The organism is Pseudodonghicola xiamenensis DSM 18339 (assembly GCF_000429365.1).
GTDB classification, from domain to species: domain Bacteria; phylum Pseudomonadota; class Alphaproteobacteria; order Rhodobacterales; family Rhodobacteraceae; genus Pseudodonghicola; species Pseudodonghicola xiamenensis.
On sequence record NZ_AUBS01000031.1, the window covers coordinates 1 to 49,085 of the forward strand.

The 49,085-nt window shown below is 64.9% G+C and carries 38 protein-coding genes and 1 pseudogene; 27 read left to right on the forward strand and 12 right to left on the reverse strand.

What is annotated here, in order from left to right; all coding sequences use genetic code 11:
- The 5 genes from G455_RS0117805 to G455_RS0117825 all read left to right on the forward strand — a co-directional run.
- On the forward strand, window positions 1-495 hold a 495-nt coding region (locus G455_RS0117805), incomplete at its 5' end, for a UTP--glucose-1-phosphate uridylyltransferase (RefSeq protein ID WP_028094938.1).
- Between the two features lie 201 nt (window positions 496-696).
- Window positions 697-2,571 (forward strand): polysaccharide biosynthesis protein, encoded by a 1,875-nt coding sequence (locus G455_RS0117810; RefSeq protein WP_028094939.1) that lies wholly within the window; start codon window positions 697-699, stop codon window positions 2,569-2,571.
- Window positions 2,572-2,710: 139 nt separating this feature from the next.
- On the forward strand, window positions 2,711-4,957 hold the full coding sequence (locus G455_RS0117815) for a YjbH domain-containing protein (protein WP_028094940.1): 2,247 nt from the start codon (window positions 2,711-2,713) through the stop codon (window positions 4,955-4,957).
- 38 nt (window positions 4,958-4,995) lie between these two features.
- Complete coding sequence (locus G455_RS0117820; RefSeq protein ID WP_161629407.1) at window positions 4,996-5,670, forward strand: YjbF family lipoprotein; 675 nt, start codon at window positions 4,996-4,998, stop codon at window positions 5,668-5,670.
- Window positions 5,671-5,794: 124 nt separating this feature from the next.
- The gene (locus G455_RS0117825) at window positions 5,795-6,034 is read left to right on the forward strand and encodes a hypothetical protein (RefSeq protein WP_028094942.1); all 240 of its coding nucleotides are present in this window, start codon (window positions 5,795-5,797) and stop codon (window positions 6,032-6,034) included.
- A gap of 312 nt (window positions 6,035-6,346) precedes the next feature.
- Here the strand turns inward: G455_RS0117825 and G455_RS0117830 are convergent, their stop codons facing one another.
- On the reverse strand, window positions 6,347-7,666 hold the full coding sequence (locus G455_RS0117830) for a peptidase G2 autoproteolytic cleavage domain-containing protein (protein WP_028094943.1): 1,320 nt from the start codon (window positions 7,664-7,666) through the stop codon (window positions 6,347-6,349).
- A 342-nt stretch (window positions 7,667-8,008) separates the two neighbouring features.
- Between G455_RS0117830 and G455_RS0117835 the strand changes: the two genes are divergently transcribed.
- Window positions 8,009-10,297, forward strand: coding sequence for a hypothetical protein (locus G455_RS0117835; protein ID WP_051312606.1), 2,289 nt, complete (start codon window positions 8,009-8,011; stop codon window positions 10,295-10,297).
- Between the two features lie 9 nt (window positions 10,298-10,306).
- Here G455_RS0117835 and G455_RS24540 read toward each other — a convergent pair whose 3' ends face one another.
- Window positions 10,307-11,233 carry a LysR family transcriptional regulator gene (locus G455_RS24540; RefSeq protein ID WP_161629408.1) on the reverse strand — a complete coding sequence of 309 codons (927 nt, stop codon included), beginning with the start codon at window positions 11,231-11,233 and terminating at the stop codon, window positions 10,307-10,309.
- Between the two features lie 102 nt (window positions 11,234-11,335).
- On the opposite strand from G455_RS24540, the gene G455_RS0117845 reads away from it, so the two are divergent.
- The 6 genes from G455_RS0117845 (at window position 11,336) to G455_RS0117870 (ending at window position 20,939) form a co-directional block, all read left to right on the forward strand.
- A complete protein-coding gene (locus G455_RS0117845; protein WP_205620480.1) occupies window positions 11,336-12,754 on the forward strand; it encodes an amidase in 1,419 nt (472 codons plus the stop codon).
- A gap of 221 nt (window positions 12,755-12,975) precedes the next feature.
- Window positions 12,976-14,355: a tetratricopeptide repeat protein gene (locus G455_RS0117850; RefSeq protein ID WP_028094946.1), complete on the forward strand. Its 1,380-nt coding sequence runs from the start codon at window positions 12,976-12,978 to the stop codon at window positions 14,353-14,355.
- Window positions 14,356-14,480: 125 nt separating this feature from the next.
- Window positions 14,481-15,806 carry a UDP-glucose dehydrogenase family protein gene (locus G455_RS0117855; RefSeq protein ID WP_028094947.1) on the forward strand — a complete coding sequence of 442 codons (1,326 nt, stop codon included), beginning with the start codon at window positions 14,481-14,483 and terminating at the stop codon, window positions 15,804-15,806.
- Window positions 15,807-16,034: 228 nt separating this feature from the next.
- The gene (locus tag G455_RS24545; protein WP_051312608.1) at window positions 16,035-16,625 is read left to right on the forward strand and encodes a TetR/AcrR family transcriptional regulator; all 591 of its coding nucleotides are present in this window, start codon (window positions 16,035-16,037) and stop codon (window positions 16,623-16,625) included.
- Window positions 16,626-16,686: 61 nt separating this feature from the next.
- Window positions 16,687-17,817 carry an efflux RND transporter periplasmic adaptor subunit gene (locus tag G455_RS0117865; RefSeq protein ID WP_028094948.1) on the forward strand — a complete coding sequence of 377 codons (1,131 nt, stop codon included), beginning with the start codon at window positions 16,687-16,689 and terminating at the stop codon, window positions 17,815-17,817.
- A 14-nt stretch (window positions 17,818-17,831) separates the two neighbouring features.
- Entirely contained in the window at window positions 17,832-20,939 is a 3,108-nt protein-coding gene (locus G455_RS0117870; protein ID WP_028094949.1) for an efflux RND transporter permease subunit, read from the forward strand.
- 108 nt (window positions 20,940-21,047) lie between these two features.
- On the opposite strand, the gene G455_RS0117875 is transcribed toward G455_RS0117870, so the two are convergent.
- From G455_RS0117875 to gmd, 3 genes are all read right to left on the reverse strand, one after another.
- Window positions 21,048-22,469 (reverse strand): mannose-1-phosphate guanylyltransferase/mannose-6-phosphate isomerase, encoded by a 1,422-nt coding sequence (locus G455_RS0117875; protein WP_028094950.1) that lies wholly within the window; start codon window positions 22,467-22,469, stop codon window positions 21,048-21,050.
- 120 nt (window positions 22,470-22,589) lie between these two features.
- Window positions 22,590-23,564: a GDP-L-fucose synthase gene (gene fcl, locus G455_RS0117880; protein ID WP_028094951.1), complete on the reverse strand. Its 975-nt coding sequence runs from the start codon at window positions 23,562-23,564 to the stop codon at window positions 22,590-22,592.
- Window positions 23,565-23,784: 220 nt separating this feature from the next.
- A complete protein-coding gene (gene gmd, locus G455_RS0117885; protein ID WP_028094952.1) occupies window positions 23,785-24,903 on the reverse strand; it encodes a GDP-mannose 4,6-dehydratase in 1,119 nt (372 codons plus the stop codon).
- 147 nt (window positions 24,904-25,050) lie between these two features.
- On the opposite strand from gmd, the gene G455_RS0117890 reads away from it, so the two are divergent.
- The gene (locus G455_RS0117890) at window positions 25,051-25,785 is read left to right on the forward strand and encodes a hypothetical protein (protein ID WP_154664421.1); all 735 of its coding nucleotides are present in this window, start codon (window positions 25,051-25,053) and stop codon (window positions 25,783-25,785) included.
- Here the strand turns inward: G455_RS0117890 and G455_RS0117895 are convergent.
- Entirely contained in the window at window positions 25,703-26,416 is a 714-nt protein-coding gene (locus tag G455_RS0117895) for a hypothetical protein (protein WP_154664422.1), read from the reverse strand. The two genes, G455_RS0117890 and G455_RS0117895, sit on opposite strands and share 83 nt — an antisense overlap.
- A 246-nt stretch (window positions 26,417-26,662) precedes the next feature.
- Here G455_RS0117895 and G455_RS24550 point away from each other — a divergent pair, with 246 nt between their 5' ends.
- The 12 genes from G455_RS24550 (at window position 26,663) to G455_RS0117955 (ending at window position 39,839) form a co-directional block, all read left to right on the forward strand.
- Window positions 26,663-27,697 carry a Gfo/Idh/MocA family protein gene (locus G455_RS24550; RefSeq protein ID WP_035366973.1) on the forward strand — a complete coding sequence of 345 codons (1,035 nt, stop codon included), beginning with the start codon at window positions 26,663-26,665 and terminating at the stop codon, window positions 27,695-27,697.
- 11 nt (window positions 27,698-27,708) lie between these two features.
- Window positions 27,709-28,695, forward strand: coding sequence for a class I SAM-dependent methyltransferase (locus G455_RS0117905; RefSeq protein WP_028094955.1), 987 nt, complete (start codon window positions 27,709-27,711; stop codon window positions 28,693-28,695).
- An 18-nt stretch (window positions 28,696-28,713) separates the two neighbouring features.
- Entirely contained in the window at window positions 28,714-29,340 is a 627-nt protein-coding gene (locus G455_RS24555; protein ID WP_051312609.1) for an SIS domain-containing protein, read from the forward strand.
- A gap of 14 nt (window positions 29,341-29,354) precedes the next feature.
- Complete coding sequence (locus tag G455_RS25735) at window positions 29,355-30,161, forward strand: inositol monophosphatase family protein (RefSeq protein WP_051312610.1); 807 nt, start codon at window positions 29,355-29,357, stop codon at window positions 30,159-30,161.
- Complete coding sequence (locus G455_RS0117920; RefSeq protein WP_028094956.1) at window positions 30,158-30,823, forward strand: acylneuraminate cytidylyltransferase family protein; 666 nt, start codon at window positions 30,158-30,160, stop codon at window positions 30,821-30,823. Before G455_RS25735 ends, G455_RS0117920 begins: the two co-directional genes overlap by 4 nt.
- A gap of 8 nt (window positions 30,824-30,831) precedes the next feature.
- The gene (locus tag G455_RS0117925; RefSeq protein WP_028094957.1) at window positions 30,832-31,752 is read left to right on the forward strand and encodes a phosphoglycerate dehydrogenase; all 921 of its coding nucleotides are present in this window, start codon (window positions 30,832-30,834) and stop codon (window positions 31,750-31,752) included.
- Between the two features lie 25 nt (window positions 31,753-31,777).
- Complete coding sequence (locus G455_RS0117930) at window positions 31,778-34,102, forward strand: hypothetical protein (protein ID WP_028094958.1); 2,325 nt, start codon at window positions 31,778-31,780, stop codon at window positions 34,100-34,102.
- On the forward strand, window positions 34,099-34,974 hold the full coding sequence (locus tag G455_RS0117935; RefSeq protein ID WP_028094959.1) for an SMP-30/gluconolactonase/LRE family protein: 876 nt from the start codon (window positions 34,099-34,101) through the stop codon (window positions 34,972-34,974). Before G455_RS0117930 ends, G455_RS0117935 begins: the two co-directional genes overlap by 4 nt.
- A gap of 52 nt (window positions 34,975-35,026) precedes the next feature.
- Window positions 35,027-37,684: a 6-hydroxymethylpterin diphosphokinase MptE-like protein gene (locus tag G455_RS25740; protein WP_028094960.1), complete on the forward strand. Its 2,658-nt coding sequence runs from the start codon at window positions 35,027-35,029 to the stop codon at window positions 37,682-37,684.
- 93 nt (window positions 37,685-37,777) lie between these two features.
- Window positions 37,778-38,617: a hypothetical protein gene (locus G455_RS0117945; RefSeq protein ID WP_154664423.1), complete on the forward strand. Its 840-nt coding sequence runs from the start codon at window positions 37,778-37,780 to the stop codon at window positions 38,615-38,617.
- Between the two features lie 107 nt (window positions 38,618-38,724).
- Window positions 38,725-38,901 carry a hypothetical protein gene (locus G455_RS26470; RefSeq protein WP_154664424.1) on the forward strand — a complete coding sequence of 59 codons (177 nt, stop codon included), beginning with the start codon at window positions 38,725-38,727 and terminating at the stop codon, window positions 38,899-38,901.
- A 194-nt stretch (window positions 38,902-39,095) separates the two neighbouring features.
- Window positions 39,096-39,839, forward strand: a complete 744-nt coding sequence (locus G455_RS0117955) for a sulfotransferase family protein (RefSeq protein WP_161629409.1) — start codon at window positions 39,096-39,098, stop codon at window positions 39,837-39,839.
- Window positions 39,840-39,920: 81 nt separating this feature from the next.
- Here the strand turns inward: G455_RS0117955 and G455_RS0117960 are convergent, their stop codons facing one another.
- On the reverse strand, window positions 39,921-40,919 hold the full coding sequence (locus G455_RS0117960) for an alginate O-acetyltransferase AlgX-related protein (RefSeq protein WP_028094963.1): 999 nt from the start codon (window positions 40,917-40,919) through the stop codon (window positions 39,921-39,923).
- A 313-nt stretch (window positions 40,920-41,232) separates the two neighbouring features.
- On the opposite strand from G455_RS0117960, the gene G455_RS0117965 reads away from it, so the two are divergent.
- Together G455_RS0117965 and G455_RS0117970 are read left to right on the forward strand one after the other, a co-directional pair.
- Window positions 41,233-43,944, forward strand: a complete 2,712-nt coding sequence (locus G455_RS0117965; protein ID WP_028094964.1) for a glycosyltransferase family 4 protein — start codon at window positions 41,233-41,235, stop codon at window positions 43,942-43,944.
- A gap of 62 nt (window positions 43,945-44,006) precedes the next feature.
- Entirely contained in the window at window positions 44,007-45,041 is a 1,035-nt protein-coding gene (locus G455_RS0117970) for a sulfotransferase domain-containing protein (RefSeq protein WP_028094965.1), read from the forward strand.
- Window positions 45,042-45,056: 15 nt separating this feature from the next.
- Here G455_RS0117970 and G455_RS0117975 read toward each other — a convergent pair whose 3' ends face one another.
- From G455_RS0117975 to G455_RS26480, 5 genes and pseudogenes are all read right to left on the reverse strand, one after another.
- A complete protein-coding gene (locus G455_RS0117975) occupies window positions 45,057-46,067 on the reverse strand; it encodes a hypothetical protein (protein WP_028094966.1) in 1,011 nt (336 codons plus the stop codon).
- Window positions 46,068-46,180: 113 nt separating this feature from the next.
- Window positions 46,181-46,558, reverse strand: a pseudogene (locus G455_RS26985) (UDP-galactopyranose mutase); the annotation flags it as partial.
- A 74-nt stretch (window positions 46,559-46,632) separates the two neighbouring features.
- Window positions 46,633-48,171: an IS66 family transposase gene (tnpC, locus tag G455_RS0117985; RefSeq protein WP_028094227.1), complete on the reverse strand. Its 1,539-nt coding sequence runs from the start codon at window positions 48,169-48,171 to the stop codon at window positions 46,633-46,635.
- Between the two features lie 79 nt (window positions 48,172-48,250).
- Window positions 48,251-48,604: an IS66 family insertion sequence element accessory protein TnpB gene (gene tnpB / locus G455_RS26475; RefSeq protein WP_028094226.1), complete on the reverse strand. Its 354-nt coding sequence runs from the start codon at window positions 48,602-48,604 to the stop codon at window positions 48,251-48,253.
- Window positions 48,601-48,975: a transposase gene (locus G455_RS26480; RefSeq protein WP_035366754.1), complete on the reverse strand. Its 375-nt coding sequence runs from the start codon at window positions 48,973-48,975 to the stop codon at window positions 48,601-48,603. The genes tnpB and G455_RS26480 overlap by 4 nt, the downstream gene beginning before the upstream one ends.
- Window positions 48,976-49,085 lie beyond the last annotated feature (110 nt).

A 49,085-nucleotide genomic window follows, 5' to 3' on the forward strand; every position in this document is an offset into this window, starting at 1 on the left:
GACGATGTGATCGCGGCAGAGAAACCCTGCCTGCAGCAGATGATCGAGGCCTATGAGGAAACCGGCGGCAACATGGTTGCCGCGATGGAGGTGGCGCCGGAGCGGGCCTCGTCCTACGGGGTGCTCGATGTCGAGGAAGACATGGGATCGGTGGTGCGCGCCCGTGGCATGGTCGAGAAACCCGCCGCCGGCACGGCGCCGTCGAACCTGGCGGTGATCGGGCGCTATGTGCTGTCGCCCTCGGTGCTGAAGAACCTCAACAAGATGCGAACGGGATCGGGCGGGGAAATCCAGCTCACCGACGCGATCGCCGAGGATATCGAGGCGGGCGTGCCGGTGCATGGCTACCGTTTCCGCGGCCAGCGCTATGATTGCGGCTCGAAAGCCGGCTTCCTGCAGGCCACCGTGGCCTTCGCACTGGCCCGTGACGACCTGCGTGACGAGCTGCACCAGTTCCTGACCGAGATCGTCCATCTCGACAAGGCCGCGCAATAGGCTGCCCCGGGGCTGGTTCCGCGGCGGAAATCGCCGCCTCAGTCCTGCCTCGGGGCTTTGACAACGGGGCGGTTCGGAGAATAGGTTCGGTTATCAATTGATTTACAACAGATCCGCAGCGCGGTTTTTGCCAGAAGGATGGGCGGCGATGCGGAGAGCGAGACTGCGGGGCAGATCGCCGGGCCGGGGAGTTTCCGGAACATGCTGAAGCTGATTACCGCCCTGTCGCGGGCGCAGCGGGGCTATATCTTTCTGGCGATCGATCTGGCGCTGATCCCGGCGGCGCTGCTCTTTACCTTCGCGGTGCAGGCGCTGCCGCAGCCGGCGCTGGAGTCGCTGCGTCAAAGCCTGGCGATCCTGCCCTATCTGCTGCTGATCGCGGCCGGCCTGTCCAAGGGGCTGGGGCTGCCCAATATCCAGCTCAAGGCCTATGAGCGCCATGCCATCGGGCTGACCGCGCTCTATGTGCTGGGGCTGACGCTGACCCTGGCCGGGCTGACCTGGGTCGCCGGGCCGAGGCTGTTGCCGGGCACCTATGTGATCTTCGGCATCGTCTATTTCCTGGTGGTGGTGGCGACGCGGATGGTGCTCTTGCAGGTGGTCACCGCCATCTATCGCCGTGCCCAGCCGCGGCGCCGGGTGCTGATCTACGGGGCCGGGACCACCGGCACCCAGTTGGCCCAGGCGCTGAGCGCCCATGACAGCATCGACCCGATCGCCTTCGTCGATGACAATGTGTCGTTGCAGGGGATGCTGCTGGCCGGTCTGCCGGTCCATCCGCCGTCGCGGATCGCCCGGCTGGTGCGCGACCGGCAGATCAACCGGGTGCTGCTGGCGATGCCCTCGCTCAGCCAGCCGAAACAGGCGCAGATCGCCCGGCGGCTGCAGAAGATGGGGCTCGAGGTGCAGGTGCTGCCCTCCTTCGCCCAGCTGATCGGCGAGGAGGCGTTGATCGACAAGCTGACGCCGCTGGCGCCGCAGAGCTTTCTGGGCCGCAAGGCCGCCGATACCGATCTGGGCGGAGCGAGCGGCAGCTATACGGATCGGGTCGTGCTGGTCTCGGGCGCCGGCGGTTCGATCGGATCGGAACTGTGCCGGCAGATCGTGAACTGCCGGCCGACGCGGCTGGTGCTCTACGAACTCAGCGAATTCGCGCTCTACACCGTGCATCAGGAGCTGGAGCAGATTACCGAGGGGATGGAGGTGGAGCTGGTGCCGGTCCTGGGCTCGGTCACCGATCCGCGCCAGGTTCGCAAGGTGTTGGCCGATTTCGGCGTGCAGGTGGTGTTGCATGCGGCGGCCTACAAGCATGTGCCGCTGGTCGAGGCCAATCCGCTGCCGGGATTGGCCAATAATGTCTTTGGCACCCGCACCCTGGCGCGCGAGGCGGCGGCGGTGGGGGTGGAGCGCTTCATCCTGATCTCGTCTGACAAGGCGGTCCGGCCGACCAATGTGATGGGCGCCTCCAAGCGGCTGGCGGAACTGGTGGTGCAGGATCTGGCCACCCGCCATTCGGGGACGATCTTCACCATGGTGCGTTTCGGCAATGTGCTGGGCTCGAGCGGGTCGGTGGTGCCGCTGTTTCAGGAACAGGTCAGCCGCGGCGGTCCGGTGACGGTGACCGATCCGCGGGTGAAACGCTATTTCATGACCATCCGCGAGGCGGTGCAGCTGGTGCTGAAGGCCGGAGCCATCGCCGAGGGCGGCGAGGTCTTCGTGCTGGACATGGGCAAGCTGGTGCCGATCCTGCATCTGGCGCGCCAGGTGATCGAAAGCGCCGGTTACAGCGTGCGCGATGCCGCCAATCCCGAGGGCGATATCGAGATCGAGATCATCGGGCTGCGCCCCGGCGAGAAGCTGGAGGAGGAGCTGACGCTGAGCCCCGATCTGATCGGCACCCGCTATCAGAAGATCTTCTGCGCCCGGGAGGACCGGCTGTCCGAGATCGAGGTGGCGGGTGTGCTGCGCGGTCTGCGCCAGGCGCTGGCCGCCGGTGACGAGGCGGCGGCGCGCGCGGTGATCTGCCGCTGGGTCGAGGGCTATGCCCCGGACAACGCGGGCGTCCTGCGCTCATGATCCGGTCACGCCAGCGGGCGCGGACGGGCGGCAGATCTGCCACGTCCGACCGCCGGATGTCGGGCAGGGCGGCTTGTGCGTTGATCGGTCTTTGCGCTTTGTGCTGTAACCATCCGGATCCCGCAATACAGGCCCGTTCATGACCTTTCCGATTCGCTCTCTGATCCGGCCCCTGGCGCAACGGACCGGGTCTTTGGCGCTGCCGCTCTGTCTGCCCCTTTGTCTGGCCCTCTGCCTGGCGCTCGTTTCCGGGCTTCGGGCCGAAGCGCAGACCTTGCTGCCCGAAGCCGGATCACAAGAGCCCAGTTTCGTGCCGCTGCCGCCGCCCAGCCTGAACTTCTACGGTGTGCCGGGGGTGATAGACATGCCCTCGGGCGAGACGGCTCCGGACGGGCAGTTCACCACGACGCTGGCCCATTTCGGCGGCCAGACCCGGTTGACGCTCAGCTTCCAGGCCACCCCCTGGATGGGCATCAGCTTTCGCTATCACGGCATCGCCCATTACAATCTCTATGGCTTCGGCACTTATTACGACCGCAACTTCGACGCGCGGTTCCGGCTCTTGCAGGAAGGCCGCTATCTGCCGCAGGTGACCCTGGGGCTGCAGGACTTCAGCGGCACCGGCCTGTTTGGCGCTGAATATCTGGTCGCCAGCAAGACCATCCGGACCCCGGCGGCTTGGGGCAGCGCCCGCGACGGCGGCAAGCTGGTGGTCACCGGCGGGATCGGCTGGGGGCGGCTCGGCTCCTATCACCATATCGGCTCCTTCGGGAACCGCCCTGCCTATGACGGGTCGACCAATTTCGGCGGCAAACCCTCTTATGACCAATGGTTCCGTGGCCCCTATGCGCTGTTCGGCGGGCTGGAATGGCGGCCCAATGACCGGCTGGGGATCAAGGTCGAATATTCCTCGGACGCCTATACGGTCGAGACCCAGAAGACCGCGGTCTTCAACAAGAAATCTCCCTTCAACTTCGGCGTCGAATATCAATGGACCGAGACCAGCCGGCTCGGGCTCTATTACATGTATGGTTCGGAAGTCGGCGTCTCCTTGCAGATGCAGCTCAATCCGCGCCGCCCGGTGACGCCGATGCAGCAGAAGGCGCCGGTGCCGATCAAGCCGCGCAGCGACTGGGCCGGGGCGCCCGAGACCTGGACCACCGACTGGGTGGAAAACCGGGAATATCGTCTGGGCCTGCGCGATCTGGTGGCGACCGAGCTGGACAAGAGCGGCCTGGTGCTGGAATCGCTTGAGCTGGAGGGCACCAGGGCCGAGCTGCGCTATCGCAATCCGCGCTATGCGGCCGAGGCCGGCGGCATCGGTCGCGCCGCCCGGGCACTGGCCGCCAGCCTGCCGCCCTCGGTCGAGACCTTCCGCCTGGTGCCGGTCTCCGATGGCATGGCGCTGACGGCGGTGATCCTGCGCCGTTCGGATCTGGAGGCGCTGGAATATGCCCCCGAGGCGACCGAGGGGCTCAAGGCGGTGGCGGGGCTGGCCGATGCCGCCCGCGCCCCGGGGCCCGAGGCGATGCCGGGGCCCGATCTCTATCCCGATTTCAGCTGGTCGGTCGCGCAGTATTTCTCACCCTCCTATTTCGACCCTTCGCTGCCGTTCCGGCTGGATCTCGGCGCCGATCTGCGGCTGACTTACCGGCCCAGCCCCGGCTGGCGGATTTCGGGCAAGCTGCGGCAACGGATCTGGGGCAACGTCAAGAACGGGCGGGCATCGAATTCGGTGCTGCCGCATGTGCGCACGGATCAGAACGAATACGCCCAATACGGCACCACGATCGAAAACCTCTATGTCGCGCGGCAATGGCGTCCGGGGCGGAATTTCTATGCCCGGGTCACCGCGGGCTATTTCGAATCGATGTATGGCGGCCTGTCGGCCGAACTGTTGTGGAAACCGGTGGGCAGCTGGCTGGGCTTCGGGATCGAGGGCAATTACGTCCTCCAGCGCGACTACGATCAGCGGTTCGGCTTTCGCGATTACAAGGTGTTCACGGGCCACGCCTCGGCCTATGCCGATCTGGGCGGCGGCTATGAGGCGCAGCTCGATGTCGGGCGCTATCTGGCCGGCGATCGCGGTGCCACCTTCAGCCTCGATCGCACCTTTTCCAACGGTTGGAGCGTCGGCGGCTTCTTCACCCTGACCGATGTCTCCTCTGCCGATTTCGGCGAAGGCTCCTTCGACAAGGGGATCCGGTTCCGCATTCCGCTGAACTGGATGCTGGGGCAGCCCAGCCGGTCGGGCATGGGGCTGACGATCCGCCCGGTGCAACGCGACGGTGGCCAGCGCGTCACGGTGCCGGGGCGGCTGTATTCTCAGGTGCGCGCGGCGCATATGCGGGGCCTGGAGGCCGGATGGGCGAGGGTCTGGGAATGAGGATGACGTTTCTGAACGCTGTGCGGAGCCGGGCGGGCGTGTCCGCGATCGTCCTGGCCGGGGCGCTGGTGCTGACGGGCTGCAGCGGCGGCAAGGATGCGGCGCCGACGCAGCTGGAGCTGGCCCGGGCGACCAAGGCCATCGTCGGCGGGGCGATATCGGGCAAGGGCCGGGGGGCGGCCCCGGCGCCGATCAGCCGGGCCCAGATCGAGGCGGTCGGCCTGCCGGTCACCGGCATTCGTGCCGAACGGCGGGCGATGAGTGCCTATTTCTTCCGCGCCGAGGCGCGCCGGGACGAGACCCCCGGGCTGATCGAGGTCTGGATGTCGGGCGATCAGCTATCCACCGTGACCACCCGCGACGGGGTGGTGATCGCCACCCGGGGCCTGGGCGGCGATCTTCTGTCCAGCGCGGTGCCGCTGGCCGACGGACAGCCGCAATCGGGGGCGCTGGAACAGCGGATCTTCACCGGCGACAACCGCGAGCGCAGCCTGACGCTGCGCTGCGAGACCGAAGATATCGGGGCCGAGAGGGTGGAGATCCTCGGGGTCAGCCATGACGCGCGCCACCTGCGCCAGATCTGCGATGGCGCTGACGGCAGCCGGGTGACCAACGATTTCTGGCAATCGCCCGGCGACGGAACGATCTGGAAATCACGGCAATGGGCCGGTCCTTATGTCGGTTATCTGCAATTGAACCGGGTGACGAAATAAGCACAGGTTCTCTGCAGTTGCGAAAAAACGACGGCGACGGCGGTCGAGGCCAGTCGATTTCGTTGAAATGAGAGGGAATCTGCGCTAGAGCTTGACCAAGTGCATCCGAGAGGAGTTTGGAATTATGAAAAAGCTTTTTGTCGCCCTGACCGCCGCAACCCTGGGTCTGTCCTCTGCTGCCATGGCGCAGCAAACCCCGCCGCCGGCTCCGGCTGCAGGCAACAACGTGGGCGGCTTTCTGAACTCCCCGTTGGGGACCACCGGCCTTACCGTTGGCGCGGCAGGCGGGATCGCGGCCAGCGTGATCGTGCTGGGTGTGATCATCAGCGACGACGACAGCAGCAGCACCACCACCTCCAAGTGAGGCGGACCGGCGCCGGAAGGCGCCGGAGCTGAGAGATAGAAGGCAGGCGATTTCGAATCGCCTGCCTTTTTGCGTTTACCGTACCGGTCGGTCGATTGGAGCTCACCAAAGGCAGGACAGGGCATGGCGGCAGGCAAGAGACATTATTCGGCGGGCTCTATGCCATGGGCCTTGATGGATGCGGCGCAGGGGATCATGCAACCGGTGAGCGATGCGGTGATGGCATCACGTCTTCGAGCCGGAGCGGCCCGCGCGATATTGAGTTGCCCCCCGCCATTTATTCCAATAATGAAGATTATGTGATTTTCAGCCTTATCGCAGCAGCCATTCCTCGACCGTGGCAGAGATATCGCACAATTTGATCCAGCGGGGATCGACGGGCTGACCCCGGCGCAGGCGCAGCTTGCCCATCAGCCCGACCACGTCCCATTCCGGCCGCTCGGCGCGGCTGACGTAATCCCGGGTCGGATCATAGGCCGGATTGAGCCGCCGGGTCGCGCCCGGGGGGCTGCCCGGACCGGCGGAACCGTCGATGTCCCAGAGATAGCCGCCGAAATCGTCGCGCAGATATTTGCCCTTCCAGCGGCCGATATCGGCATCCCCCACCACCGAAGGATTGCCGGAGATCACCCCGACGGGGAGATCGCCCATGGCGGCGGGGCGGATCCTGTCGCCCTCGAGCACGACCGACAGGCCGCGCCTGTCGTCGTCGGCGGGATTGCCGTCCTGCCATTCGAAATATTCGGCGTAATCGGCCCCGCCGCCGTTCCAGGAGCCATCGGCATAGGCATTGCCGTCGTCCCTGAGCTTGAATTCGATGTCGCTGGTCGCCCCGAATTCGGATTGGGCCGCGAAGAAATTGTAATTCGCCGAGGCTGCCCGGGCGACCTGGGCGTAATAGACGTTTCGCACGAAGGAAGTGCTGGTCACCGTCGCGGTCAGCGCATCGACCGCGGCGTCGGCATGCTGGACATGCAGCTGGGCATAGGCGGTACTGGCGCCGATCCCGACCCGCCCGTTGGCATTGATCCGGAGGGCATCGGTCCAGCCCGTCCCGTCGGGGCTGACCTTGATCGACCAGTCGTTGCTGCCGTTTAGCCCCATTTCGGCCCGTCCCGACCAGTTCGACTGGAACAGCAGGCTGGCGGTGTCGCCGGTGGTGGCCTTGTTGATCTTGAGCTGATGGCCGCCGCCGTCATGGCTCAGCAGGGTGGCCTCGGCCTTCACCGCCAGCCGGTTGGTGGCATCGTGATCGGCCCGGATCCCGAGGCCCGCGATCCGGTCAAGATCGGCCTGGGGCCGCGCCCAGGCGGTGCCGGTCCAGATCCGCAGCCCGGCGCCGTCCCGGCTCCAGGCGCGCCAGCCGGGCTGGAGGTCGATAAACAGCCAGGTCTCGTCGATCCAGGTCGCCAGGGTCAGCGGATGACCGGCCCAGGCGGCGGTGGGCACCGGGCCCAGGGCATAGACCCTGCCCGCTTCGGGCAACTCCGGCGGGGTTTCGGCGTCGAAGGTCTCGACAACGGTCTGCGCCAGCATGTCGAGCCGGCGCAGCGCTGTATTATGGGTGACATAGGGCTGGGCCTGCCCCGGCAGCAGGACCGGCAGGGCGAGGATCGGGGTGGTGTCCGGCATGCGCGGCGCGCTCCTTTCATGCGGCGGGAAATCGGCGCGACACTGCCGCGCGCCCGGTTAAGCCCGGCTTGAGGCGGCGCGCGGCGGGCTGAAGATTTCCTGAAGCCGGGGAATGCTGCGCCGGGGCGTGCGGCCCTGCGGGCCGCGCCTCCGGCAGGGATATTTTCAGCCAGAAAAAGGCCGAAGCGGGGTCTTTTGCCCGACGGTTTCGCCGCATTCGATACAAGCTTGAAGCATCTTCCCCGGTTTCGCCCTTTTTCCGTGCGTCCCCCGCCGTCTTGCTGCAACAGGCTGGGAACCGGTGATGCCGTGCGGGTGATGAGTATCGGGGGACAGACAGCCATGGCGCTGACTTTGACGGGACGGATCATGTCGCGCGACGCGCTGCTCGACACCGATCTGCGCGAGATCGCCATTCATCGGAGCGGGGCCGGCAATTTCCTCTATGCCGCGACCGGGCGCAATGGCGGCCTGAGTGTCTATCGGATCGACGAGGGCGGCGGGCTCGCCCGGCTGGCCGACAGCAGTTATTTCACCACCGGGGACGTCGGACTGGGCGGTTTCGATATCGTCGAGGCCGGCGGCAGCGCCCGACTGGTGCTGCATCAGGTCGGGGCCGGCAGCCTGATCGGCTATGCCATCGAGGACGACGGCAGCCTGAGCGGGGCAATGACGATGCCGTTGCCCGGCCCTGGCGGGCAGCGGCCGTCGGCAGTGGCCTCCTTCGGGCTCGGCGGTGGCCGGGCGGCGCTTTACATGGTCGATGCGGAAACCGGTGGCATCGACGGCTGGATCGCCGATCATTCCGGTGCGATCACCGCCGCGGCGAAGCTGTCGGGTAAGGCGGCGCATTATGTGCTCGACACCCAGGCGGTGCTGACGGTGGCCGAAACCGCCGGCGGCAGCGCCTTTCTGCTGGCTGCCGACAGCGGCAGCCAGGGGCTGAGCTGTTATGGGATCGACGCGAAAACCGGGGCGTTGACGCGAACCGCCACGTTGGGGGCCGCCGACGGGCTGGGCGTGGCGGCGCCCTCGGCGATCGCGGCGGTCACCCATGGCGGTGTCACCCGGGTGCTGCTGGCGGCCTCGGGCTCCAGTTCGATCAGCGTGATGGAGCTGGGCGAAGACGGCAGCCTGAGCGTCTCCGATCATATCCTGGATACCCGCGCCACCCGCTTCGCCGGGATCACCGCGCTCGAAGTGGTCGAGACCGGCGATCATGTGCTGGTGCTGGCCGGCGGTGCCGATGACGGGATCAGCCTGTTCTCGCTGCTCGACGATGGCCGGCTGGTGCATCTGCAGAGCCTGGCGCATGAGGAGGGGCTGGGGCTGGAGAATATCACCGCGATCGAGGCGATCCGGATCGGCGATCAGATTCAGGTCTTTGTCACCTCGGGCGGCGCGGCTGGGCTGTCGCAATTCTCGCTCGATCTGGGGGTTCTGGGGCAGGTGCTGGACAGTGCCGATCCGGCCCCGGGGGCAGCCGCCGGGGCCGGAGTCCCTCCGGCGATCCATGGCGGGGTCGAAGACGATATTCTGGTCACCGGAGCCGCCGGGGGGGAGCTGAGCGGTGGCGGCGGGGCCGATACCTTCGTGCTCTCCCCCACCGACGACATCCTGCGCATTCTCGATTTCGAGCGCGGCAGCGACCGGCTGGATCTGAGCGCCTTTCCGATGTTGCGCAGTCTCGACCAGCTCAGGTTCGAGGCCATCCCGACCGGCACCTGGGTGCGGTTCGGCGGGACCGAGATCAAGGTGATCAGCGCCGATGGCAAGCCGCTGGGGCCGGCCGATCTCTGGCCCGGCGGGTTCGATACGCCGGACCGGGTCATCCTGCCGTCGGATGGGAGCGGAGATGGACCCGACGGCGGCGGCGATGACGGGGGAAGCAGCGATGGAGGCGGTGATGGGGATGGAGGAGGTGAAACGGAAACCGGCCCGGGGGCGGGGGACGATACCCTCACCGGCGGCGCTGGCGACGATCATCTCTCGGGCGGTGGCGGTGAGGATACGCTTTATGGCGGCGATGGGGACGACCGGCTGGAAGGGGGCGATGGCGCCGATCTGCTGGAAGGCGGCGGCGGGGCCGATACGCTCGACGGCGGAGCCGGTGACGATGAGCTGATGGGCCGGGATGGCAACGATCTGCTGGAGGGCGGCGCGGGCGACGATATCCTTGGCGGCGGTGGCGGCAACGACCACCTGCGCGGGGGGCCGGGTGACGACCAGATCGCGGGCAATGACGGCGATGACCGCCTGTGGGGCGAGGCGGGCGACGATACCCTGCAGGGAGGCGCGGGCCGCGACCGGCTGATCGGCGGGGCCGGGGATGACCAGCTCCTGGGTCGCGCCGGGCGCGACTGGCTGCAGGGGGGTGGCGGTGACGACAGGCTGAGCGGCGGCGGCGGCCGCGACCGCTATGTCTTCGCCGAGGATCACGGCGATGACACCATCACCGATTTCGACCCGGGACAGGATCGGATCCAGCTGGATATCTCCGGCCTCAGCTTCGAGGATCTGAAGATCGAGGCCATGGCCGAAGGCGCGCTGATCGATACCGGCGAGGGCACCATCCTGCTGGAGGGGGTCGATGCCGAGGAACTCGACCCGGAGCATTTCCTGTTCACCTGAACGGCGGGGTCAACCGGCCCCCTGCGCCGGTGCCAGATTGCGGTATCCCAGCGCCACATGCGCCTTCAGCTCGGTGATGAATTCGACCAGATTGGGCGGCTTCTGATCGCCGTAATGATCGGCGGTGACAATATTCGGGGCCGGCAGATCGTCGGTCAGCCGCAGCCGCCTGGTATTGGCCTCGGTCGGCAGCGGATTGGCTGGCCAGACATTCAGCACGGTGCCGCCGAAGCCCGAGGAGACAGCGCGGATCACTGTCTCGTAATGGCTGCTGCGAAAGCCGATAAGGGGTTTTTGCGCCACATAATCGAACAACGTCATCAGATAGGTGGTGGTCAGCGGCAGGCTGAGGAGCGCGATTGGCTCGCTGCAAAGCTGGGCGAGAGAGATCGCCTCGAGCCGCGCCAGCGGGCTGCCGACATGGACCATCGCATGCGGCGGGGCGCGGCCGATATATTCGATGGTGCAATCGAAATCGGGGCCGAGATCATAGATCACCGCCACGTCGATCTCGCCACGATCGAGTGCCCGCTTGAGCGAAACCTGATCGGTCTCAAGCAGGGTGATCTCGAAAAAACCGATCCGTTCGCGCAGCCTGCTCAGCACGTCGATCATCATGATCGGACCGAAGGGTTCGAAACAGCCGATCCTGAGCGGCCCATGCGCAGTGCCCGACAGCAGCAGGCTGTCACGGAATTCGCGTTCTGCCGACAGCAGCCGGCGCGCCGCGGCCAGGTATCGTTCCCCCATCGCGGTCAGAACAACCCCCCGTCCCTTTCGCCGGTCGAAGATGCGGGCGCCTAAATCTTGTTCAGCCAGGGCGATGGCGGCAAGAATGGAGGATTGGGAAATATGCCTCTCGCGCGAGGCTTTGGCGATGCTGCCGGCCTCGTAAACCGCCAGAACATATTGGATTTGTCGTAGGGAGGCGCGCATCGCCTTCTCCATTTTATATTTATATTTCTTGTATATTTTGCATTTTACAAAGTTTCGGACGCAGCGCAGCCTTTTAAAGGACAACAAGATTGGAAAACTGCTGTGCTGGATGCGAAGAAAACCCCGGTTTCGGGAGCGGATGATCGTTGCCTGCTGACAAGCGCCGAGCTGACCGCGGCCTATGCCGCCGGCAGCCTGTCGCCGGTTGAGGTGACCGAAAAGGCGCTGGAGCGGGCCGAGGCAGCGCAGGAGAGCTGCAATGCCTTCACCCTGATCGACCATGACGGGGCGCTGGAAATGGCCCGCGCCGCCGAAGCGCGCTGGCAGGCGGGCGCCCCGCTGTCGCCGGTCGACGGGGTGCCGTCGACGATCAAGGACATCGTCTCGATCAAGGGCTGGTCGGTGCGCTATGGCTCGACGCTGACCGATGCGACACCCTGCGCGGTGGATGCCCCCAGCGTGGCACGGATGCGTGCTGCGGGGCTGGTGTTCCTGGGCATGACGACGACGCCGGAATTCGGCTGGAAGGCGATCACCGACTGTCTCTATTCCGGCATCACCCGCAACCCCTGGAACACCGATGTCACCCCGGGCGGCTCTTCCGGCGGCGCCGCGGTGGCCGCGGCCATGGGCGCCGGCGTCTTCCATCTGGGCTCGGACGGAGGTGGTTCGATCCGGATCCCCTCGGCCTTCACCGGCATTTCCGGCATCAAGCCGACGTTCGGCCGGGTGCCCGCCTACCCCGCCAGCCCCTTCGGCACGGTGGCCCATATCGGCCCGATGTGCCGCCGCCCCGAGGACGCCGAGGCGATGCTGGCGGTGATGTCGGGGCGCGATCTGTCGGATTGGTTCCAGGGTGCGGCGGAATTCCCGGCGCTTTCCCCGAAAGACGTCACCCCCAAGGGCAAGAAGATCGGTGTCTGGCGCAGCCCTCCCTCGGGCTATGTCGAGGCGGAGGTCGCGGCGCAATTCGAGAAATCGCTCGCCGATCTGGCCGAGGCCGGCGCCGAGCTGATCGAATTCGAGCTGCCGATGCGCGATCAGCTGCTCGATATCTTCAACTGGCACTGGATTTCCGGCGCCCGCCGCCGGCTCGACATGCTGGGCGATTTCGATGCCGGACAGATCGACCAGGGGCTTTATCAGATGGCCGAACAGGCGCGCGACTGGCGGGTGTCGGATTACATCGCCAATGTGAACCTGCGCGCCGCCTATGGATCGGAAATGGACCGGCTGCTGGCCGAGGAGCTGGATTATCTGGTCGCCCCCGGCGCTGCCATCCAGCCCTTCACCGCCGGTGAGGAACTGCCCGAGAACAGCGGCCTTTCCCGCTGGATCGAATGGGCCGGCTTCTCCTATCCGATCAACCTCAGCCAGCAGCCGGCGATGTCGGTGCCGGCCGGGCTCAGCACCGGGGGCCTGCCGCATTCGCTGCAGATCATCGCCGGGCGCGGCGCGGATTCGCGGGTGCTGGCCCTGGCCAAATGGTGGCAGGCACGCCATCCGGAGTATTTCCTCTGATCCGGCCCGACCGCCGGCGATGTCCGGCGGTCTCCTCCAGAGGGAAAACGCGGCAACAGATCGGAAAAAGACCCTGAACAGGGGTTTTTCCGCCTGCCCTGAGGGGCTGCGATGAACCGCCCTCTTGAAAGGTCCCGGCGCTACGGGGCTTTATGCGGTGGACGTCCTGATCGCGAGAGCAAGCGCACCGGGGGCAGACTACGGGCAGAAAGGCTGTGAAGATGGCGAAAGACTGGCTTGGCAACGATCTCTCCACCACCGACAGCACCACGGTGCAGGCGATCAACGATTTCAGCGAAGGGCTCCTGGCCTATGAGACCAAGGCCGGCAATGTGATCGCCGCCGCCGAGGCCGATCCGGGTTCGGCGATGGCAAATGCCTATGCGGCGCTGGCCTATATGTTCCTCGAAAGCCCCGAGGCGGGGGGCCTGGCGAAATCCTATCTGGAGCGCGCCGAGGCCGCCAAGGGCGCCACCCGGCGCGAGGCGATGAATATCGCCGCGGTGCGGGCCTGGCATGCCGGCGACGTCCCCGGTGCGATCCGCATCGGCAATGAGATCGCCGATGAATTCGCCCATGACCTGCCGATGGTGAAGCTGACCCAATATCATGAATTCAACCTCGGCAATGCGCCGGGCATGCTGCGCGTCGCCGAGAAGGTGGCCGAGGTCAACAGCGATCTGTGCCACATGCACGGGCTCTCCGCCTTCGCCTATGAACAATGTCACCTGCTGGGCGATGCCGAGACCTCGGCGCGGCGCGCCATCGAACTCAAGCGCAAGGAACCCTGGGCGCATCACGCGCTGGCCCATGTGCTGATCACCCAGGGCCGCATCGACGAGGGCATCGACTTTCTCGAGGACGTGTCCGGGACCTGGAACGATCTCAACAGCTTCATGCTGACCCACAACTGGTGGCATCTGTGCCTGAACTACATCTCCAAGGGCCGCTATGACGATGTGCTCAGGGCCTACGACACCCATATCTGGGGCGCCGACAAGAGCTATTCCCAGGATCAGATCGGCGCCGTCTCGCTGCTGCTGCGGCTGGAACTGGTGGGGGTCGATGTCGGCGACCGTTGGCAGGATGTGGCGCAGCACATGAAGGGACGGACCGAGGATTTCGTTCAGCCCTTCCTGACCATGCAATATGTCTATGGCCTGGCCCGCGCCGGCGCGCCCGAGACCGAGGCGATGATGGAGAACCTGAAGGCCTTCGTCGGCCGGGCGCCGGCCCATGTGCAGGATGCCTGGATCAATGTCGCCGAGCCCGCCTGCGAGGCGCTGGTGGCCCATGCCCGCGGCGATCACGAGACGGTGGTGAGGAAGATGGGATCGGCGATCTCGCGCATCGTCGAGATCGGCGGCAGCCATGCGCAACGCGATCTGTTCGAACAGGTGCTGCTCGACAGCGTGATCCGCACCGGGCGCTATTCCACCGCCCAGCAGATGCTGGAGATGCGCCGCGGCTATGAACCCTGCTCGGTGCCGAACAACGACAAGCTGGCGGAGGTCTATCAAAGCCTCGGCCTGCCGCGCGAGGCGGCCCGGGCCCAGGCCCGCGTCACCCGGGTGCTGAACGAGGCGCATCAAGGCCGATAACAGCCGCAACCGCCGGTGGTTCCGGGCCCTGTGGCCCCGCGCGCGTTTTCGTCTTTCCGGCTTCGGTTGACAGTCCCCGGACGATCCCCCATGCCTTTGGCAAAAGCGGACGCGAGGGCGGGCAGATGAAGATTGCGATGATCGGGACGGGCTATGTCGGGCTGGTCTCGGGGGTGTGTTTCTCGGACTTCGGTCACGAGGTCATCTGCGTCGACAAGACCCCCGAGAAGATCGAGATGCTGAAGGCAGGCCAGGTGCCGATCTTCGAACCCGGGCTCGATGCGCTGATCGAAAAGAACGTGGCCGCCGGTCGGCTGTCGTTCTCGACCGATCTGGCCGCGGCGGTCGATGGTGCCGAGGCGGTGTTCATCGCGGTGGGCACCCCCACCCGGCGCGGCGATGGCCATGCCGATCTGAGCTATGTGATGGCCGCCGCCGAGGAAATCGCCCAGGCGATCACCGGCTATACCGTGGTGGTGACCAAATCCACCGTGCCGGTGGGTACCAACCGGCAGGTGAAACAGGTGATCGCCAGGGCCAACCCGAAGGCGGAATTCGATGTGGCCTCGAACCCCGAATTCCTGCGCGAAGGCGCCGCGATCGACGATTTCATGCGCCCCGACCGGGTGGTCGTCGGCGTCCAGAACGCGCGCGCCGGCGAGGTCATGGCCGAGATCTACCGGCCGCTGTTCCTGCGCGATTTCCCGATCGTCACCACCGATCTGGAATCGGCCGAGATGATCAAATACGCCGCCAATGCCTTTCTCGCGACCAAGATCACTTTCATCAACGAGATCGCCGCGCTTTGCGAACGTGTCGGCGCCGATATCAAGCAGGTGTCGAAGGGCATGGGGCTGGATGGCCGCATCGGCAACAAGTTCCTGCATGCGGGCCCCGGCTATGGTGGGTCGTGCTTTCCCAAGGATACCAAGGCCCTGGCGCGGATCGGCCAGGATCACAGCGTACCGATGCAGATCACCGAGACGGTGATCAAGGTCAATGACGAGACCCGCCGCCGCATGGTCGAGAAGATCACCGACATGATGGAGGGCCAGCTTGCCGGCAAGACCGTCGCGGTGCTTGGCGTCACCTTCAAGCCCAATACCGACGACATGCGCGAGGCGCCGAGCCTGACCATCGTACCGGCCCTGATCGGCGCCGGCGCCAAGGTGCGGGTGGTCGATCCGCAGGGCCGCCGCGAGGGCGAGGCGCTGCTGCCCGGGGTGCAATGGATGGAGGATGCCTATAAGGCGGCGCAGAAGGCCGACGCGGTGGTGATCCTCACCGAATGGAACGAATTCCGCGCCCTCGATCTCAAGCGGCTGGCCAGGAAGATGGCCACGCCTGCCCTGGCCGATCTGCGCAACATCTATTCCGCCCGCGACGCCAAGCGGGCGGGTTTTCAGCGCTATATTTCGATCGGACGCAGCGATTACATCGCCGAGGACTGATCCCGGCAAGCGGCCCGAATATCCTGAACATATCCTGATACCCTGAACATAGTGTCTGTATCCCGGGGCAATCGCCCGGTTTTCCGGCGCGGGTGCCGCCGGGATCGACAAAATGTCCATTTGTGCAACCGGACACAGGAGCCTGTGCATCGGGCAGGTTGACAGATCTGCGGCCCCGAGGATAACCAACCATTTGGTTATTAATTTTCGACGGGACCCTCCAGGCCGATGGGACGACGCAAGCGCATAGATCGGGATGGCATCCTGACAGCGGTGGAAGCGGTGATCCGCGACCTCGGCCCCAGCCGGCTGACCATCGAGGCGGTGGCCGAGAAGGCCGGCATCAGCAAGGCCAGCGTGCTTTATGATTTCAAGACCAAGCGGCAATTGCTGGCGGCCTATGTCGCCCGTCAGATCGACACCAAGACCGCGTTGCGCGCCGAACAGGTGGCGCAGGCGGTAGGATGCACGCATCCCTGGCTCTCCGCCCTGCTCGACGAGGCCGAGAAACCGCCCTCGGAAGAAGAGATCTCGGGCGCGGTTCAGCTGACCGCCAGCATGGGCGCCGACGACAGTTGCCGGACGCAGATGAACGCCTTTTTCGACGCCGAGATCGCCCGGATCCGCGAAGAGGCCGCCGACCCGCGTTGCGCGATGCTGGCCTGGCTGGCGCTGCATGGGATGATGTCGATGGAATACATGGGATTTCATCGCTTCGATGCGCCGCTGCGCCACCAGGTCCTTGAAGACATCCGTAACCTGATCGGGCCGGAGACCCCGCCGGCCCCCGCCGATACGCCCCCGACACCACAGCCATAATCCAGAGCCAGGTTCCCCACCTTCCCTCCCTCTCCGACGTTTCTCGAAAGCGAGTTCCCCGATGTCTCTCCTCTCCCGCTTCTTTGCCGGCCTCGCGCTTTGCGCCGGGCTGGCCACCTCTGCCGCCACGGCCCAGCAGCAGATGCCGCCCACTCCCGTCTCGGTGCTGACGCTGCAGGGCGAGGCGCTGCCGATCATCAATGAATTGCCCGGCCGGATCTCGGCCACCCGGATTTCCCAGGTGCGGCCGCGGGTCTCCGGTATCCTGGTCGATCGAGTGTTCGAACAGGGCAGCCTGGTGCAGGAGGGCGACGTGCTCTATCACATCGACCCCGCCCCGTTCCAGGTCAAGGTCAAGGCGGCCGAGGCGACGCTGGCGCGCGCCAAGGCGACGCTGGCCAATGCCGAGGTCGAGCTGGAGCGGCAGCGCCAGCTCAAGGCGCGCAACGTCTCCTCCGGGGTGGAACTGGAATCGGCCCAGACCACGGTACTGCAGGCCAAGGCCGATGTGGCCCTGGCCGAAGCCTCGCTCGACGAGGCGCGACTGAACCTCGATTACACCGAGGTGCGCGCGCCGATCACCGGCACCATCGGCCGGGCGCTGGTCACCGAAGGGGCGCTGGTCAGCGCCACCGGCAGCGATTACCTGGCGCTGATCCAGCAGCTCGATCCGGTCTATGCTGACTTCACCCAATCGGCCTCGCAGCTCTTTGCGCTGCGCCGGGCGCTGGCGTCGGGCGCCCTGGTCGCCACCGCGCCGGGCCAGGCCGCGGTCACGCTCTATTTCGACGATGGCACCGCTTACGCCCACAAGGGGCAATTGCTGTTCTCCGAGGCGGCGGTCGACGAGACCACCGGCCAGATCACCCTGCGTGCCGAATTCCCCAACCCCGAGGGCGATCTGCTGCCCGGTCTCTATGTCCGGGTGCGGATCGAACAGGCAGTGCGCGAACAGGCCATCGCCATCCCGCAAAAGGCGGTACTGCGTGACGGCCGCGGCAATGCCCAGGTCTATGTGCTGAAAGAGGGGAATACCGTCGATCTGCGCTTGATCCAGCTCGGCGTGACGCTGGGCGATCGCTGGATGGTCGACAGCGGACTGGAGGCGGGCGAGACCATCGTCGTCGAAGGGGCCCAGAAACTCTATCCCGGGGCCACGGTTCAGCCCGAACCGGTCACGGCCGGCAACTGAGGCAGGTCTGAGACATGGCACAATTCTTCATCGGGCGCCCCATCCTGGCATGGGTGATCGCCATCTTCATCTCTCTGGCCGGCATCCTGGCACTGCCCAGCCTGCCGATCAGCCAATATCCCAATGTCGCGCCGCCGCAGATCACCGTCTCGGCCACCTATGTCGGGGCGTCGCCTGAAAAGATGTATGAGGGCGTCGCCCAGCCGATCGAAGAAGAACTGAACGGCGTCGACGGGCTGCGCTATTACGAATCCACTTCCGATGCCTCGGGGCGGATCTCGATCACCGCCACCTTCCGCCCCGGCACCGATGTGGGGCAGGCCACCGTTGATGTCCAGAACGCTGTCCGGCGGGTGGAATCGAAACTGCCCTCCTCGGTGGTGCAGCGCGGCATCAACGTCGAACAGGCAGGCTCGGGCTTCCTGATGGTGGTGTCCCTGATCTCCACCGACGGCACCCGCGAGGCGGTCGATCTGGGCGATTACCTGACCCGCAACGTGGTGGGCGAGCTGTCGCGGATCGAAGGCGTCGGCAGCGTCCAGCTGTTTGCCGCAGCGCGCGCCATGCGGGTCTGGATCGATCCGCAGAAGATGCTCGGGCTCAGCCTGAGCAGCTCGGACGTGACCAATGCGATCAATGCGCAGAACGCTCAGGTGGCAGCGGGCCAGGTCGGCGCCGACCCGAACCCGATCAACCAGCAGCTCACCGCCACGGTGATGGTCAAGGGCCAGCTCTCCACCATCGAGGAATTCGGCAATATCGTCCTGCGCGCCAATGCCGACGGTTCCACCGTGCGGCTGAAGGACATCGCCCGGATCGAGATCGGCAATGAAAGCTATATGTTCAGCTCGCGGCTGAACGGCCAGCCCGCGGCGGCGATGGGGGTGCAGCTCACCTCCAGCGGCAACGCGCTGGCGGTCTCTCAAGCGGTGCGGACGAAGATGGCGGAGCTGGAGAAATTCTTCCCCGGCGGCATCGCCTATGAAATCCCCTACGACACCGCGCCCTTCGTCGAGAAGTCGATCACCAAGGTGATCCACACGCTGATCGAGGCGATGGTGCTGGTGTTCCTGGTGATGTTCCTGTTCCTGCAGAACATCCGCTATACGCTGATCCCCACCATCGTGGTGCCGGTGGCGCTCTTGGGCACATTGGCGGTGATGCTGGCAACCGGCTTCTCGGTCAACGTGCTGACCATGTTCGCCATGGTGCTGGCAATCGGCATCCTGGTCGATGACGCCATCGTGGTGGTTGAGAACGTCGAACGCATCATGGTGACCGAAGGCTTGCCCCCGCGCGAAGCCAGCCGCAAGGCGATGTCGCAGATCACCGGCGCCATCGTCGGGATTTCGCTGGTGCTCTCGGCGGTCTTCATTCCGATGGCCTTCTTCCCCGGCGCCTCGGGCATCATCTATCGGCAGTTCTCGCTGACCATGGTGGTGTCGATCTTGTTCTCGGCTTTCCTGGCGCTCAGTCTGACACCGGCGCTCTGCGCCACCTTCCTCAAGCCGGTGCCGAAGGGGCATCACCTGGAACGGCGCGGCCCCTTCGGCTGGTTCAACCGCGGTTTCGAGGCCACCACCACCGGCTATACCGGCGCGGTGCGGCGGCTGTCGGCCCGCACTGCCATCGTCATGGTCTTCTATCTGATCGTGGTCGGCGCCATGGCCTTCGGCTTCGTCAATCTGCCCACCTCCTTCTTGCCGAACGAGGACCAGGGCTTCATCATCACCGATCTGCAAACGCCGCCCTCGGCCTCGGCCAACCGGACCACGGCGGCGATCGAACAGGCCGAGGCGATCCTGAGCAGCAATCCGGCGGTGGAGAACATCGTCGCGGTGCGCGGCTTCAGCTTCTCCGGCACCGGCCCGAACGCAGCCCTGATGTTCGTCACCTTCAAGGACTGGAGTGAGCGCAGTCAGAGCGCGCAGGAGATCGCCATGCAGGCCAACATGCAGCTGTTCGGCCTGAAGGACGTGCGCGCCTTCGCGCTGTCGCCGCCGCCGATCCAGGGGCTCGGCACCACCGGTGGCTTCAGTTTCCGGCTGCAGGACCGCGGCGGGCTGGGCCAACAGGCGCTGCAGGCGGCGACCCAGCAACTGATGGCCGAAGCGCAGAAAAGCGGCATCGTCACCGGGCTCCGGCCCGAGGGCATGCCGGCTGCGGCCCAGGTGATCCTGACCATCGACCGGGAAAAGGCCAATACCTTCGGGGTGACCTTCTCGGATATCAACGCCACCATCTCGACCAACCTGGCGTCGAATTACGTCAACGACTTCCCCAATGCGGGACGCCTGCAGCAGGTGGTGGTGCAGGCCGACGAGACCGCGCGGATGAGCGCCGAAGATCTGCTGCAGCTTTCGGTACGCAATTCCGAGGGTGGCATGGTGCCCTTCTCCTCCTTCGCCACCGTGCATTGGGAGGTCGGCCCGTCGCAGGTGGTGGGCTATAACGGCTATGCCGCCACCCGGCTCTCGGGCAGCGCCGCACCGGGTTATTCCTCGGGCGAGGCGATGGCCGAGATGGAAAAGCTCGCCTCGGCGCTGCCGCAGGGCTTCGGCTATGAATGGACCGGTCAGTCGCTGGAGGAACGCGATGCCGGGGCGCAGGAGAACATGCTCTATGCGCTCAGCATCCTCTTCGTTTTCCTGCTGCTGGCCGGGCTCTATGAAAGCTGGTCGATCCCGCTGTCGGTGATGCTGGCGGTGCCCCTGGGGGTTGCGGGCAGCGTCGCCGCGGTCTGGATCGCCGGCATGCCCAACGACATCTACTTCAAGGTGGGGCTGATCACCATCATCGGGCTGTCGGCCAAGAACGCCATCCTGATCGTGGAATTCGCCAAGGATCTGCACGCCGAGGGCAAGGGCTTGCTGGAAGCGGCGGTGGAGGCGGCCAAGCTGCGCTTCCGCCCGATCCTGATGACCTCGCTGGCCTTCACCCTGGGCGTGGTGCCCTTGGCGATCGCCACCGGGGCGAGTTCGGCCAGCCAGAACGCGGTCGGCACCGGGGTGATCGGCGGCATGATCGCGGCGACCGTCTTCTCGGTCTTCTTCGTCCCGCCGGCTTTCGTCTTCGTGCTGCGGCTCTTCGGCAGCGACCGGCGCAAGAAGATGGCCGAATAGGTCCCTGCCAAGATCGACAAAGGAAACGCCCGGGACCGCAAGGCCCCGGGCGTTTTCATCTTGTCCACCCCGGCATCGTCGCCATCGGCCCCTCCGGGGACCACGCGATCAGCTCCGGGCGTAGATATCCTCGTAGCGGATGATATCGTCCTCGCCGAGGTAGGAGCCGGTCTGCACCTCGATCAGCACCATCGGCACCTTGCCCGGGTTCTCCATCCGGTGGACGGCGCCCAGCGGGATGTAGACGGACTGGTTCTCGGTCAGCAGCGTCACCTTGTCGTCGACGGTGATCCGCGCGGTGCCCTCGACCACGATCCAATGTTCCGACCGGTGATGATGGCTCTGCAGGCTCAGCGCCGCGCCGGGATGCACATGGATGCGCTTGACCTGGAACCGGTCGCCGATCACCAGGCTTTCGAACCAGCCCCAGGGGCGGTGATCCTTGGGAAAATGCGTCGCCTGCTTGGCCCCCTTGGCCTTCAGCGCCTCGACCGCCTTCTTCACGTCCTGCGCGCGCGAGGCATCGGCCACCAGCACCGCGTCGGCCATCGCCACGGTGATGATATCCTTCAGCCCGATGCCGACCACCTCGACCCCGGTATCCTCAGATCTGAGCAGCGTATTGTCACAATCGATCGCGGTGGCATGCCCCGACAGACCGACGCCACGGTCGTCCCGGCCCCCTTCGCGCCAGACCGCGTCCCAGCCGCCCAGGTCCGACCAGCCGGCGGCGAAGGGCACCACCGAAAGGTTTTCGGCCCGTTCCATCACCGCATAGTCGATCGAGATATCCCCGGCCTGCCCCCAGGCCTCGGGATCGAGCCGGAGAAAGCCCAGATCGGGCTTGCCCTGCTCAACCGCCGCCGTGACCGGGGCGATCAGCTCGGGCGCATGGCTGCGGAAGGCCGCCAGGATCGCCTTGACCGAAAACAGGAAGATACCGGCGTTCCACAGATAATGACCCGAGGCCAGCATCGTCTCGGCGGTGGCCAGATCCGGCTTTTCGACGAATCGTTTCAGCGCCAGCGGCCGGGCGGCGAAATCGCCCGGATCCTCGGCCAGCTCCAGATAGCCATAGCCGGTCTCCGCATGGGCAGGCTTGATGCCGAAGGTGACGAGCTGCCCGGCCTCGGCCGCCGGAACCCCGGCGGCGACGGCGGCGCGGAAGGCCGGCGCATCGGGCACCACGTGATCGGACGGCGCCACCAGCATCAGCCCCTCGGGATCGGTCTTTTCCAGCCAGAGCGCCGCCGCCAGCACCGCGGGGGCGGTATTGCGCCCCTCGGGTTCGATCAGGATGGCGCCCGGATCCGTGCCGATCTCGGACAATTGTTCGGTGACGATGAAACGGAAATCGGAATTGGTCAGGATCAGCGGCGCCGCGAAACCGGGGCCGGACAATCGCCGGGCCGAGGCCTGAAACAGCGTCTCCTCCCCCACCAGGGGAACAAATTGCTTGGGATAGGATTTCCGCGACAGCGGCCACAGCCGGGTGCCGGAGCCGCCGCAGAGGAGAACGGGGGTAATCATCTATATAAACTCCCGGAAGAAAATGAGCCGGTGGGTCGACCACCGGCCTTTGGTATCGCCAATGGCCTCCCGGTATTCAACCCCGCAAGGCCCGCGACCGGCCCAACCTGTGGCCCCGGGTCAGATCGCCCGCAAATCCGCCGCATCCTGAGCCAGGAACCAGGCGTAGGTCTGCGCCAGCCCCTCGGCCAGCGGGATGCCGGCCCGCCAGCCCAGTCGCGCCAGCCGGCTGACATCCATCAGCTTGCGCGGAGTGCCGTCGGGCTTGGAGGGATCGGTCACGATCCGGCCCTGATATCCCACCGTCCGCGCCACCATTTGCGCCAGCTCGAGAATCGAGACATCGCTGCCGGTGCCCACGTTGATATGGCTCAGCATCGGCTCGGTCTCGCGGGCATAGATCTGCTGCGGCAGATCCATCACGAACAGGCTCGCCTCGGCCATGTCGTCCACATGCAGGAATTCCCGGCGCGGCGCGCCGCTGCCCCAGATGGCGACCTCCTCCAGCCCGTCGCGGGCGGCCTCGTGGAAACGGCGGATCAGCGCCGGCAGCACATGCGAGTTCTCCGGGTGGAAATTGTCACCGGGCCCGTAAAGGTTGGTCGGCATCACCGATCGGTAATCGGTGCCATATTGCCGGTTGTAGCTTTCGCAAAGCTTGATGCCGGCGATCTTGGCCACGGCATAGGGTTCGTTGGTCGGCTCCAGCGTGCCGGTCAGCAGCGCATCCTCGGCCATCGGCTGCGGCGCCATCTTGGGATAGATGCAGCTCGATCCCAGTTGCAAAAGCCGCGTGACCCCGGCCCGATGGGCGCCATGGATCACATTGCATTCGATCATCAGGTTTTCATAGATGAACTGCGCCGGATAGCTGTTGTTGGCAAGGATGCCCCCCACCTTGGCCGCCGCCAGGATCACCTGATCGGGGCGTTCCGCCTGCATGAAGTCGTGAACGGCCTGCTGGTTCGTCAGATCCAGCTCCGCATGGCTGCGGGTGATCAGCGTCAGATCCTCGCCCACCTCCTTGCGCGCCTGCAACTGGCGCAGGATGGCCCCGCCCACCATGCCGCGATGGCCTGCCACATAGATTCTCATACGCGGTTTCTCCTGTTCTGTCCGGACCCCGCCGGCGCCGATCTGTTCCCGGGCTTAGCCGATCCGGGACAGGCTGCAAAGGCGGCGGCCCCCCGCCCGCCCCATCCCGAATCCCGGCCCGACCCTGCCCGCCCGTCGGACGGGTCTTGCCGGGCCAGGGCTGCCGGGGCGGCATCCGTTCGGCCCTGACACGCCCCCCGGATCGTTGCCTGGACCGGCCTCACCCCTCCAGGCTGACGGGAAGCTCCATGCCATGTTCCTTCAACAGCGCATGGCGGCGCGCCTCTTTCAGATCGCCGGCCACCATCTCGGCACACATCTGCTGCACGGTGATTTCCGGCTCCCAGCCCAGTTTCGCCTTGGCCCTGGACGGATCGCCCAGCAGCGTCTCGACTTCGGCGGGACGGAAATAGCGCGGGTCGATCCGCATGATCACATCGCCCACCTTCAGCGCCGGAGCCTTGTCGCCCTCGATCGCGGTAACGGTGGCGATCTCGTCAACCCCGGCACCGGAGAACTCCAGGCTGATGCCCAGCTCGGCGGCCGACCAGGCGATGAACTGGCGCACGCTGTATTGCACCCCGGTGGCGATGACGAAATCTTCCGGCGCCTCCTGCTGCAGCATCATCCACTGCATGCGGACATAATCCCGGGCATGGCCCCAGTCGCGCAGGCTGTCGATATTGCCCATGTAGAGACAGGGTTCCAGCCCCAGCGCGATATGCGCCAGCCCGCGGGTGATCTTGCGGGTCACGAAGGTCTCGCCGCGCCGCGGGCTCTCGTGGTTGAACAGGATGCCGTTGCAGGCATAGAGCCCATAGGCCTCGCGGTAGTTCACCGTGATCCAATAGGCATAGAGCTTGGCCACCGCATAAGGGCTGCGCGGATGGAACGGCGTGGTCTCGCTCTGCGGGATCTCCGCGACCTGACCATAGAGTTCCGAGGTCGAGGCCTGATAGAAGCGTGTGGTCTTCTCCAGCCCCAGAAAGCGGATCGCCTCCAGCAAGCGCAGCGTGCCCATGGCATCGACATCGGCGGTATATTCCGGCGCCTCGAAGCTGACCGCCACATGGCTTTGCGCGCCGAGGTTATAAACTTCGTCAGGACGCACCTCGGACAGGATCCGGGTCAGGTTGGAACTGTCGGTCAGATCGCCGTAATGCAGCTTCAGCCGGGCGTTGCCCTCATGCGGGTCCTGATAGATATGGTCGATCCGCTGAGTGTTGAACGACGAGGCGCGGCGTTTCAGCCCATGCACCTCATATCCTTTCTCCAGCAGGAATTCCGCCAGATAGGATCCGTCCTGTCCGGTAATCCCGGTGATCAACGCCTTTTTCATGCCTGTTCCTTTCTGCGGTCGTGATCGCCCCCGCGGCCCCCTCCGCCGCTGCCGCAGCCAGGCCGCGATCGCCGGGAAACCGCCCGCAGGCAGTTGTAGCCCTTTCGCGACAATGACAGTAGATGAGAAAACTGTCCGGAGGCTTCTGTGCTTATTGTCAACGACCGCATCGTTATCGCTCATATGAAGAAATGCGGGGGGGCATCCGTCTGCAAAGGCATGATCGAAAGCCTGCCGCCCGACACTATCGACTATTGGGGCTATACTGCCGCGGGCGAGGAGAAAAGCGCCTTATCGCGCCGCCGGGGCAAAGTCTGGAAACATTCGCCGGTCGCCGACATCCTGAACAAGCTGCCCCGCAGCCGCGACACCAGCGAAATCCACCTCGTCTCGGTGCGTCCCTGGTGGGATCGGGTCGGCTCCTATTATTATCACGCCAAGCGCTATAATGGCCTGGATGCCAAGAAATACCCCCGGGTCACCGGCATGAGCCTCTCGGACTTCATCCGCAGCGAATACATGGACGATGTGGAACGGCTGGATCAATTCTGTTCCGACGCCGAGGGCCGGCTGCTGGTCGATCACTTCGTCGATTACGACCGGATCGACGACTGGTACAGCACCATCATGGCCCGGCTCGGGGTCGCGAACGCCAAGCTGCCGACGTATAACCAGGGCCGGAAGAAATTCGCCGACGGCTACGAAAGCCTGTTCGATGCGGCGGACCTGGCCTACCTTCGGCAGGAATTCGCCGGCGAGGAGGCGCTGCGCGCCCGGCTGCACCCGGCGCCTTGGCGGATCAGACGATCTTCAGCGCGACCCGCAGCCCCATCGCCGCGACGCTCAGCCGGTCCCCCGGCTGCACCGCCACCGCCGGGTTGAGCCCGCCCGAGGCGATCCACTGCCCCGCCGCAAGCCCGGCACCATAGCGGCGCGCCAGGCCGAGAAACTCCATCGCCGCCCCCAGCGGTCCGCCCAGTACATTGTTGCTGCGTCCCTCGATCAGGGCTGCATCGTTGTGACGGAACTCGGACAGGAAAGGGGATTGGAACGGCGCCGCATCGAACGGCCGGACCGCGCCGACCCAGAGCGCCCCGGCCCCGGCCCGGTCGCTGATCTGGCCCAGCAGCAGCCCCTTGCAGGCCGCCGGCAGCACCGTGGCCGGGATCTCGATCCCGAGCCCCATGCGCGAAAAGGCCGCCTCCGGCGTCTCTGCCGCCGGATCGGCGATTTCCAGCATGATCTCGGGTTCCGCCAACGGCTGGTGCAGCCCTGCCACCGCAACCTCGGCGGTTTCGACGAAGACCTCGCCGTCGAACAGGGCGCCGAAGAAGTTCTCACTGTTGCCGAAGGCCTGGCGCGACCAGGGGTTGGCGCCACCGATCTTCCAGCCTGCCACCGATGCGGCATCGGCCAGTGCCAGCGCATAGGCCGATGCCGCATCGGTCGGCAGATCCGCCGGCTCGACCGCCGCCTCCCGGCCTTCGGCGCGGGCGCCCTTCAGCATTTGCATCAAATTTTCCATGGATCGATCTCGCTTCCGGCTCGCATAATTCGGCGTCACCATCGGCCAACTCCCGCGGGTATGCAACCGCTCCGCACCCCCTCCCCCAGTATCGGGTTGCGCCATTAGAGGAGCTTGTATAACGACTCCGTACAATCTGGCGTGGGTGCCAGAAACCGTGCAAAAATCTAGGTCATTTTATTTGTTTCACACTTGTCGGATATTCCCGGCACATATTGAAGAGACCATGTTGCCATGACGCTACGAGCCGCGATCATCGGATATGGGAAGATGGGGCAGATCCGCCACGAGGCGATGAACCGCCACGGCGGTTTCGATGTTGTCTGCGCCTGTGACACCCATGCCAATTTTGATGCTGATATTCCTCTCGTGACCGACCCTACCCGGGTCTATGACTACGATCCCGACGTGGTGTTCTGCTGCGTGCCCAACCGGATGATACCGGATGTGGTCTGCGATGCGCTCGAACGTGGCAAACATGTGTTTTCGGAAAAGCCCCCGGGGCGAAACTCCGACGATGTGCGGCGGATGCAGGCGGTCGAGGCGCGCCACCCCGATCTGGTGCTAAAATTCGGCTTCAACCACCGGTTCCACGACGCCATCGAAGACGCCAAGCGGATGCTTGATGCCGGCACGATGGGCGATCTCTATTTCATGCGCGGCGTCTACGGCAAGGCGGGCGGCGCCAATTACGCCCAGAACTGGCGCAACGATCCCAGCCAGTCGGGCGGCGGCATCCTGATCGACCAGGGCATCCACATGCTGGATCTGTTCCTGATGTTCGCCGATCACTTCTCAGATGTGCAATCGGTGGTGCAGCGCAAGTTCTGGACCGATGTGCCGGTCGAGGACAACGCCTTCGCGCTGATGAAGAACGACGCCGGCGTGGTCGCCTCGCTGCATTCCTCGGCGACGCAATGGCAGCACAAGTTCACCCTCGAACTCTATGCCCGCGGCGGCTTCATCTCGGTCAACGGCATCCTGTCGGCCTCCGGGACCTATGGCACCGAGGTGCTGAACGTGGCGCTGAACCGGCTGGATCAGGACGGCAACCCGATCCCCAACCCCGAAAGCCAGGAGGTCCGCTATACCGAGGATCATTCCTGGGACAAGGAAATCGCCGAATTCCATGCCGCCATCGCCGAGGGCCAGCCGGTCCGCTGCGGCACCTCGCAGCAGGCACTGGACGTGATGACCCTGGTCGAACGGATTTACGCCGCCGATGCGGACTGGCCCGGCCAGATCGCCGCCACCGCCACGGCCGGTTGAGGACATATTCCATGCAAACCCCTGTTTTCATCGACGACCTGCCCGACATTTCCACCGTCGCCAGCCGCAAGTCCGACCATTACCGCCAGACCCGCAATCGCGCCCTGGCCGAAATGTTGCTGGACGACGCGGTCAGCTGGCACGAACGCGCCTGCCCCGCCTGCGGCCAGAGCCGCGATCTGAGCCGCAACTTCAGCCAGGCGCTGATGCCGTTCCAGCGCTGCAGCGCCTGCAACACCATCTATGCCGCCCGGGTGCCCGACCAGTCGCATCTGGACGGCCAGCGGCTGCGGCTGCTGGACGAATTGCCGCCCGAGACCGCCGACAAGCCCAAGCGGCCGCGTGAGTTCGAATATATCTCGATCCTGAACTGGATCCGCCTGACCGAGGCCCGCAGCGGCCACAGTCTCGGCAAGGTGCTCGATTACCGCTTCTCCTCGCAGGCCCCCTCCTGGCCCGATGCGGTGACCCGTCTGGGCACCCATCGCGACTGGAGCTTTCTGCCGCTGGCCGCCGACGGCGAGACCGGCTTTGACGATCTGCGCGACCGGCTGCAGGCCGAAACCCCCGACGCGGTGCTGCTCTATGGCGAGATGGACCGGGTCGCGGATCCCGCCGCGCTGTTGCGGGTGGTGCGCGCCAACCTGCCGCGCGGATCGCTGGTCTTCATCGCCACTTCCTGTGCCGATGGGCTGGAATACGAGATCCTCGGGGCCGATTCCCCCAGCTTCGTGCCGCTCGACCGGCTCAACATCTTCTCGGTCGAGGGCTTCAGCCAGATGGTGCGAGAGCTTGGCTATACCGCGCTCGAAGTCTCCACCCCGGGCCGGCTCGATGCTGTGATCCTGCAGCATTACTTCACCGAAATCGAAAATGCCGACGTACCGTTCTGGTCCGGCTTTTTCCGCAGCGCCAACAAGGATCGGCTGCGGGATCTGCAAATCCTGCTGCAGCGCAGCCTGCGCTCCGGCGTAATGCGTTTCGTCCTGGAAACCTGACAGAAAGCGATTGTAATCATGACTGCCCTTTTTCCCGAAACTTCCTTCGACACCTGTGACAGCTTCGCCTCGGATTATTTCGCCGAGCTGAACCGCGCGGCCCAGGCCTGCGACCTGACCGCGCTGAACAAGATCGCCGAGATGGTCCGCGAGACCATCGACAGCGGCAATTTCATCTTTATCTGCGGCAACGGCGGCTCGGCCGGGATCGCCAACCATTCGCTGTGCGATTTCCTCAAATGCGTGCGCACCGATACCGACCTGATGCCACGGGTGATGTCGCTGGCCGCCCATACCGAGATGAATTCGGCCCTGGCCAATGACATCTCCTATGACGAGGTCTTCGCCTATCAGCTCGAATCCATGGCCCGTCCCGGTGACATGGTCTGGACCGTCAGCTCCTCGGGCAATTCGCCGAACGTCTGCCGCGCCCTGGAAGTCGCCCGTGAAAAGGGGCTGCGCTCGGTCTCCTTCACCGGTTTCGCCGGCGGCCGGTCGCGCGAGCTGGCCGATGTGAACGCCCATGTCGACGCGCAGAATTACGGCGTGGTCGAAGACATCCACATGAGCTTCATCCACATCATCACCCAGTATCTGCGCATGAGCCACATGGACAAGGGGCTGATCGCCGAACGGAAGTTCTGATCTTGTCCCCGCGAATGTCCGATCTGCACATCGCCCTCACTGCCCTGATGGACCGGGTGGCGGGCGATGTGCTCGCCGGTCCGGCCCGGGTGTCGGAAAAGGGCCAGGACGGCCTGGATTTCGTCACCTCGGTCGATCTGGCGCTGCAGGCCCGTTTCGAAACCGAACTGGCGGCATTGCTGCCCAGCTCACGCGTGGTCGGCGAGGAAGGCTTCGCCGGGCTCGGCGCCACCCAAGCGCCGGTCTGGCTGGTCGATCCGCTGGACGGCACGGTGAATTTCGTCGCCGGCCTGCCCTGCTATGCGATGGCGGCGGTGCTGATCCGCGACGGCGCCCCGGTGCTGGCCGCCGTGCATGACATCCCCAACCGCTCGACCTATTCCGCCATCGCCGGTGGCGGCGCCTTTCTCGACGGCGCCGCGCTCCGGCCCCGCGCCCATGCGGCGCGGCTGGCGGTGCTCAGCTCCGGACTGATGCGCGATCTGGCCGGCCAGGCGCCCGCGGTTCTGGGCGATCTTCTGGCCACCTTCAAACTGCGCAACCTGGGCAGCCAGGCGCTGCATCTGTGTCATGCCGCCGCCGGCCACCTGAGCCTGGTCGCAAGCCGCGAGGCCCGCGGCTGGGACGATATGGCCGGTGCCCTGATCGCCACCGAGGCGGGGCTGGTCTATGGCCATTACGGCGCCGACGATCCCGAGGCGGGCGCCGAACAGATGAGCCTTTGCACCACCCCGGATTTGTTCGATACCTATGCCGCCGCGCTGGCCCGTTCGCTGCCGCCGGCCGACGCGCCCCAGCCAACAAGGAGCACCCGCCCATGAAAACCGTAGCCATGATCCCCGCCCGCATGGGCAGCCAGCGTCTGAAGAAGAAGAACCTCGCTCCGCTGGCCGGACAGCCGCTGATCACCCATGCGGTCGAGAAATGTCTCAAGACCGATTGTTTCGACGAGATCTACATCAACTCGGAAAACGCCGAATTCGGCCAATATGCCGAGGAATACGGCATCAAGTTCTATCAGCGTCCCGAAGAGCTGGGCAATTCCGTCGCCACCTCGGAACAGTTCGTCTACGACTTCCTCAAGCATGTCGATTGCGATCTTCTCGTGCAGGTACACTCGATCGCGCCGCTGCTGACCATGGAAGAGATCCTGTCCTTCACCCGCGCCTTCGCCGCCTCCGACGCCGATGTGATGCTCTCCTGCATCGAGGATCAGATCGAGGTCGCCTATCAGGATCAGCCGGTCAATTTCACCTTTGCCGAAAAGACCAATTCGCAGGAGCTGAAGCCAACCCAGCGGGTCACCTGGTCGATCACCGGCTGGCGGGCGAAATCCTATATCGACGCGGTCGAATCCGGCCACATCGGCACGTATAACGGCAAGATCGCTTTCTATCCGGTCAATGCCATTTCCGGCCATGTGATCAAGACCCAGCAGGATCTCGATATCGCCGAGGCGCTGCTCTCGGTCCTGCGCAAGTGAGGCCCGCCATGAAGGTTCTGGTTTCCAACATCATGATGATCAACGAGCGCGACCGCTTCGACGCGGCCCTGCGCGCGCGCGGCGTCGAACCGGTCTGGCCCGAGGTCGACCAGTTCATGGACGAGGCGCAATGCCTGTCCCTCGCCGGCAGCTTCGACGGCTGGCTGGCCGGCGACGACAAGATTACCGAACCGGTGATCCAGGCCTGCCTGCCGCGGCTCAAGGTGATCTCGAAATGGGGCACCGGCATCGATTCCATCGACCTCGCGGCGGCGAAGGCGCTCGGCGTGCCGGTCTGCAACTCGCCCGGCGCCTTCCGCGACGCGGTCAGCGAATATGCCATCGGCCTGCTGCTGACGGCCAGCCGCCGGCTGGCGCTGACCGACCGGACCATCCGCGCCGGCGGCTGGCCCAAGGGGCGGTTCCCGGGGATGACCGGGCGCACCATGGGGGTGATCGGCTATGGTGCCATCGGCCAGGGCGTCGGCCAGCGCGCCCGCGGGCTGGGCATGACCGTGGTGGCCCACGATCCCTATATGACCGAGGCCCCCGACGGCACCGAGCTGATGAGCTTCGAGACGCTGCTGGAGCACGCCGATGTGATCTGCCTGTGCTGCAACCAGACGGCGGAGAATTATCACCTGCTGAACGCCGACAGCTTGGGCCGCGCCCGCGACGGGCTGATCTTGGTCAATGTGGCCCGAGGCGGGCTGATCGACGAGGCCGCGCTGATCGCGGCGCTGGAGGCCGGCAAGATCGAGGCTGCCGCGCTCGATGTCTTCGAGGCCGAACCGCTGCCCGCCGATCACCCGCTGCGCGGCTTCGACAATGTCGTGCTGTCCAGCCACAACGCCAACAGCACCGTCGAGGCGATCGAGCAGGTCCACGCCAATACGCTTGAGAACCTGTTTAAACATCTCGCCGTCTGACCCGGCCCCGGCTATAGTCGACGGAATGAAATACCGCCTGCAGGGATATGTCGCCGCTTTCGGCGCCCATACCATCAACGCCTTCGACCTCGCAGCCTGGCGACAGGCCACGACCCTGTCCTATTTCGGGGTCGGGCTGCGGGTGCGGGCCGGCGCCCTGCGGGTGGCCCTGACCCATATCGCCCCTGACGGCAGCCGCAACCGGCTGGCGTTGCTGGAGTGCCCCGATCCCGGCGAGGCCTTCAGCCCGCCGCTGCACCTGCCCGATCTCGACGGGGTGCTGCTGCCCGAGATCGAGGCCCATTCCGAGGGTGTCGATTACGATCTCTATTTCGGCACCGACGACGCCCCCGCCACCCCCTGGCTGCGGGTCGGCTATCTCTGTGCCACCGATCGCGCCGAGCCCGCCATGGCCTGCGCCGAAAGCTTCGACAATTACCTGCGCATCTATGGAGATGGCGAGATCGCCCGGCTGGTGCTGCTCGGTGCCGGCGGGAGTCCGCTACCCGCCGGCACCGAGCAGATCTCGGCACTGGACACCGATCGCCCCGCCCGGCCGGAGCAGGCGCTTTACGAGGCCTGCTATGGCCGGCTGGCGCCGTGCGATTTCACCCATCTGTGCCTGATCGGCGCCGATCAGCGCCCCGATCCCGAACAATTCGCCCGGACCACCGCCCTGCTGCGCTTTCTGCGCCCCGGATGGGAGATCGCCGCCCCGCTCTATACGCCGCAACCGGATGCCCCCGACCGCCCCGGCGACCGCCTGCACCATGGCTGGCAGGCCCGTGCCACGCTCGATCCCGGCGACCGGGAGATCCTCCGGGAGATCCTGCTGCCGCCGCCGCCGCCCGAGGCCGATATCCCCAACCCCGGCTGGCGCGCCCTGACCCATGGCGACCTGCTGCGCGCCGGCCCGCCGGCCCCGCTGTTGGCCAGCCAGAGCGCGGCGGAACATGCCCTGCGGCTGCGCGCCGCCGGTGTCGGGCTGCTGCAGCCGCTGTCGCTCTGGACCCTACCCGACCCGATCGTCGGGAGCGACGGTCTGCCGCCAGCGCCACCGCCGCGTCAGGCGCTGCGCGACCGGATGCTGCGGCTGATGCTGGCCGGCCAGGCCCCCGGACCGCAGGTGGCGGCGCTGATCCGCACCGCCCTCGAGGCCGGCGATCTGCCCCGCGCCCGCGACGCGCTCGGCGCGCTGGACGATCTGCTCAGCGGCGTGCAATCCCCCGGGCCGGCGGCCCCGCCGCTGCCGACCGGCCCCGTCGACACCCGCGCCGGGATCGAAATCCGCCTGACCAGGGCGCTGGAGCGGCTGGAGCAACAGGGGCCCCATCTGCTGGCGCATTACCGCGACCGGCGCGATCGCGCGCCGCTGCCCGCACCGATATCGGACGCCGCCACCGCCACCACCGGCGGGGCCGAGCTGCAGGTACTGCGCCAGGGTCTGGCAACGCTGCGGCAGGAGCTGGCCACGGCCTATCTGCGGATCGAGACGCTGCATGATGCGCTGCAACGCGCCCGTCAGAGCGACAGCGACCGCATCGCCGCGCTGCTGCGGCACAACCGGCTCGAACACACGCCGCAGGTGCTGGGCGATCTGGACCGCGCCAGCCTCGCCGCGCTGCACCTGCTGCGAAATCGTCACGCCGGGCGCCGCGCCGTCATCCTCGGCAACGGCCCCAGCCTGCGGATCTCGGATCTCGACCGGCTGACCGGCGAGATCACCTTCGCCTCGAACAAGATCTACCTCGGCTTCGGGGAAACCCTGTGGCGGCCAACCTATTATTCGGTCGAGGACAGCCTGGTGATGCAGCACAACCGCGATCGCATCGCCGCGCTGCGCGGGGTCACCAAGATCTTTCCCGACAACATGCGCCAGTTCGGTTATCAGGAGGCGGATGCGATCTTCATCCCCTTCCTGCCCCCCGCTTCTTTCGAGGCGCCGCTGTCGGATCCGGATTTCCCCGATTTCAGCGAAGACCTCTGCCGGGGCATCTGCTGGGGATCGAGCATCATCTACAGCCAGATCCAGATGGCCCTCCACATGGGCTGCCGCGAAATCGTGTTGACCGGGGTCGACCACGACTATCAACTTCCCGACCGCCGGCAGGGCCGCTTCTATGTCCATGAGAACGAGCAGAACCACTTCCACCCGGATTACCGCAGCCCGGGCGAGACCTGGCACCAGCCCAATCTCGAGGTGATCGAGGTGTCCTTCGCCCGCGCCCGTGCGGCCTGCGCCGCCCGCGGCGTGCCGGTGATCAACGCCTCGCGCCAGAGCCGGCTGGACATCTTCGACCGGGCCGATTTCGACCGGCTCTTCCCCCCCCGCCGAAGGATCAGACCATGACGCCACCGATCTTTGACGACCGTATCTGCACCCTTGGCGAAGGCCCGTTGTGGCATCCGCTGCGCCAACAGCTGTTCTGGTTCGACATCGTCAACAACCGGCTGCTGTCACGCAACGGCGACCGACCGCTGGAATGGCGCTTCGACCGCCATGTCAGCGCCGCCGGCTGGATCGACGAACACCATCTGCTGATCGCCAGCGAAACCGATCTCTTCCGCTTCGATCTGGAGAATGGCCAGGAAACCCGGCTCTGCGCACTGGAGGCGGACCGCCCCGAGACCCGTTCAAACGACGGCCGCGCCGATCCCTGGGGCGGCTTTTGGATCGGCACCATGGGCAAGGGCGGCGAAACCGGGGCCGGCACGCTCTATCGCTGGTATCGCGGCGAACTGCGGCCGCTGCTCTGCGAGCTGACCACCCCCAATGCGATCTGCTTCGCCCCCGACCGCTCCTGCGCCTATTATTCCGATACCAAGGCCCGGACGATCTGGCGCCAGCCACTGGCCGCCGATACCGGTTGGCCCCAGGGCGAACGGCAGGTCTTTCTCGATCTGCATGCCACCGACCAGAGCCCGGAATACAAGCCCGACGGCGCGGTGACCGACAGCGAGGGCTGCCTGTGGAGCGCGCAATGGGGCGCGGCGCGGGTGGCGCGCTATGCCCCTGACGGGCGCTTTCTCGAGGCGGTGGCCCTGCCCACCGGTCACACCTCCTGCCCCGCCTTCGGCGGGCCGGATCTGGGCACGCTCTTCGTCACCAGCGCCACCCAGAAACTGCCCGAGGACAGGCCGGACTGGCAGGCCGATGCCGGCCGGACCTTCGCGCTACCGACCCGTTACCGTGGCTCTCCCGAACCGCGGGTGATATGCTGATCTCCATCATGCCCCGGCCTGCAGGCCCGGGGCCGATCGCAAGAGAATGCACATGAATATTTCCACCGAGACTGCCCCCGCCGCCGCCCGGACCGAGCGGACCGCGCGCCGCCGCTTCAGCCAGATCCGCGGGATTTATCCGTTGCAGCGCTATGTCCGGGCCTTCGGCCCCTCCATCGTCAATGCCTTCGATCTCGATGCCTGGCGCCGGGCCACCACCCTCAGATGGCTGGGCATCCGGCTGGTGGTCCGCGCCGGCCATGTGCGCATGAGCCTGCAGCAGATCACCGCCGACGGCAGCCGCCGCGAACTGGCCCGGGCCGAACAGGGCGGCCCCGGCACCCAGGTGCTGCCCGATCTGCGGCTGGCCGAGCTCGATGGCGCCCTGTTGCCGGTGATCGAGGAGGAGAGTCCGGATGCCAATTACGATATCGTCTTTGCCACCGACGATATCCCCGCCACCCCGCATCTGCGCATCAATTATATCTTTTGCACCTTCAAGCGCGCCGAATACGTGCAACACAACGCAGAGGTGTTCCGCGATTACCTGCGCCGCCATCGCGCCACGGAAGAGGCTCATCTGACCGTGATCGACAACGGCAGCGATCAGGGCAGCAACGATTGCGGCGTCCATCCCGACGCCGATGTCACCGTCTTCGCCAACGACAACACCGGCGGCGCCGGCGGCTTTGGCCGCGGCATCTATGAATCCTGCTATGGCGCGCTGGCGGGGCAGAATTTCACCCATGTCTGCCTGCTCGACGACGATATCTATCTCACGCCCGAGATGTTCGCCAGGAACACGGCCTTCCTGCGCTTTCTCAGGCCCGGTTTCCACGTCGGCGCGCCGATGTACCCGACTTCATCGCCCCAGCAGGCGCCCCGGCACAGCGCCTGTTTCGGCCACAAGTTCCGCGGCACCGTCCACCCCAGCGATACCGCGCTCGGCGGCGGGCTGGATACCGCCGACATCCCCGCCTTCATCGGCATGGACAGGGCGCCGGACACCACCGGCTGGTGGTGGGATTGCATCGCCGTCGCCGATATTCACCGCATCGGCCTGCCCTATCCCTTCTTCATCAAGATGGATGATGTCGAATACGGCCTGCGGCTGCGCGACGCTGGGGTCGAGTTGGTGATCCCCTTCTCCTTCTGGGTGCTGCATGACGATTTCGAAGAGAAATATTCGGCCGCCATGCAATATTTCCGCTTCCGCAACCGCTGGGTGCTGCTGGCGCTGACCGGCCGGCTCGAGACCCAGACCGATTTCATCGACCAATATGTCGCCCTGGTGCGCGGCTTCGTGGCCGAACGCAAATACGAACACGCGCAGCTTCTGCTCGACGCGATGGAGCATTTCCAGCGCGGGCCCGACTATCTGGTCGAACAGGAGAAATCCATTCTGGCAGGCATCTTCGCGCTGGTGAAACACGAGAAGAACGTCACCATGCCGACCCCGCCCGAAGGCGCCGTACTGGCCAACGATCTCTATCCTCCCGCCTCGCCGCGGACCGCACAGCTCAACCGGATCACCGTCAACAACCATTTCCTGCCGCTGAAAGAGCGGGTCGCCATCGACACCACCCGGCCGCATCGGTCGACCGACAGCCGCCGCGGCAAGACCGTCAGCTATTGGAACAGCCGCAAGGGGGTCGGGTTCACCGTCACCCGCGATTCCCGCCGGGCGCTGCGGCAGATGCTGCACCTGCGCCGGCTGCAGCGGCAGCTCCCCGGGGCGCTGCCCGGGGTGATGGCCCGCTATCGCGCCGCGCAGCCGCATCTGACTGCACAGGGGTTCTGGGCCGATTACGGCAAATTCGGCCGGCGCCCGCGCCTGGAACCGGTGCAGCACGAGACCGCCGCGATCACGGATCTGCGCCAGGAGGTCGCCCGGCTGCATATCGCGCTGCAGCAGCGCGGCGCGCTGGAAGACCATCGCGCCCGCAACGTCAGCCCCGAGGACGAGAGCTTTCTGAACGCCCTGCGCAACCGTTATCTGGGCCAGCGCTGTTTCGTGCTGGGCAACGGTCCCAGCCTGACCGTCGCCGACCTGGAACTGTTGCGCAACGAGGTCACCTTCGCGGCCAACAAGATTTACCTCTGTTTCGACGAAACCGACTGGCGCCCGACCTTCTATTCGGTCGAGGATCTTCTGGTGGCGCAGAACAATACCGCCGATATCCTGGCAGTGGAGGGCACCACCAAGATCTTCCCGCATCACATGCTGCCGTTCCTGCCGCGCCAGCCCAACCACCATTACGCCCGCTGGCTGCCCCCGGCCGACAACCGGTCCCCCTTTCGCGAATTTTCCAGCGATCTGACCAAGGGGATCTGCTGGGGCTCGACCATCACCTATTCGATGCTGCAGATGGCCGTACATATGGGGTTCAGTGAGATCCACATCCTCGGGCTCGACCACAGCTACGTGGAGCCCGCGACCAAGCAGGACGGCGCGCTGATCTCAGAAGGCGAGCGCAACCATTTCCACCCCGATTACCGCAAGAAGGGCGAGAAATGGCACTATCCGGTGCTGGATCGGCTGGAGACCTCCTACCAGTTCGCCAAGGATTATTGCGACAGCATCGGCGTCAAGATTTACAACGCCAGCCGGTTTTCCAAGCTGGAGGTCTTCCCTCGTGCCGATCTCGACGAGATTCTGGGGCTCAAGTCTCCTTCACCACAGTCGCCGGCCCCGCCCGGACCGGGTTAGAAAAGCTAGAAATGGTCGACAAGGCAGGCCCTCCGCTGTACCCATGGGCCAGCCATTCGAAGCGCAAATTTTCATTCCAGATTAAGGTGCGGCATGCTCGATAGTAACTATTCTCAGGAACTCGTGGAAAAAATCCGTACGGCCCAAACCACCGAAGCGAAGGTCCAGGTTTTGAAAGACCAGGCCGCCAGCGACAGTTGCGTCATCCTCGCCTGCGGACCGTCGCTTAACGAATACAGCCCCGAACAGCTGCGCGAGCTGTGCAAGGACTCCGTCGTTCTGGCGATAAAACAGGCCTTTGCCTATGTGCCCGAGGTCTGCGACTTCCTGCTGCTGAACACCTGGAATTACCAGAAATACGATTTCGGCCAGCGTCGTCCAGTTATTCTCTACGAAAAGGGACCCGCCGACCCGACGGTCTACGGCGAACACGACATCGTCTTCGACCTGCCCCGGGCCAGCGACCTGTCCCAGCAGCTGGCGCGCTCGAAGCGCTATGACGATTACGCTTTCGATGCCTCGGTCAACCGCCCCTGGGGGCCCGGCGTGCTGTACGAGATCGGCTTCTACCTGGCCCATTACATGGGGTTCAAATCCATCGTCACGCTGGGCTGGGACGTGGGCGCGAAAAGCACGTCGGTTATGCCGCATTTCTACGACCGCCCGTCACCCCAGCGCACCCGCACCCTGGCCAAGTCGCGCTGGATCCGCAGCCTGGCCGAGCGCAACCGGTTCCTGCACGAGGGCGGCGTTCTGTACAACAAGCCCCGCATCATACCCGAAGAGGTCGAGATCTGCGCCGCCGCCTCCGGCGACTGGTACGACTGGCTGACCGCCCAGGGCATCGACCTAAAGATCGTCTCCAAGGGCGCCATCGTGGACGCGCGGATCCCGCGCACCCGGCTGGAGGACGTGCTGGGAAAAGCGGCCTGACCGGCGCCCGCGCCGCACCGCGGCGCATTCTCGCTTGAACCGCCGGAAGACTTGCGCTTACACTCGCGACGCAATCCCTAACCCATTATCGAAAAAGGATATATCTCATGCTGAAATGTACGCTGAACAACGGAAACACACTGTTCCTGAACATGGAGCGCGTCATTCAGATAACCAAATCGGAAGATATGCTTGCAATGTTTTTTACTGATCAGGAAGGAGAGGTTCAGCGCCGCCAGATTAGCGAGTTTGAAATTCTTCAGCCCGGAACGCCTGTGTCCTGACATTTAGGTCTGAACGGCGGAAGACTGAAATACTTTCCGCCGTTCGAGCCGAAGATCCCTTCGTACACCTCATTTTTCTTGTCGCTGACGAGTTTTCAAGGTTTTTAGACCATAGCCCTAGTCTATTAGCTTGCATCGGCAATCGCGTTAGCTGAAGTACCGTTGCCGCACTAGGCGCGTTAAGGAGAGATATGATGCCCAAGGTCATGCTGATTTCTGGCTGCCCCCGATCCGGCACAACAGGGTTCCGCACAACCCTTGCGCAGGATCCCCGCATGGCCATCGGCCTCGAAAGATACCTAAAACTATCAATCAATAAGAAAATGACGCCTGATCTTTGGGAGCGCGAGCGGTTCATCGACGTGCGCCCAGAAGATACCCAGGTGCAGCCCGATCACCCGTCTTGGGATATCGCAAACATCATCATAGACCGCGTTCGTAACGACTACGAAACCCTCGACTACATCGGCGACAAGCTGCCACGCTCTGCCAACAGCTTTGAAGTGTTCGCAGAGACTCTTCCGGACATCAAGATCATTTACTTGCTGCGGAATCCGTTTGACGTGGCAGCATCTTACAACAAACGGGCGCGCAATGAAAAAGACAAGACCTGGCGCCCTGTCACAGACTATAGCGTTGCCGTGAAACACTGGAATTTCGATATCCGGCAGGCCGTCAAGTTCCTCGACCAACTCGATCTTCACATTATTCGCTACGAGACTATTTTCCGTAATTTTGAGGAATTTGAAAACGTTTACGATTTTCTTGGCCTCGAGATGAACGACGAAGCGCGCTCAAGCTGGCAAGGCGCTCACAAGCGCAGCCTGTCTCTGGAAGCTCAGCGGTCAGCCCTCGCCGACGAGGAAAAGGTTCATGTCTCTGCGCACTGCGATTTTGGCAGCTATCGAAAACTCCTCAAACACGGCGGGTTTTTGTAAAGCGAGGCACCCTTTCGAACCACAGGATTCGCACAGCACGCCCGCAAAGGCATGCGTGCAATCACAACGGCTGACTGCAAACTAGTCCAGATCCACCTTGTATTCGGAGAAGTCTGGCCTGCGCTTGTTAGACAGTATCTTCGAAATAAATGCGGCCTGTTTCGGAGACATCTTCGGCTCCCGATCGAGCACATAAGGCAAGAGTAGGAACGGCGGTGCCTTGACGTCGCGGCTGACCACGCGGGTGTAGCGCTCGGCAGCTTCGCACACCACCATATCGGGTTGAACCATGGCCACCATCTCGCGGTGAAAGAACCGCGTGCGGCAGAACACCATGTTGCGGAACCCCAGTTCGACATAGGCCAGTCCATTAAACAGGTAGCTGTCGCCAAAGATCAGCAGCGTTTTGTCCGTCACGCTGTCGGGGTTGTACGACACCACCATGCGGCCGTCGTTCACCGGTTTGTCGTAATCATGCGCCAGCCCGTTCTCTTCGCTGGTGACCGAGGGTGCGCGGCGCGGCCACAGCGCCTCTTCGCCCTGCTGTGGTTCGAGCTTGCGGCCCAGGTCGCCGTAGAACAGCTTGTCCAGCGGCTGGGTCTGCGCCTGCATCTTCTCGCTCAGCGCGGAAAGCTCCACCTCCGAGAACCCGGCCGTCTCGGCGATGCGCCGGGTGGCCAGCATCATGCCGGCGGCGGTCCAGTGCGTGTCGGTCTTGTAATAGGATCGCCCGAATGGGTTGTCGCGCAGATCCTGCGCGCCGTACCACATGTTCTCCACCGTGGCGCCCTCGGCGGCGGTAAACGCATCCCAGAAGGATTTCGGGTTCTCCACCGGGAACCCCTCGGGGTGGACCTTGTATTTTTCCGGCGCCACCATCTGCAGAAAACCACGCCCCTGGCGTGCGCAAAACGCCGCGCGCTCCCGCAAGTTCTGCCAGAAATTGCGCACCGACTGCTCGGGCACGGTCAGTTCGCCGGTGGCGAATTTCAGGATGCTGTGCGCCCCGGCAGCCAGGTACAGTTCCTCGTGCTCCCCAATCAGGACCGCATTCTCGATTTCGTAAGTGCTGTCCGTCATTGCCGCGCCGCCTTCAGGAACCAGATATTTAGGTTAATGCGTTTTTTCTTCATTTGTCGTCCTGCCGCTCTGCTTGCCCGAAGCAGCTCTGGCGCGCCACCTTTCCCGTAAAAACCCGGCCTTTACCCGGAGGGACCTGAACGGGCGGGGTGGCGACCGTACTCGCTTCCTACTTTCCCCCATACAGGCCAGAAACGGCCCCGAAACGCAAGCGGCACAATCGGATAGCCGGCCGGATAGCGGGTTGCGCTCGCCCCCAAACCCATTAGAGTCCGTCCCAGAGCTTAATCAGTTTTCCGAGAAGACCGACAAGATGCTGAAGGATACCATGCCCGCGGCAAAGCCCCGCTTGCGACCGCGCATCAACATTTCGAAGGCGGTTTACGATCCCGCCACGCAGAAGCTGACCGTGAACGGCTGGAGGCTGTATTCAGGCCAAAAGCCTCCCCGTATCGTGCTGTCGACCCCGGAGCGCGGCGAGCTGGGCGAGGCCGAGCAGGGGGGCAGGCGCGCCGACGTGTTCCGTGAGTATCCCGAATACGAGGACAAGACCCCCGGCTGGGTGTTCGAGGCGACGGTCCCCAATCTGGATCACCACAACAAGCTGCTTGCCACACTCGTCCACGATGGCGGCGAGCAGTTGTACCGCGCCCCGATCACGCTCCTGGCAACCCCGGAGGCCGCCGTCGACCACAGCCGCTTCGAGGTGACCACCTGCGCCTATGACACCGAGAGCAAGTTCCTGCGCCTAGCGGGCGAGGCATATCCCGAACTGCCGCTGCGCCGACTGCGGGTGGTGCTGGGCACCGGCCGCTCGGAAGTTATCGAAAAGGCGTTCCTGCCCTCCTCCAACACCCGGCTGAAAACTGGCGGGGTGGTCAACCAATTCGGCGGGTTCGAGGCCCGGGTCCGCTTTGTCGGCCAGGGGGCGCTGTCCGCGATCAAGGTGGTCGCCGACCTGATCGACGGCAGCGAGACCGCCTGGTCGATCGCGCCCGAGGCACTGCTCTACGACCAGCCGCTGGCCGAGATCACCAGCGCCCGGCTCGATTACCTGCGCGACCGGATCACCGTCGAGGGCTGGTATCGCAGCTATCACCCGGTCACCATGATCAAGCTGCACATGGGCAATCAGCCCTGCCATGGTCTGCCCGAGCTGCGCGAAGACGCCGAGCTGAGCCGCAAGCTGGGCTTCCGCGGACCGCTGGTGCAGCGGTTCCGCTACGATCTGCCGCTGTCCGAGGCGCTCAGCGATCCCGCCCGGCTGCCGCCCCCGGAGACGCCGTTCACCCTGACCCTGTTCAACCGGGACCGGGATATCGGCCGCTTCGAGGCCGATCCCTCCGCCGTCGAGATGGTGACCGCCAAGGCCACCAGCATCATGTTCGACCGGCGCAACTCGCTGCTGATGGTCTGGGGGGAATGCGCCCCCGGCTGCCCGCCCGAGGATGTCGCCTTCCGCGTCGCCGGCCGCCAGATCGGCGAGCCGCTGGTGCCGGTGCTGCCCGACGCCGACCCCACCGCCGAGATCGCCAGCTGGTTCATCGCCGAAGAGGTGAATTTCGAACTGGCCAAGACCCACAAGATCGAACTTGAGGTCATCAGCGGCAAGACCGGCTCCGCCGAACTGCTGCGCGATCTGCCCGAGGCGATCATCGTCAGCGCACACAAGACCATCTCCAGCCCCGACAAGGCTGGAACCGTGCAGCAGATCTACGATCACAACGTAGCCGTGCGCCAGCTGCCCGAGCCGGTGGCCTGTTTCGTGCTGCAGGGCTCGATGCTGGGCAAGGGCGGCGGCACCGCGCGCATCCGCAACATGATGCACGCGTTCAAGACCGCGGGCTATTCGGTGGCGCTGATCGACCGCACCGCGCCTTGGGAGTACATGGAGGCGCTGGAGGACTACAAGGCGCTGCGCCGGCTCTGCGACAGCCACCTGATGATCCCCCAGATCTACAAGTCGGACCTGCTGAGCTTGGCGTTGGACGACGCCCAGGGGGAGCACGCGACGCAAACGCCCGAGCAGAAGCGTCTGACCGGCTATCTGAAGCGGGCAAAGAAAGAGGGCCGGCTGCTGCCCGGGGACGGCGAAGGGCTCTATGCGCGGGTCGATTCCCATTTCAACTATGCCGCTGCCGCGATGCTGCACCGGCTGCGCCCGGATGTGGCGATCACCCAATTCGCCTGGAGCTGCGAAATCCACACCGCCCTGCCCGATGCCACCTACGGGCTGCTCGATACCCATGACGTGCAATCGGCCCGCTACGCGAATTTCGCCACCGCGCGCGAGCGCTACGGCACCGAGGCGGTTCCGTCGCTGGAAAAATTTGCCGTCGACCGCGAGACCGAGCAGAAATTCCTCAACATGGCCCCCGCCTGCATCGCGATCTCGCCCGACGAGAAACAGGTTCTGGACGACATGATCGGCGCCCGGAACACCGTTCTGGCCACCCCGTCGAGCCAGAACGAGACCTTCCTCGGCTCGCCCGCGGACAGCCGCCGGCTGCTGTTCATCGGCAACAATTACGAGGCCAACAATTTCGGCATCAAGAGCTTCCTAGAGCACAGCTGGCCGGCGATCCGCGACGCGGTCGACGGGGTGCAGCTGGATATCATCGGCAGCTGCGGCGCCTCAGTGACGGAATATGCCAACGACCAAGTCAAGGTGCGCGGCGTGGTGCAGGATATCGCGCCCTTCTACGAACAGGCGGCGCTGATCATCAATCCGGTGCTATTCGGGACCGGTATGGCGATAAAGATGATCGAGGCACTGAGCCGCGGCAAGGCGACCGTCTCGACCAGCATCGGCGCCCGCGGTCTGGAAGCTGCGGTGGAGGCCGGCGCGATCGCGGTCACCGACAGCGCCGATCTTTTCTCGGAGCAAACAATCCGCCTGCTGACCGCCTCCGGTGAGCGGGCCGGGCTGGAACAGGCAGCATATGACCATGCCCGCGTCTATCTTCGCCCGGAGATCACCTATTCCAACCTGTTCAACTTCTTGGAAACGAAACTGTTCTACTGAAGTGTTGCACACTGCGGGCGCCCGGCCTCGGGCGCCCTTGATCGCGGCAGAAACGGGCCCCCATGCTTCCTGACCTTCCCGTCACCTCCGTCAGCTACAACCATGCCGCCGGGCGGGTCAGTTTCAATTTCCGCCCCGGCTCGCTAGCGCCGGACCTATTGCTCACCTTGCTTTCCGACGATGCGGCCTATCGTGCAAAGGTGCGACAGGTGCCCGCCATCGTCGCGGATGAGAGCCCGCGCTTGGTCGGGGTGTTCGACCGCGTCCGGCTCGCCACGGTGCGCGACCGGCTATTGCTAATCGGCGCGCCGGACGGGGTACCCGCCGCCTTCAGCTATGTGCCACAACAGCACCGCCTGCTGCACTGGGACAGTGCCCCGCCCGCCCCGGGAACAGTCACCGTTCTGCTATCCTTTCCCCGCAGCGGTAGCAATTTCGTGCAGAATATCCTGCGGCGCAACAGCGAGGGGGTCGACTGCGCCAGCATCTATGCCGGCGGCTATCTGGACGCACCGCAACTGTTCCTAAAGTCCCATGCGCTGGATCCCGCCACGTTGATGGCGGAACTCTCCGGCTTGTGGAAGATCGAAACGCCCCCCGCCCGTCTCATCATTCTCGTCCGGGATCCGCGGGATATTTTTCTGTCGCTTTATGATTATGTCGCTGGGCTGCGGCGAACCGAGATCGATCCGGAACGGTTTCTGGAGACTGACTACTACTGGTATTTGTTCCAGCCCGATGTGCTCGGCATCATTCGCGATGCGGCTCACGCTGGCGCGCGTAGCGTCCTTCAGGCCTACCGCGACTGGTATCGGAGTTGGATCACCGAGGACACCGGTCAGGATGGGGCGCTGCATCTCCGCTATGAGGATCTGACCCTTACTCCCCAACGGGCCTTCGCCTCCGTTTTCGAGCTTCTCGACTTGCCCCGGCCTGCAACGCTTGCCGCGCTGGACGATCTGGTCTCGCTGAACGGGGACAGCCCCCGCCGCCGCAGTCAGCCTCAGGGCTGGCGCAGCGCCCCCGGGAAATACGCTCCCATCATCGCCGGAATCGAAGAGGCCTTGGCCCACGAAATCGCCGCGCTGGGGTACTGACACTCTCCGCCCGGGTCAGGGCAGATCCTCCTGCCAGGCCAGCAGGAACAGTTCCACCGCGCGGGCGACAGACAGGGGCTCCGCCGCTATCACTACCGGCTTCGGCACGGATTTCGCCGGAGGGAACAGATCCCCCTCGGGCCGGTCGAAATAACTGCGGGCGACCCCGGCATTGCTCTGCTCCCAGCGCTGCATGAACCGCTCGCGCCACGCCGGCGGCAGCGCCAGCTTGCCGCCCGTTGAGTTGCGCTCGAGAAAGCCGATCAGCGTCATGTTCTGACTCAGCGGATGCAGATCGCGGCCGGTCCGTTCCTTATAGGCGATCTTGTAGAGCCGCAGAAACTCGGTACACGCGGCATCCAGCCCGACATTCTGGGATTGCACCGGGGTGAACCCCTCCCTGTCCTCCACCCCGATGCACGCGAGGAAATCTTCGATCAGATCTCCGCCGACCATCCGGTCCCGGTGGAAGATCCGCGGGCGCATGTTCTCCCGGTCAAACCGCCTGGCCCACCGCTCCATGATCTCGCCATAGAAATAATAGGGGTGCGGACCCTTGAGATACTCCGAAAAGGTCTGCGTGCTGGCGCCGGTCTTGATCACCTGCTGATAGCGGCTGATCACATGGTCGTCTTGGCGGCGCAGATAGAGAACGACATGCACACGGTCAAACAACCCTTCGAACAGGGTTTGCAGCCGCCCGATCTCCTCCTCGCTCAGCCGGTAGAGCCCCTCGTCCGACAGCACCACCCGATCCAGCCCGCTGCCGCACACTTCCTCGGTGAATTGTTGCAGGAATTCGCGGCGAAACGCCTCCGGACTACTGGCGCGGTTCTTCCACGACGGTTCCTTGACCGTCTTGTCGTCATCGAATCCATAAAGATAGAGCTTGTAATGACGTTTCAGCCCGGGGCATTTCGGAACTAGATAGCCGCGTTCCGCCAATGTCTCCCGGTTCTCCTCCAGAAATTTCTGTATCGTCGTAGTTCCGGTCTTGTCCGGACCGATATGCAGGAAAAGCTCCATCCAAGGAAGACTCCTTCAGTCATGCGGCCCGCGCGCAGCAGCGCGCAGCCTCTCATCGCATAAAACGCACATAAGCCCGCCGCTTGTCCACAGCCCAGGGCCAAATTGCGTCGGAGCGGCGCGACGAAAAACGCCGGTACCGCCGCGCCCTTCTCCAGACGGGCGAGAAAGCCCCGCGCGGTATCCAGCACCTCGCGGATGGTGCCATCTATCTCGAGATAGCGATAGGTGTCCAGCCGGCCGACGAAGGTGACGTCCGAGGTCGCCTCCGCCAGCTTCACGTAGTCCGACAGCAGCGCCTTCTCCTCGACTTGGCGGATCGCGTAATAGGGGATGTCCTCAGGCTCGGCCGCGCGCGAGAACTCGCGGTAGAGCACCGATCCCTCGTGTTTCTCCGAGGGCGCGAAATGCTTGTGTTCGGTGATCCGGGTATAGGGCACCTCGACCTCGCCTTAGTTCATCACCGCGCAGCCCTGGTGATCGCCCTGATAGTGACCTGCCCCCTGCCGGTCCCCCATTCATAGCGAGAGTCTGCAGGTTAGATTTTGGGTAAGCGGTGTGCCGATCACACGGTGGCGGCGTAATTCCACGGGAGCAGGTCGTTGATCCGGCTTTGCTTGTGGCCTTGGACGATGGCGGTGAGTGTGGCAGACAGCCATGCGTGGGGGTCGACGCCGTTCATTTTGCAGGTCTCGATGAGCGAGGCGATGGTGGCCCAGTTTTCGGCTCCGGCGTCATGGCCCGCGAAGAGGGCGTTCTTGCGGTTCAGGGCGATGGGGCGGATGGTGCGTTCGACGGTGTTGTTGTCGACCTCCACGCGGCCATCGGTGAGGAAGCGGCCGAGGCCGTCGCGGTATTTGGCGATATAGGTGAGCGCTTCGCCCAATGGGGACTTAGCCGAGGCCCGGGCGCGATGGGGCGTCAGCCAGTCATCGAGGCGCGCGAGGATCGGGGCGGAGCGATCCTGCCGAACGGACAGGCGGGTGACAGGGTCACTGCCGCGGATCTCGGCCTCGATGGCGTAGAGATCGCGGATGAGGGCCACGCCTTCCTCGGCAATCGGCGCGGATCCGGTGCGGGTGATCTCGATCAGCTTGCGACGCGCGTGCGCCCAGCAATAGGCGAGCTGGATGCCCGGACCGATCCTGTCCGCTGCGATCAGGCGGTTGTATCCGGCATAGCCGTCGACCTGCAGAATGCCGCCGAAGCCCTGCAATATCCGCTCGGCATGTTGCCCGCCCCGACCGGGGGCATAGGTGAAGACCACGCCCGGTGGTGACGTGCCGCCCCAGGGTCGGTCGTCGCGAGCCAGTGCCCAGAAGTATCCAGTCTTGGTCTTTCTCGCCCCCGGATCGAGGACTGGGACACGGGTCTCGTCCATGAAGAGCTTGGTGGACCGCTTCAGGTCCGCCATCAGCGCGTCGTAGACGGGGCGGAGTTCGAAGGCAGCGCGGCCAACCCAATCGGCAAGGGTGGAGCGGTCGAGATCGACGCCTTGGCGGCTGTAGAGCTGGGCCTGACGGTAGAGCGGCAGATGATCCGCATACTTGCTGACCAGCACATGGGCGACTGTGGCTTCGGTGGGCATCCCGCCCGGGATCAGCCGCGCAGGGGCCGCCGCCTGAACCACGCCATCGGTGCAGGACCGGCAGGCATATTTGGGACGGCGGGTGACAATGACACGGAACTGGGCGGGCACGATGTCGAGCCGCTCTGAGACGTCTTCCCCGATACAATGCAGGCAGCCGCCGCAGGCGCAGGTCAGACTCTGCGGCTCGATGACCTCTTCGATGCGCGGCAGGTGTTTCGGCAATGCACCACGGTTGGCGGCACGCGGTTTGGCGGGGCGTTTGGCGGCGCGATCCTCGGCATCCTCTTCGGCATGGATCACTGCCATAGCCGTTTCCAGGTCTTCCAGCGCCAGCTCGAACTGGTCCGGATTGCTCTTCTCCGATTTCCGGCCGAAGACCGCCTGCTTGAAGGCCGCGACCAGCTTTTCCAGCCGCGCGATCCGCTCGTCCTTGCGAAGGTCGCGCGCTTCCGCGGCGATCAGCATCGCCTTCAGCGCAGCAATTTCTTCAAGCAGATCAGCGGCATTCGGCATGGCCGGGTTTTACCAAACCGCCATGGCCTATGCCTCTGGAAAGAGCACGATGAGTCATCCTGCCGCAGCCTTGAACGGCTCATTCCACGGCTTCGGGGGCCTTCGCCGCGATGGCCCGAACCCGCCGCCAATCGAGCCCCGCAAACAGCGCCTCGAACTGCGCGTGGTTCATCACCATCAGTCCGTCCTTTACCGCAGGCCAGGTGAAGCTGTGCTCCTCCAGCCGTTTGTAGGCCATCACCAGACCGGTGCCGTCCCAGTAGAGCAGCTTCAGCCGGTCCGCCTTCTTGGCCCGGAAGACAAAAACCGTTCCGGTGAACGGATCCTTGCGCAGCTCGTTCTTCACCATCGCGGCAAGGCTGTCGTGACCCTTGCGGAAGTCGATGGGCTTCGTGGCAACCATGATCCGCACCCGGTTCGACGGGAAGATCATGAGCAGGCCCGCAGCGCCATAGCCAGTTCCGCAACCCGTGCCGCAGGCGTGGCTGCGTTCAGCCGCACCGTCACCGTCCCGACGATCAGATCAATCGACGCCGTCGTTGCCGCTGCCGCGACCGCCAGCGGAGACGCCACGGGCGCTGCAAACTCTGCCCCCGCAACCTCAGGCACCACCAGCTTGCCCTTCCGAGCCAGCGTCCGCCAGGACGACAGGTGGTTGGCCTTCAATCCATGCCGACGCGCCACCTCGTTCACCGTGACGCCTGGCACCAGCGTCTCCGCCACCATCCGGCCCTTCGCCTCGTCAGACCATCGCCGCTTGGCCGCCGGAGCCGCCAGAAGCTCCACAAACCCAACGGCCTCCATACTGCGCTCCCGATGGACTCCCAAGGACACCTCCCGTGCAAATCTCCACACAAGGGCGCATCGCAGATTACGGATTCAGCAGGAAGGTGGGAGCGGAACAGCGCTTACGA

Excerpts from the sequence above, each read along its gene's own strand:
- G455_RS0117945 (WP_154664423.1), top strand. The coding sequence starts at position 37,778 with ATGCTCGATAGTAACTATTCTCAGGAACTCGTGGAAAAAATCCGTACG.
- G455_RS0117935 (WP_028094959.1), top strand. The coding sequence starts at position 34,099 with ATGACGCCACCGATCTTTGACGACCGTATCTGCACCCTTGGCGAAGGC.
- G455_RS0117830 (WP_028094943.1), bottom strand. The coding sequence starts at position 7,666 with ATGCCGGACACCACCCCGATCCTCGCCCTGCCGGTCCTGCTGCCGGGG.
- G455_RS0117905 (WP_028094955.1), top strand. The coding sequence starts at position 27,709 with ATGCAAACCCCTGTTTTCATCGACGACCTGCCCGACATTTCCACCGTC.
- G455_RS0117965 (WP_028094964.1), top strand. The coding sequence starts at position 41,233 with ATGCTGAAGGATACCATGCCCGCGGCAAAGCCCCGCTTGCGACCGCGC.
- G455_RS0117825 (WP_028094942.1), top strand. The coding sequence starts at position 5,795 with ATGAAAAAGCTTTTTGTCGCCCTGACCGCCGCAACCCTGGGTCTGTCC.
- tnpC (WP_028094227.1), bottom strand. The coding sequence starts at position 48,171 with ATGCCGAATGCCGCTGATCTGCTTGAAGAAATTGCTGCGCTGAAGGCG.
- G455_RS0117970 (WP_028094965.1), top strand. The coding sequence starts at position 44,007 with ATGCTTCCTGACCTTCCCGTCACCTCCGTCAGCTACAACCATGCCGCC.
- gmd (WP_028094952.1), bottom strand. The coding sequence starts at position 24,903 with ATGAAAAAGGCGTTGATCACCGGGATTACCGGACAGGACGGATCCTAT.
- G455_RS25740 (WP_028094960.1), top strand. The coding sequence starts at position 35,027 with ATGAATATTTCCACCGAGACTGCCCCCGCCGCCGCCCGGACCGAGCGG.
- G455_RS24540 (WP_161629408.1), bottom strand. The coding sequence starts at position 11,233 with ATGCGCGCCTCCCTACGACAAATCCAATATGTTCTGGCGGTTTACGAG.
- G455_RS24555 (WP_051312609.1), top strand. The coding sequence starts at position 28,714 with ATGACTGCCCTTTTTCCCGAAACTTCCTTCGACACCTGTGACAGCTTC.
- G455_RS0117850 (WP_028094946.1), top strand. The coding sequence starts at position 12,976 with ATGGCGAAAGACTGGCTTGGCAACGATCTCTCCACCACCGACAGCACC.
- G455_RS0117975 (WP_028094966.1), bottom strand. The coding sequence starts at position 46,067 with ATGGAGCTTTTCCTGCATATCGGTCCGGACAAGACCGGAACTACGACG.
- G455_RS0117865 (WP_028094948.1), top strand. The coding sequence starts at position 16,687 with ATGTCTCTCCTCTCCCGCTTCTTTGCCGGCCTCGCGCTTTGCGCCGGG.
- G455_RS0117810 (WP_028094939.1), top strand. The coding sequence starts at position 697 with ATGCTGAAGCTGATTACCGCCCTGTCGCGGGCGCAGCGGGGCTATATC.
- G455_RS26480 (WP_035366754.1), bottom strand. The coding sequence starts at position 48,975 with ATGGAGGCCGTTGGGTTTGTGGAGCTTCTGGCGGCTCCGGCGGCCAAG.
- G455_RS0117930 (WP_028094958.1), top strand. The coding sequence starts at position 31,778 with ATGAAATACCGCCTGCAGGGATATGTCGCCGCTTTCGGCGCCCATACC.
- G455_RS24545 (WP_051312608.1), top strand. The coding sequence starts at position 16,035 with ATGGGACGACGCAAGCGCATAGATCGGGATGGCATCCTGACAGCGGTG.
- G455_RS25735 (WP_051312610.1), top strand. The coding sequence starts at position 29,355 with ATGTCCGATCTGCACATCGCCCTCACTGCCCTGATGGACCGGGTGGCG.
- G455_RS26470 (WP_154664424.1), top strand. The coding sequence starts at position 38,725 with ATGCTGAAATGTACGCTGAACAACGGAAACACACTGTTCCTGAACATG.
- fcl (WP_028094951.1), bottom strand. The coding sequence starts at position 23,564 with ATGAGAATCTATGTGGCAGGCCATCGCGGCATGGTGGGCGGGGCCATC.
- G455_RS0117855 (WP_028094947.1), top strand. The coding sequence starts at position 14,481 with ATGAAGATTGCGATGATCGGGACGGGCTATGTCGGGCTGGTCTCGGGG.
- G455_RS0117815 (WP_028094940.1), top strand. The coding sequence starts at position 2,711 with ATGACCTTTCCGATTCGCTCTCTGATCCGGCCCCTGGCGCAACGGACC.
- G455_RS0117870 (WP_028094949.1), top strand. The coding sequence starts at position 17,832 with ATGGCACAATTCTTCATCGGGCGCCCCATCCTGGCATGGGTGATCGCC.
- G455_RS0117925 (WP_028094957.1), top strand. The coding sequence starts at position 30,832 with ATGAAGGTTCTGGTTTCCAACATCATGATGATCAACGAGCGCGACCGC.
- G455_RS0117955 (WP_161629409.1), top strand. The coding sequence starts at position 39,096 with ATGCCCAAGGTCATGCTGATTTCTGGCTGCCCCCGATCCGGCACAACA.
- tnpB (WP_028094226.1), bottom strand. The coding sequence starts at position 48,604 with ATGATCTTCCCGTCGAACCGGGTGCGGATCATGGTTGCCACGAAGCCC.
- G455_RS0117875 (WP_028094950.1), bottom strand. The coding sequence starts at position 22,469 with ATGATTACCCCCGTTCTCCTCTGCGGCGGCTCCGGCACCCGGCTGTGG.
- G455_RS0117835 (WP_051312606.1), top strand. The coding sequence starts at position 8,009 with ATGGCGCTGACTTTGACGGGACGGATCATGTCGCGCGACGCGCTGCTC.
- G455_RS0117920 (WP_028094956.1), top strand. The coding sequence starts at position 30,158 with ATGAAAACCGTAGCCATGATCCCCGCCCGCATGGGCAGCCAGCGTCTG.
- G455_RS24550 (WP_035366973.1), top strand. The coding sequence starts at position 26,663 with ATGACGCTACGAGCCGCGATCATCGGATATGGGAAGATGGGGCAGATC.
- G455_RS0117895 (WP_154664422.1), bottom strand. The coding sequence starts at position 26,416 with ATGCAAATGCTGAAGGGCGCCCGCGCCGAAGGCCGGGAGGCGGCGGTC.
- G455_RS0117960 (WP_028094963.1), bottom strand. The coding sequence starts at position 40,919 with ATGACGGACAGCACTTACGAAATCGAGAATGCGGTCCTGATTGGGGAG.